Source organism: Sunxiuqinia elliptica, assembly GCF_900113005.1.
GTDB classification, from domain to species: Bacteria; Bacteroidota; Bacteroidia; order Bacteroidales; family Prolixibacteraceae; genus Sunxiuqinia; species Sunxiuqinia elliptica.
In genome coordinates, this window is record NZ_FONW01000001.1 from 1,051,351 (window position 1) to 1,109,021 (window position 57,671).

Sequence of the window (57,671 nt, forward strand, 5' to 3'; positions counted from 1 at the left end):
CCAACTCAATATCTTCTTCTTCGTCATAGATTTGAAGAAGCGGTTCGTGGAAAGACTTGGTTGTCGTATATTTTTCAAGCCCAACAAGTAGGGATGGTAATAAAATCAAGTTAGATGTAATTGCTGTTAATAGGGTAAGTGAAACCAAAACTCCTAAAGCAGCGGTTCCGCCAAATTGAGAAACACTGTACACACCAAAGCCAAAGAACAGCACTACGAAGGTGTAAATCATACTGACTCCGGTTTCTCGGAGGGCTAATTTCACCGACTCCCGGATGTTCCATCCAGTCGCTGATAGTTCTTGACGGTATTTGGCTAAAAAGTGAATGGTGTTGTCAACCGATATTCCAAAGGCAATACTGAAAACCAGAATGGTGGACGCCTTGATCGGAATTCCGGAGAATCCCATGATTGCTGCAGTGAAAATCAACGGAATGATGTTGGGAACCAGAGACATGATGACCATGCGCCACGAATAGAACATGACAGCCATGAAGGCTGAAATGAGAAGAATGGCTAAAGTCAGGCTGCTGAACAGGTTTTTCACCAGGTATTGAGTTCCTTTAAAGAAGGTGACACTTGATCCGGTAACGGTTACATTAAATTTGTCTGCAGGGAATATTGAGTCAACCTCCATTTTAAAATCATTGTAAAGCTCTTCCATACGTTTGGTGCCAACATCGTGCATCCGAACACTGATGCGGGTAACCTGCTTGGAACTATCCAAGAATGAATGGAGGGCACTTACGCCAGCTGCTTCATCTTCCTCACTCTTGGTGGCATAGGACAAAATGAAGTTCTTCTCTTGATTGTTCGGCAAACTGTAATAGCGTTCTTTACCATTATAGAATGCTTGTTTTGAGAACTTCAGGATGTTAAGCAGGGACATGGATGATGAGAGCTCATCGTAGTGGGAGAGTCTTTCTTCCAGTTTTTCCATGCGTCTGAATACACTCAGGTTCATTACGCCGTTGGGGCGTTCTGTATCAATAATGATCTCCAGCGGCATGAGCCCATCAACCTGTTTCTCAAAGTATTTTAAATCTTTATAGATGATGTCGCTTTCCGGAATGTCGTCTACCATGTAGCCGGAGCTTTTCATTAAGGTAATTCCATAGATTCCGGCCAATAAAACAGCAGTAGCTGCGATGTAAACAATGCGCCGATAATTTTGAGATATATTTTCGAGAGAAAGGATGATCTTGTTGAATAGTTGATTCTCCAAGTGCTTGATATGCCGCTTTTCTGGTGGCTTGGCAAAGCTAAATAAAATTGGAATCAACAGTAGAGACAAGACAAAAAGAGTCAGAATGTTGAGTGCAGCAACAACACCAAACTGTCTTAAAATTTCGCTGTTCGTAATGACAAAGGTTGCAAAACCAGAGGCTGTTGTCAGGTTGGTTAAGAAAGTGGCATTTCCAATTTTAATGATAACCCGTTGTAGCGCCTTGATGTTATTTCCGTGGTTGCGAAACTCATGATGGTACTTGTTGAGCATGTAAATGCTGTTCGGAATTCCGATGACAATCAGCAGTGACGGAATCATTCCGGTGAGCAGGGTAATTTTAAAGCCAAACAAGGCCATGGTTCCTAGTGCCCAAATAACACCGGTAGAAACAATTAGAACCGGATAGAATACCGCCTTGAATGAACGGAAAAATAAGAACAAGGTGACAATGCACAGCAAAAGGGCCAAAGCACTAAAAAGGTAGATCTCCTTTTTAATTTTAATGGAGTTGATAACCCGAATGTAGGGAAGTCCCGAGTAGTGGAGTTCAAGCCCGGTTTCTTCAGAGAAGTTTTCGCAGGTTTCTTTAATGGCAAGAACCATTTTTTCCCGTTGCTTCGACTTCATTTTGTCTTTGTTTACCGTAATGGCAAGCAAATACATGTCTGTTTCCGAGTTATAGAGTAGTCCTTTGTAAAAGGGCAAGCTGTGAAAAACATTCGCTAGACTATCCAGCTGTTGTTGGCTTTGAACTTCCTCCGGGAAAATATTCTGAATTTCGAATTTTCTTTTGTCTGTGTTTTTCCTGAGGTTGTATGAGTTTGAAACCGAAAGCAGGTTTTCTACGCCGTCAACTTTATCCAGGTTGTTTACAAGTTTGTGCCAAGCCTCGAAATGGCCAATCTTGAAAAAATCAGGATCTTCTACGCCAACCACGATGAGGTTTCCCTCTTCTCCGAACAGCTGCCTGAACTTTTGATAATCGACATAAGCACTATCTTTTTTCGGTAGCAATTGTGCTGCCTCGTATGACATTTCTACTCGTGAACCATGGTACGCCATGAAAATGGTAACCAAGCCCAGAATGGAAAGCAGTAATCGTCTGTTCCTAAGTATAATCCCGGAGAGCCAAACCCACATAATCAAAATTCGTATAAAAAATTATGGCGAAAATAGTTAATAAAATGGGATTACGAAAGAAAGCATTGGTGCAGCTTCCCTTCATTAATGATAAAGAAAGATTGGAGCAGCAAGTGTATGAAACCCTTGTTTTTAGCGGTTCTGCAAAAAGGAACTACTGTTAATCGCATGGGGCTGTAAGTGGAGGTTGTGGGGAGCGATGGAAGTGATTGTTTGAATTGAAATTAGGAGTTTCGAAAACCAAAAATCAAAATATAAGAAGCCATGAAAAAGTACTTTTACCTTGTTGCAACTCCTGAATCGATTATTGTATCTCACCTTGAACCACGGGAGTTTGGAAATTATATGTCAGTCGGGACACAGAAGCGTATTCACGGGCAGGTAGTTTTCTTTGAATTTAATCCGGAGAGAACCAAACTTCATCAGGATTACATTGAGATGAAAATGAAACCCTATGATAATGGAGAACCCAAACGTTCCGTGTATCTATCCATCTACCGATGTTTCGAGCATATTCCATTAAATGCTCTGCGCAGCCTTTATTTAGTGACTGATGATGGGAAGGTTCTGGAGATTGAAGCTCATGATTATGTCCCTCAAACGACTTCCGATATCCATTTGTATCAGCAATTGATTCCGGTGACTACCCGAGTTGCCAGCAAGCTTTCGCCAATCGATTTTATTCGGCATTTGACTGATTTGGGGAACCCGGTTTCGGCTCCGCGAATGTTTATGGTCGATTTAAAACTGAATGAACTGGTGAATAATCCGGATGCGCCATTGAGCGATTTACCTTATCCGCATCCTGATCATTTGCGGGATTGTATCAAAAAATTGAAAAGCTCGCCGGGGCGGCAAACAAAGACGGTGTTGCGTTTTTTACGGGATGATATTTCATATCGGACCATTAAAACGGGCTTTTATGTAGGGGATCAGAAAAACTACCTGTTTTATCCATTTCCATCAGAAAAAGAATTGGAAGGAAAGTATTATCCCTGGTGGCGTTCGGCCCTTGTTCGACATTTTTAAATGATTTGGTTGGAAATCAGCGTAGTTGGATGAAAAGGTAGTGCTGGCGCAGCTTTGGGTATTTCGCGACAAACAATTTTTCTTGTCAAAAAAGTGCACTTTTTTTCGATTTTTGTTTTTTCTTTTCAGAAAAGCTGTTATTTTTGCATCGCTTTTGAAACACAAAGCACTTGTTCTAACAAGAAAAAATTCCCTAGTAGCTCAGTTGGTTAGAGCGGCGGACTGTTAATCCGTAGGTCGTAGGTTCAAGTCCTACCTGGGGAGCCAAGCCGATTCAGAAATGGATCGGCTTTTTTATTTTACTCCCTTTGGTAGTTCTTCTGTTTTCTGATTCGCGTGAATTAAACTCTTATCGAAAGAGGATTTTTCTTATTCCTTTTCAAAAGCGAATTCAAAGTTTTCATTGGCCGAATTCAGGTAAACCGTATAATTCCCTTCTTCCAGCTTGGAGATGTCGTAATGTGCATAGATCTGGCCTGCGGGTCTGAAGCTTGTTTGATGCACAAGACCATTTTTTCCATAGATTTCCAAATCGCATTTTTTGTTTTCCAGGTTTTCGTAGGTTAAGGTCAACTGCTGATTGTCTGATTGGAAACAGGCAGGAACAAACTCTTTGGTGTTGCTTACCGATAACTTGTTGTGAGAAACAGTGAGTTCTTGTTCGGAGGTTAAACCATCGACTTCCAGCTTCATTGCATATTTTCCATTTGCCAGATTTTTCATGTCAAAGATCTTCTTGAATGTTTGTTCCGGGCTGTCCCAGTAGCCATAATACACAATGTCGCCCGATTTGTCGTCAATGGTAACCTCCATTTCAGAAGCTTTGGGTGTTACGATGGTCATGAGTAGTCGATCTGCATCGAGTGGTCGTACGCTAATTTTGGGTTTTTCGCCCGCCATTGTAAGCGTAACAGCTAAAGCGGCGAGAATTGTAAAAAGTCCTTTTTTTGTTTTCATGATTATTGTATTAATTGTTAATAGAAAGCTTTTTCGTAGACGATTTTTTCAAAGCCATCTCCTCAACAGGAGATGGCTAGTTGTAAAACTTGAAAAAAAATGAAAGTTTTAAAGGGACTTCCGGCCCTGGTGTCGTAATCTTTCGGCGGATAGTTTTATAGGCAGTTAAGTTCAGGAGTAAACTTATTGCAGGTGAAATTTAGATCCAAGTTTCTGCGATAAAGACGATTCTGAGCAAGACGTTTGGTGTAAAAATGGTGGGTGAATGGCAAAATAGATATCAACTAGCTATTCGTCTCTCTATAGTCACTATTCATCACTCTAATTTGCATGTTTAGAGCGCTTCTCCTAAGTTTGAGAAAAATAAATAAGATTATGCCGGAAAATCGACTTCCCATTTTTTTTAGGTATCGTTTGTTATGGCACATCCTTTTTTGGCTTGTGGTGTTTGTCAGTTATTGGTTGATATATGCCGGTTACCAAGAGCGGTATTGTGAAGAGTTTTATATGAATCTCATTGTCTTGCCGGCAAGGATGATTGGTACGTACTCTTTGATTTACCTGATTCTTCCTTTTGCCATTGAGAAGCGAAAATTTGTAGTTTTTAGTATTCTTGTGGCGATTCATATCTTCCTCTATGGCTTTTTGATTTATGCCTCAATGTATTATGCGAATCCGTATCCTGATTTTTATGATTTTTCGAAACAGCCGCTTTTCAATCCTACCAAAATTCTGATCAAGTCAGCATCGGATTACGTTTTACCCATTGTGGCAGCAACAATTGTCTTGTTTAAGAAATGGTATTTGGATGAAATCGAGAATAAAAAGCTGGCTGAAGAAAAAGTAAAGGCAGAGCTCAGTTTCCTGAAATCGCAAATCCATCCACATTTTCTGTTTAATACGCTTAATAACTTATATGCCTTGACCCTGATTAAGTCAGATAAAACACCTGATATTGTATTGAAGTTGGCTGACTTAATGGATTACATGATTTATAAAAGTAACGACGAGTTTGTTCCGTTGGTAAAAGAGCTTGAGGTGCTTGAAGGATATGTTGAGCTCGAGAAAATGAGGTATAACGAGCGTTTGGACTTTCGTTACCAAGTGAATGGAGAGGTAGATACTCATCAGATTGCACCGCTAATTTTATTGCCTTTTATTGAGAACTGTTTTAAGCACGGTGCAAGTAAAAACAGGACGAAGGTTTGGATCGATGTTTCGTTGCTGGTTGAGGCTGATTTTCTGCACTTGAAAGTGGTTAATTCCTTGCCAGCCATGGGGGAAGAGTCTGGCGAGGGAAGTGAAGGGATTGGGCTAAAGAACGTAAGGCGGCGACTTGAGCTGATCTATCCGGATCGACACGAATTACTGATTAAAAAGGAAGAGGCGGCATTTCGGGTTGAACTGAAAATCTTCTGGGCGAAATAATTGGTTATGGAGAAAAAAGTAAGATGTTTAATTGTTGACGATGAGCCTTTGGCGATTGAGGTGCTGAAAGCGCATATTAGCAAGTTAGATTCAATTGAAATTGCAGGTACAGCTAGTGATGCAGTTGAGGCATTCGACTTTTTGAATAAAAATCGGGTTGATCTGATGTTTTTGGATATTAACATGCCTGAGATGAAGGGGACGGAGTTGGTGAAATCATTAAAGCACCCACCGCAGGTGATTTTTACAACAGCTTATCGCGAGTATGCAATTGAAGGCTATGAGTTGAATGTGGTGGATTATCTGTTAAAGCCGATTTCCTTCCTAAGGTTTATGCAGGCGGTGGAGAAGTTCTTTTTCGTTTACAACAATAGCAATGGTGATGATGATGCCGTATCCATTCATCGCAGGAATAATAGCGAAGAGTTTCTTTACATGCGGGAGAAAAATATGATTCATAAAATTCCGGTGAGCGATGTGATTTATGTTGAAAGTATGGGGGACAACCTGACCATTTATACCGATGATCGGACAGTTACCTGTCGATGCACAATCTCATCAGTTCAAAAATTATTGTCTGAAGCCGACTTTGTCCGTATACACCGATCGTTTATTGTTGCCATAAAGGAGATCACCAGCTTTAGCCCTGTCAGTATTTTTATTGGTAAAAAGGAGTTTTCTATCGGAAGTAGCTACCGGTCCAATGTTTTAGAAGTACTCGACTATAAGGGCTTTTTGAATAAATAGTTGTTTGGTAATATATGAACCCAAGTACGTTATCCATTTAGTTGTTTTTTACATTTTGGGCAGAACGACCAATTCTTCTGATCAATATCTTCAACATAGGTGCTTGAGCGCATAACGCAGGTAGGATTTGGGCAGTGGATGAGTCCAAATGCATGTCCCAGCTCATGAATAACTTCTTTTCGCAGACGGTCAATAAAAATCGACTCGTTGGGCGCAATCCCATAACGTTCATTGCGTAGGCGGTAGGCAGAGGCAATGCCGCAGCGGCCGTTTAAAAAAGCTTGACCAAAAATGAAGGTTAGAATAGGAATGTAGAGGTCAACATTGAAAACAGCGAGTGTTTTGGCTTGATCTGAAGCAAATTGAAGGTTGATATCTTGAAGCAGGCTATTCCCATTGTATTGTCGCCTTGAAGGATCAAAATAAAGACTTAAATCAAGGTAGCCTTCTCGGAGAATAACGGGAATTTGAAACTCCCGCTCGACGTCATACTTAATTTCATCAAGAAATCGTTTCTCGAAATAACCAAAGGAAATTAATGTAATGGTTTCCGGCTTCATGTAGCGGTCGATTTAAATATCAATCAGTTGTTTTGGTCCGAAATCAAAAATGATGACCTTATTTGAGCCAATTGGCAATTACTTACTTTGCTTGAGTTGATATTTTTTAATCTTGTTATACAGAGTTACTCGATCCACTTTCAACGCTTTGGCAGAGGCGGAGATGTTCCAATTGTATTTGTTAAGGATCTGAAGAATATGATGTTTTTCGAGGTCGTTTAAACTTTCAAATGAAGGGTTTGCTTCGGGGCGGTCGATAGGAAGGTCTTTTAAGGTAATTTTCTTGCCGTTGCCAATAACAATGGCTCGTTCAATCATATTTTCCAATTCGCGGATGTTGCCGGGGAAAGGGAATTCTTCCAATCGTTTTAGTGCAGCTGGCTCAATAGCCATTAGTGCACGGTTCATGGTGCTACAGTATTTTTTAATGAAATAGTTGACGAGTAGTGGAATATCGTCAATGCGCTCACGTAGAGGAGGAACTTTGATGTTTACTACATTGAGCCGATAGTAGAGATCCTCACGGAAGACGCCGTTATCGACCATGGTTTTTAGGTCCCGGTTGGTGGCACAAATCACCCGAAAGTCAGATTTTATTTCCTTATTTCCTCCAACGCGCACAAAGCTTTTACTCTCGAGCACTCGTAGCAACTCGATTTGCATTTTCGGTGAAATGGTTGCAATCTCATCCAAAAAGATGGTGCCGTTATTGGCCATTTCAAAACGTCCTTTCCGATTGTAGACCGCGCCAGTAAAAGCGCCTTTTTCGTGCCCAAATAGTTCACTTTCAAGTAAGCTCTCGGATAAGGCACCGCAATGAACACTCACCAATGGGAAGTATCTGCGAGGTGAGTTTGCATGAATGGCCCGAGCCACCAATTCTTTTCCTGTACCACTTTCGCCGGTGATAATTACTGACGCGTTGGATTGTGCTACACTCTCAATTTCACGGAACACTTGATTCATCGCCTCACTTTCACCAATCAGATCTTCCACATTTTCCAGAGAAACCACCTTCTCTTTCAAAATTTCATTTTCCCCCATGAGGGCAATTTGTTTCGATGCATTTCGGATGAGGTGTGATAAGTCGTCAGGATCGAAAGGTTTGGTCACGTAGTCAAACGCACCGTCTTTAAGGGCTTGAACGGCTGTTTCAACGGTTGCAAAAGCAGTCATCATAATGACGATGGCATCTTGCTGAATGGCTTTGATACGCTTTAACATCTCCAGTCCATCCATGCCTGGCATTTTGATGTCGGCCAGAATGATATCAAAACTTTCAGCCTCTAACCGATTTAAAGCAACTTTGGCATCTTCAGCACAGCCTACCCGATAGCCATCTTCAATAAACCAATTGTAGAGAGAGTCCCGTACGGAATTTTCATCGTCAACAACAAGTATGGAAATTTTTTGTGTCATGATTTGGCTGAATTAAGTCTTTAATAATGGTAGGGTGATTGCAATGGTTGTTCCTTTTCCTGGTTGCGATTTGGCTTCCGTTTTTCCCTTATGACTTTGGATAATGCCATGAACAATAGATAAGCCAAGACCTGTGCCGCTCGCTTTTTCTTTTGTCGAAAAGAAAGGTTCAAACACATAAGGTAGATCTGCTTCAGCAATTCCAATGCCGTTGTCTATGATTTCAATTTGGATATGGTCGGAGTTTGGATTATGTGTACGAAGTGTGATTTCTCCATTTTCTCCGACGGCTTCTGAGGCATTGACTAAAATAGCCATGCAGGCTTGTTTTATTTGATTGGGACTACAAAATATTTGATCATGCTTAGCAGACAAATCGGTTAAAAAGTGAATGTTGGCAATCTTCATGGGGTGACTCATCAGTGTTGCTGTATCGCTTAATATTTTATGGAGATGTTTGGCTTCAAATCCTTCCTGGTCTTTTTTGGAGAAGTCGAGTAAGCCTTTTACGATATCGCCACAACGCTTGGTTTCGCTTTCAATCAGTTTCAGGTGTTTTAGCATGTTGTTTACCTTGGTCTGATCGAGCGCGGGATTGCTTAGCTGTTTGTAGATGAGTTTGGTATAGATTAATATCCCGGATAATGGGTTGTTAATTTCGTGTGCAACTGATAAGGAGAGCTTGCCTAAGGAAGCAATACGTTCAATATTAATTAATTCGTTCTGCGCTTGTCCCAACTCTTCCGATTTCTTTTGGACTTTGTATTCCAGTTGTTGCGACCAATTCTGGAGCTCGGTATTGGCAGTGTGCAGGTTGTCTAGCATCTCGTTGAACGCGTAGGAAACCATGCGCATATCCGAGAGCGAATTAGGCTTGATTCTAAGACGAGTGTTTTTGTCGCCTTTGGCTACCTTTTCTGCCGCACGAATAATCTCGTTTAGCGGGTTTTTAATTTTTTTGTTAGTGAAGAGAATGAGAAACAGGATGAACAGAATTGTCATCAAGGTGGCCATGAGGAAAAAGTCGGTGGTCGATTCTTGTAGGGCGCTATCTAGTTTTTCAAGTGGCATCTTGATGATAAGCGAGCCGAGGATCTTTTGATCGGCACTATGTGCGTGACACGCTGCTGTGTGGCAGGATGGAGCATTGAGGATGGGTGATTTAATCATTAAGTTCCGGACACTATCGTTGTCTGGATTCATGATACACTCACTCTTGGCTTCAATGATTCGGTATGATTTTTCTTCTGCCGAAAACATTTGGGAGAAATCGACATGGCAGCTAATACAATCGGGATCGCTATGGTTGGCTGATTTGGCTGAAATGGAAGTGTAGGCCAAGTTGTTGTTGGCATCGTACATACTCACATTGTCGATCCCCGACATGTTGTTTATCAGGTCCAAGGTTCGTTGGAGTGATGCCTGGTCGTTTTTAAGCATGGCGTCATAGAGGGCTCCTTCTACCAAAAAACTGATGTTGTTTCCGTTTTCGCTGATCACGGACTTCATGTAGGTTTCATTTACCGACCGGAATATGATGCCGAAAGAGACGAAGAGGAAAAAAGAGGAAATTGCAATGATAAAGATTACTCGTCCATAAATGGAAGATCTAAATTTGACATAACCATTAACTAGGGGGCTGCCAACGCGTTGCTTTTGTTCTATTTTTTTTAACCAGGGCATAGAGCAGGTTAATGATTGTTAGTAGAACGAAGTTAGTTTAAAATTGAGATCAGATTAAATTCTGGGTTTTGTTTTATAACATAAAATAGTGAAATCCAGACTTCTCTATTATCAGAAATGGCTGAGACAACATGCAGGCACATTGCCTCAGATCCATTTCTTTTATGAAGCACTAAGGCTTAAGCGTATCATGTTTATTGTCAAGTCAGAAATTGCTCCTGAAAGTCTTGCCAAACTTCGGGAGGTAATTCTGCCATCGGATGTTCTACCAGTTCTCCTCCGTCTTGTAAAACAACCTGGCTCGGATCAGGCAGGTGTTGATTTACTGAGATAGAAAGGAAATCTTTAAAACGAATCAGTTCCTGGGCAGCCCATTTGCTTGCATCTTCGGCTAAAAAATGCGTGTTGGTATCGGCTTTCCATGCAGTGGGTTTGATTTGGTAGATCCAGCCTTGGCGATAGGGATCTTCGCGCATCAGTTCAGGCTCTTCGGTTAGCAACTCATTGGCTTGCTGGATTACGCCAGAGATTGGAGAGAAGATGTGCAGACTTTTTCCATGATGATTGATCTGGGTTAACAATTCACCTTTTTTGACCTTTTGGCCTGGTTGTTTTAGATGTGTGATATTTACTTCTCCAGTTAGGTGGAGCAGTAAATCGTCAAGCCCAACTTTAGCAAGTCCATTCCGTTCAAGAAAAGTCCAGCTGTGAAACTTGCTGAAAAAGATCCCGTGAGGAATGCGTAAAGCTTTGGAGGTAATCAACCTGCTGGATAGTTGCCCTTGTTCGGGCGATTTTGACTTTCTTGTCAATAGACTCCAGAAAGGAATCAGTAGAAGAAAGAAGCCAATAATGGCAAGGTATTCGATTCCCTTCGTTGCAAAGATATTGGTGTATGTAAATCCGTCCATAATGATGTGTTTTGCTTGTTAATTTCGGCTTTTCAATAATTTAGGGTTTCGTGTGCTGAGCCCAGCGGGGAGATTCACTAAGGACAGGCATACGACTGATAACCCAGCGAAAAATCCAAATCTGGATGAGAATGATACTTACACTAACAACCACTTCCATCCACGAAGGAATGTAGTGTGTGGCAGCATCCCAGCGGAAAGCGATGATTGACACATTCAAGCGATTTAGAATAATACCAAGAATGGTAATGATCGCAGCGATTCGGCTTAGCAAGATATTTGATGTTCGGGATGCGTAGAAAAAGAGAGCCATTGGGAGTAATACAAAGCCAAGCATTTCAAGAAGGAACCAGTAGCCCATTGGCGTATTGAGTAGGTTCCAATGCTGGCCGTGAATGAAAACCAGAAATTGCATGGCTAGGTAGGCAAACATGGAAAAGGCACAGATTTTCGAGAGGCTTTGTACTAGGTTGTTGCGGGCTTCGTGGTTTTTAGGGCTGATTTTTTGGAAGAATACGCGCTGGCTAATTGATCCTTCAAAAATGACCATGGACAATCCTGCAAAAACGCTGGATACTAAAAATAGAATTGGAATAAACTCATTGGACCACAAAGGATGAATCTTTTGGCTGGCCATGAGAAATAGTGCTCCCAAGCCAGATTGATGCAAAGTTGAAAGTGTTATTCCGAAAATAACTGCTCCCAGTGTCAGGCCAGAGAGTAACTTGTGGGCACGGCGTGAGCCTAGCCATTCGGCAATCGCTGGCGAGAATTCAATTAATTGAGCAACAATGTAGAGCAGGAAATGCCAAGCGACCAGAAATAAGACCGAGCTGGCTCCAAAGCTGTTCCCAATAATCGGATTAAAAATGTTCCACGGTTTACCTAAGTCGAGTACCAGTGCTCCGGCATAAAATAGGTAGGCCAGAAATCCGTTTAGCACGGTTACCCGGACAATGGAATGAAATTTATCGACCTTCAAAATATAAACAATGAAGGTGAGGACATAAGCCCCGCCAGCAAATGCGACACCGGTGACAACATTGAAGCCTTTCCAGAGCCCCCAAGGGATTTCTTGGTTGACGTTGGACACGGATTCGAGCCCTTGTGTAAAACGAATGATAATGAGGACTACTCCCGCCAGAATGATGGGAATGGAAATCAAGTTGAATGGTGTTAACCATTTCCCGCGGGGTTTTAGTTCACTCATTAAAAATTGCCAGCTCGATTGATTCCTGGTTGCTTTCGAAATGGGAAGTATTGGGCTAGTCATAATTTTCGTCTTTCGTTTTTTTAGATTTTGTAGCTTCGTGGATTCCTAGAAGCAGCGTAGGTACTAGTATAAAGACAGAAGGTACACTGTATAGAAAGCTTTTGGTTAAAGCGGGGTACGATGAATCTTGGATGCGTTTGTCGAAACCTAATTCATCTGGTGTTACCGGAGCAAGATAGAGGTAGCCGGTGCCGCCGGCAACTTCTTTTCCATAAATCGAATCGAGATACAGTTCAGGGATTTCTGTAATTCGGCGACGGGCTTCAGTTAGTAGCTCCTGACGGGTTCCAAAGAAAAGCGCATCGCCGCAGGTTTCAACGCAAACTGGCTTTTTACCCTCGATGATCCGGTCATAGCACATGTCGCATTTCTGAATTTTTGGATTGGTGCTTCCATATTCAAATTTAGGAACATCAAAAGGGCAAGAGATCATGCAATAGCGACATCCCATACATTTATTTTCTCGCCAAATAACAGGCCCTTCTTTGGTTTTATACATTGCTTGAGTGAGGCAAGCCGCAGCACAAGCAGGTTCGTCACAGTGCATGCATTGGTTGCGTACGTAGACTTCGCCTTGAGAGGTTTCATAACTGTTGATCACACAACGTTGGTTTTCGCTGGTTTTTCGCAGTATTCCTTTTTCGGGCTTGTCTGTTGGTTCGGGAAGCCCGTGTGCTTTGGCGCAGGCTTTTTCGCAGGCTTGGCATCCGATGCAGATACTTGAATCATACAGAATGCCGTAAAATTCGGAATCATGCTCGTCTGTCTCTGCTTTTGGGGCTCCCGAAGCTCTGACACCGATGATGCTCATGCTTGTTATTGCAATACTTTTGAAGAATTTTCGACGATCAATTGTCATAACTCAATTTTTAGGTTGGTGATTATGCGTGCTTCGAAATAACGTTTACCGAGCGGAGTCGATGAACTTGGTTTGAAAATCATCCCAAATTTCAGGAGCGAGATCACCCAGTATTTGGTCGGTAATTTCTCCGCCATCTTGGAGGATCAAGTGGTCGAAAACCATGCTATTGGCGTTTGCTGCATGAGCCAGAAAGTCTTTTAGCCGAGTGAATTCATCTTCAAGCCATTCTCTATAAGTGCTGGAGCGAAATAACAAGCGAACTTCTCGGTCCCAGTTAAGAGGTTCAATTTGGTACACCCAGCCATCGGCATAGGGACTTGTGTTCAATTGCGTTGGAGAGTCAAGCAATGATTGGTTTTGAGCTTTTATTATGCCGGAAACAGGTGTGTAAATTTCCAGTTGCTTGCCTTCGCGGATGATGGTTAGAATTTTCTCGCCTTTGTGGACTTTCGTCCCGGCCTTTTTAAGTTTTACTTGCGTTAATGGTCCGGTTAGGTGCTGCAAAAAATCATCGATCCCAACTTTAACGAAGCCGTCGCGTTCCATAAACGCCCAAGTGTGACTTTTGTCGTAAAACAAGCCCGCAGGAGACTCAATTGAGCTCTCGTTCATTGCAGGAGTCATGCCGAGATCTTCGCTGTCAATGGTTGGCAGCTTTTTGCGTTTGGAACGAGAAAAACGATAAATAGCAAGAATAATAATCACAAAGGTTCCTGGAAGTAGCCATCCTAGGGGAAGACCACTTGTGGAGCCCGACAGATTAATAGGCTCGCTGAGAGGAGTTAAAATTTGAGTATTGCCTGTTTTAGCTCGGCTGGAGAGGGGGCTGTAGCCTGATGCTGCCAATAATTCTTGCCCGCTACCATTGAGCCAGTTTAAGAACTCTAAAGCGTTTTGCTGGCTTGGTTGGGAGCTAGCCACTGCATAAACTTTTCCACTAAGTTCGCGGGGGTATTTGCCTAGCCAGACGCCACGGCTCAGGGCTTCTGGATTTTGGTAAATATCCTCAAACTGATCCAGGCGTCCGTTTCTGTTTTTGTCAATTGGCAAAATGCTAATTTGCTCATTGAATGTTTTGCTGTCGGTGTTGATGAGGTCAACAAGTTTGCAGAAACCAATTGAGTAGATGTTTTCTTGTACTGTTTGAATGAGCTCCTTGGGGGATGAGAGTTTTGTCGCCAAAATGGCATCTTTATCCAAGTTGGTGTAGTTTGCAATTTTGGTTAAAAGTTCCTCATTGTCTGTGAGATACATTGTGAAGGGTGCGTTAGCTGTGCTGCCTAAAACTTGCTCCCAGTTAGGGAGCTCAGAAGCAGCTAAAAGGGCCAGACTTTTTGCATGAATTCCTTGTTGTTGGATTTCCTGAAGCAGGGGATTGTTCGAGCTGGTAATTGGCACAATAACATCATGACCAATGACCATCTGCCAGTTCAATGCATCAGAGCTTAATTGAGCTTGAGTTGTTAGGTAGAGTTGTCCCTCAGCCAATGCCATTTCAGAAGTCATTTTGCTGATGGTGACTTTTTTGTTTGGATATTGACTTTCATAGCTGGCTGCCCAGTTGGTTGTCAGATCTATGAGTTCCGGAGAGCAGAATAGTTCTAAACCTGTCTTTTCTGCTGGCTGATCATTTTCAGCGATGCTGAAGCTAGTCAGGCTAAGCAGAAAGAAAGGTAGCGTTAAAAAAAATGTTAGAAAGGTTTTCATACGATTTGATATTAAGTACGGTTTTTAAATCTGATTAATCTTAATGTGTTGATAATTAGAGCGTAATTTGAGTCTGTTAGGTGCTTGCCAAATAGGATGCCAAAGAACTATCGACCCTGTACTTGTTTGATTATTAGTGTTTTGTGGTTTTGTATTTTGGTGATTACAATTGTTGTGGGTGTTGAAAAAATAAACACTTAAAATTGAGTATGACTTTAATTGACGGTCTGTTAGTGTTTTATGTGGCGGTGTTGAAGAAGTAAGCACTGATGAAAAAAACAACACTTTTTAGTCAAAAGCTCAGAGAACTACTTCGGAATTAAATCAGCAAAAGCAAAAAAAAGTCTGGTTTTGGTGTTGATAGCTGTCTAATTTTTCTACGGAGAAACTGAAGATTGATTTTTATTCGATGTTTTTAGGAAGCTCTAAAAGAAGCTTTTTTATTATTTTTGCTGCCTATGAAAAATTCTACCACACAAAAGACAGTTGTAGGGATTGGAAGTGCCCTGGTTGATGTTTTGGTTCAGTTGACTGATGACCAGTTGTTGGACAATTTTCAGCTTCCCAAAGGGAGTATGACTTTAGTTGATGCCGATTTGTCGCAAAAAATTCTGGATTCGACGAAGGGATTGGATCGCACGATTGAGACAGGAGGTTCTGCAGCCAATACAATTCGCGCAATTGCTCAAGTGGGTGGAAAAACTGGCTTTATTGGAAAAATATCGAAAGATGAGATGGGCCAGTTCTTTAAAAATGAATTTGAAAATGCTCAGATTCAACCGCACCTGTTTTACAGCCAGATTCCGACAGGCAAGGCGGCTACCTTAATTTCGCCTGATTCGGAACGTACTTTTGGAACTTATTTGGGAGCAGCCAGTGAATTGAGCGTGGCTGAGTTGTCGGAGGATGTTTTTGCTGCCTATGACTATTTACATATCGAAGGGTACCTGGTTTTCAATCACGAATTGATTGAAGGTGTGCTGAAACTAGCGAAAAAGCAGGGCTTAAAAATTGCTTTGGATATGGCTAGTTTTAATGTGGTTGAGGCTAATCTTGAATTTTTGGGGCACTTGTTGGACGAGTATGTCGATATTGTTTTTGCAAATGAAGAGGAAGCTAAGTCCTATACTGGATTAGAGCCGGAAGAGGCCTTGAGAAAATTGGGTGAACAGTGCGAAATTGCCGTTGTAAAAGTGGGAAAGGAAGGCTCCATGATCTTGGCAGGTGATGAATTTATCCGGGTGAAAACTCCGCAGGTTAAGAGTTTGGATACCACGGGAGCCGGTGATGTTTATGCTGCTGGCTTTTTGTATGGTTTGGCCAATGGGTTTGATCTCCAATCTTGCGGAACCTTAGCCTCGACGATGGCCAGTGAAGTGATTCAGGTGTTGGGAGCGAAAATTCCAGAATCGGCATTGAAAGGTATTCAACAACAGATCGAAAAAATTCACGGTTAAAATAAACCGTGAATCTGAGCATCAATTTTATCAATTACAGTACTTAAGTCTTCCGGACTGTTTGTAATGTCAATTTTGTCAACGTTAATAATCAGCAATTTTCCCTCTTTGTAACGGTTGATCCAGGCTTCGTAACGCTCATTCAACTGCTTGAGATAGTCCAGACGAATGGAGTTTTCGTAGTCGCGGCCACGCTGCTGGATTTGGTTTACAAGCGTAGGAACACTTGCACGTAAATAGATCAGGAGGTCGGGAGCTTTTATCAACTTGCTCATCAACTGAAATAACGTGGTGTAGTTGTTAAAGTCACGAGTTGACATCAGGCCCATTGCGTGCAGGTTGGGAGCAAAAATTTCAGCGTCCTCAAAAATAGTGCGGTCTTGAATCACCGTTTCTCCTGATTTCTTAATATCGATTACTTGGTTGAACCGACTATTTAAGAAATAGATTTGCAGGTTAAAAGACCAGCGCTGCATATCTTCATAAAAATCATTGAGGTAAGGATTTTCGTCCACATCTTCGTAGTGCGGTTTCCATCCGTAGTGTTTTGCCAATAACCTGGTAAGTGTCGTTTTTCCGGCGCCTATATTGCCGGCAAGTGCTATATGCATGATTATGTATTTTCTATTTTAATTGTTATTCTTTTGCTTGCCTGTTAGGTGCTACAATTTACAAAATTAGATTGTCTTTTGAAGCTCAATCAGCTCATCAAGGTATTTTCGATTGTTGGCTAAACGAGGAATTTTGTTTTGGCCTCCAACTTTTCCGCGTTGTTTCATCCATTCATAAAAAAGATCAGGCTTTGCAACCAAAAGGTGTGGCTTTTCAAGCGTCAGGTTCTTGTGTCTTTTGGCTTCATAATCAGAGTTGAGCGTTTTTAGAGCGTCGTCAAGCACTTCCATGAAGTACTCTTTGTCCTCTGGTTCTCGTTCAAATTCAATGATCCATTCATGAGCTCCTTTTTTATCAGTCCCCATGAAAATCGGTCCGGCAGTGTATTCTTTGATGTTGGCTCCCGTTCTTTCGGTGGCAATGTTTAAAGCTTGCTCGGCATTGTCAACAATGATTTCTTCACCAAACGCATTGATAAACTGCTTTGTTCTTCCGGTTATTTTGATTCGGAAGGGTCTTTTAGAGGTAAACTGAATGGTGTCGCCAATAACATAGCGCCATAACCCACCATTGGTACTGATCACCAAAGCATAGTTTTTCCCAAGTTCTACTTCATCCAAACTCAGTGCTTTGGGGTGGTCTTCGTGAAAATGCTCCATCGGAATGAACTCGTAGTAAACGCCATAGTCCAGCATGAGTAGCATGTCGTTTCGTTCTGGCTCGTCCTGAATGGCAAAGAACCCTTCTGAGGCATTGTAGGTTTCCATGTAGTTCATGGATGCTGAAGGAATGATACTTTGGTACTGTTCGCGATAGGGATCAAAGTTGATACCTCCATGGATAAAAACCTCCAGGTTGGGCCATACCTCCAAAATATTGCTTTTGCCCGTGTGTTCCAGCACTCTTTTTAAAAGAACCAAGTACCAGGAAGGAACTCCGGCAAGCGAGGTTACATTTTCGTCAAGTGATTCCTGAATGATTTTTTCGACCTTCTCATCAAACTCTTCAATCAGCGCAATCTCGGTTGGAGGGATGCGAATAAAGTCAGACCAGAAAGGGGTGTTTTCAATTAGGATAGCTGATAAGTCGCCATAATACGATTTATTACTGAAGTTATTCACCCGGTGACTTCCTCCCAAGGTTAGGGTTTTCCCGAAGAGCACTCCCGAGTCCGGGTTGTTTTTCAGGTAAAGGGCAAACACATCCTTGGCTCCCCGAAAGTGAACATCCTCCAACGATTGCTTGCTGACAGGAATGAACTTGCTTTTATCGTTGGTCGTTCCGGATGATTTGGCAAACCACTTGATATCGCCCGGCCAAAGCAGGTTTTTCTCGCCTTTGCGCAGTCGTTCTACATAAGGTGCAAAGTCTTCGTATTGACGAATTGGGACCCGTTCCTTAAATTCTTTTTCGGAGCGAATATTTCTGAAGTCGTACTCCTTTCCAAATTCAGTGTCACGAGCTTCATGCAACAGATCAAAGAAAACTTCGAGCTGAGCGTCGTGTGGGTGTTTTTTAAAAAGATCAATTTGGTATATCCGTTTAAAATTGATCCAGTTGATAATGGAGTTTATAAATGTCATCTAAAAATTTTTAGTCGAATATAAAAATGTCCAGAAGACTGTCTCCTGAACAAGTCAAATTTATCTTTTTTGTTTGAGACTACCTATTGCCAGCTTAGCAAAAATATTTTCCTATTTTTACTTGCCAATTGGCTATTTAACGCTTTTTATTGCGCATTATTTGCATAACTAAAAATCAATTTGGTGAATTACATCGATTTAGTTCTTGGTATATTATTGATTATAGCTGCTTTTCGTGGCTTTTTTAATGGATTTGTAGCCGAGGTGGCTTCACTGGCGGCATTAATTCTCGGAGTTTGGGGAGCCATTCATTTTTCGCATATGACTGCCAACTTTATAGTGGAAACATTTAACTATCACTCTGGACATCTAGGTTTGGTGGCTTTTCTGATCACGTTTGTCATTATTGTCATCCTTGTTCATTTGGTTGGGAGAGCTGTTGAAAGCATTGTAACGGTGGCTGCGCTTGGTTTTATTAACCGGCTGGCAGGTATTCTGTTTGGGCTGATTAAATCGGCATTGATTCTGAGTGTCGTTTTGCTAATTTTTGATGAGGTGGATGAAAATGTCGGGATTTTACCTGCCGATGTTAAGGAAGAGTCTCAAATGTATGAGCCCGTGAGAAATTTGGTTCCAACAGTATTGCCTTTCCTTAAATTCGACGCAGTTGATAACGATTTATTTGAACGCAAAAAGCAAAGAGATGGCAAAGCTAAAAAGATGGTTTAGGAAGGATAAAAGACGTTTGGAAGAACTGGAACAAACTACTTGTCTGAACTGTAGACAAGTGTATCAAGGGTTTTATTGCCCCAACTGTGGGCAGTCGACTTCGGAGTTTGATCGTCCTTTTGGATTTGTGTTTTATGACTTTCTGGGAAATTTTTTGGCTTTTGATTCTCGTTTTTTTCATACTTATAGAGATTTGATCTTCAAGCCAGGCTTTTTAACAAAGGAGTTTTTTAAAGGACGACGGGCCCGGTATGCACCTCCTTTCAGAGTGTATATTTTTATGAGTTTTGTTTTGTTCCTGCTGCTCCAAATCATGACAACCCGAAGTCTGAATTCCGCTTTGGAATACTCCTTGGACAGTGATCCGGAGGTTGCTGCAGCTGCTGATTCTTTGGCTGCGATGGCAAGTGATTCTCTTGTGGTGGAACTTCCAACTGCGACGGAAGATTCTTCCTCGTTTGCTGGGGTGGAATTGGATGAACTATTGACTGCTGATAATGTACGCGGGTCCATGCGTTCTTTGGCCGATCAGCTTGAAGAAAATGCGAAAACGGAAGAAGATCCGGGCGACAGGCGAAGGATGGTACAGTTTGTTGATACGCTGCGTTCGCCAGAGCAGCTAATTGCACGAATGCTGAAATATTTGTCTTATGCCTTTTTTGTGCTTTTGCCGGTTTTTGCTTTGCTATTAAAGCTTTTTTATGTCCGGCGGAAAGTGTTTTATATCCGGCATTTGGTGTTTTCTGTTCATCTGCATTCCTTCATCTTCTTTTTATTGAGTTTAGTTGTTGGCGTTAATTTATTGTTTCCCGGAAAGATTGGTGTCTTTTCGTTATGGCTGTTGCTATTGGTGCCGGTTTATATATACATCGCCATGAAGAAATTTTACCAGCAAGGCTACTTCAAAACACTTGTGAAGTTTGTTGTTTTGGGTGGATTTTATAACCTGCTGCTTTTGTTTTTATTTGTGACCGTGTTTATCAATGCCCTAGGCGTGCTATAACTGGTGCCTAGTTATTTTAAATTCAAAATATTAACGAGAAGTTGAAGTTTGCAATGGTTCATTTTTTGTATCTTTGCCGCAATTTTACTTGCTGTCCGACACTTTTAAAATTCGTCGGAAATCTGGCAGGTTTTAGAAAGACAAAACATATTAAATAGATACTGATGAACTTTGTTGAAGAACTACGCTGGAGGGGAATGATTCATGATATCATGCCCGGCACTGAAGAGCAACTGCAAAAGGAATTAACAACAGCTTACGTAGGGATTGACCCAACGGCTGATTCACTGCATATTGGTCACCTGGTAGGGGTGATGATGCTAAAACACCTTCAGTTGGCAGGTCATAAACCAATTGCATTGATTGGTGGAGCAACAGGAATGATTGGTGACCCTTCAGGGAAATCGCAGGAGCGTAACCTGCTGGACGAAGATACCCTTCGTCATAACCAAAACTGCATTAAAGCTCAGTTAAACAAATTCTTGGATTTTGATTCAGGAGAAGCTAATGCTGCTGAGTTGGTAAACAACTACGATTGGATGAAAGAATTCAGCTTCTTAGAATTCATTCGCGATATTGGTAAGCACTTAACCGTGAATTACATGATGTCGAAAGACAGTGTGAAAAAACGCTTGGGTGAAGATGCCAAAGTTGGAATGTCTTTCACTGAGTTTTCTTACCAATTGGTTCAAGGAACAGATTTCTTGCACTTATACCAGTCTAAAAACTGTAAACTTCAGATGGGGGGATCGGATCAGTGGGGAAACATTACTACCGGAACTGAGCTGATTCGTCGTAAAGTGAGTGGAGAAGCTTTTGCCTTAACTTGTCCGTTGATTACCAAAGCTGACGGAACCAAGTTTGGAAAAACAGAAAGTGGAAACGTGTGGTTGGATTCTAAGTTGACTTCGCCATATAAATTTTACCAATTCTGGCTGAATACTTCGGATGAGGACGCCGAGCGTTACATTAAGATTTTTACGCTTTTGACCCGTGAAGAAGTGGCTGATTTGGTTGCTCGCCATAAAGAAGCACCTCATGAAAGAGGATTACAAAAGAAACTGGCTGAGGAAATTACGGTAATGGTTCACTCACGTGAAGATTACGAGATGGCTGTTGAAGCATCGCAAATCCTTTTTGGCCGCGGAACTGCTGAAAACCTGAAAAAACTGGATGAGCAAACATTCTTGTCTGTGTTCGAAGGTGTTCCTCAGTTTTCAGTTCCAAAAGCGGAGTTGGAAGCAGGCATTAATGTTGTGGAATTGCTTTCAGAAAAAACACAGGTTTTCCCATCAAAAGGAGAGTTGCGCCGTACGATTAAAGGAAACGGGCTGAGCATCAATAAAGATAAGATTACAGATCCAGAGTTGATGGTTAACAAGGACTTCCTCATTGGCGACAAGTACATCTTAGTTCAAAAAGGAAAGAAAAATTATTTCTTGTTGTTGGCCGAGTAATCTTTTGATTGATATACTATTTTTGATAGAATATCGTTGAAAGTTATGACTAAACACGAATAACTTTATGAAACGAGTCGCACATTATTGAGGCTCGTTTCATAAATTACCTAAAAGAACAAACAATTTAAACGAATGAAAAGCTTCTTTGATAATCAAAGTCTGTTTGTGATTGTCTGGAAATGGAAGGTGCATCTGATTGTTGTTGGAGCAATTGCAATTATTGCTGCAGCTGTTTTCTCATCACCTTTTTTTATTACTCCGCTTTACCAGTCACAAGCCAGGGTCTATCCGGCCAACACCAGTTCCTATTCCGAAGAGAGTGAAAGTGAGCAAATGCTTGAAGTATTTAACTCTACTGATATTAAACGTCAGGTGATTGATGCTTTCGACTTGGCTTCAAGGTATGATTTGGAGAAGGATGATCCTCACTTCCGGACGAAGATTCTTCGTAAATACAACGACCGGGTGATGTGTAAAAAGACCGAATATGAATCCATTGAGTTGAAGGCTTTAGATGCTGATCCTCAGGTGGCCTGCAATATTGTTGATTCGTTGGTTGCATATTACAATCGGAAGGTTTTACACTTGAATCAACAAAAAGCATTAGAAGAAGCACAGTCGTATTTGAAAGATTTAACCCGGAAGCGAACTGCAATTGACAATGTCACTGTTCAGATGGAAGCTTTGCGAAAAGAATATGGCTTGTTGGATTATGAGATTCAAACCGAACAAGTAACTCAAGGGTACATGACTGCTCTGGCTGAAGGAGCTACTGCACGTGCTGTGAACGATATTAAGCAATTAATGGGCAACCTGGAGGAAAAGGGAGGACAGTTCTTTTTGCTTCAGCGTGAACTGGAGGCTTTGGAAGTACAACGGGATACCATTAGCCGGAGATACGATAAGGCAATTGGTCGGGCAGAAAGATATGAAACCTATTCAATGGTTGTTGAAGAACCGTTTCCTGCCGATAAAAAGGCTTTTCCAACGCGTTGGCTAATTGTGCTGGTTAGCTTGATTGCTGTTGAGTTTCTGGCACTGATCACCATTTTTAGCCTAGAGGGGATAAAATCGTCAAAATCATAAGATTTGCTTGGGAAGCACTATAAAATCGTTTTGTTTTACAGCATCTCGGTGTTGTTTTTAGCACTCAATCTTTTCTTTGTCGTTCAAAAAGAGAGCTTGATGGTGAGTGTTTTACCAGTTGTACTGGCTTTGGTTTTAGTGGCTGTTTTTAGCTTGGATACCTTGTTGCTTTTGGTTACTTTTTTCACCCCATTATCCTTGCCTTTACATGATTTAATTCCGGGTTTATCATTTGATATGTTTTTGCCCACCGAGCCTTTAATGGTTGGTATTCTGGTTTTATTTCTGTTTAAATTGGCAGAGCAGAAGCAGTTTGATCGCGATATCTTAAAGCATCCGGTTTCGTTGGCTTTGTATTTTTACTTGGGCTGGATGTTGCTGACATCAATTACAAGCACGATGCCAGTGGTGTCGATTAAGTTTTGGGTTTCAAAGCTTTGGTTTATTGTTGCATTTTACTTCTTGGGCATTCTTTTATTTCGAGATAAGAAAAATATTTATCGATTCATCGGACTTTATTGTGCAGCTTTTATCGTGGTTATCTTTTATGCTTGGTCGCGTCACTTGGGCTATGGTTTCCACAACGATAACGCTGCTCACTTTGTAATGAATCCTTTTTATAAAGATCATACTTCTTACGGAGCCATGTTGGCTTTTTTTATCCCTTTCTTGATTGGAATTACCTTTTCGAAGGACTACCGTCAGCGTTATCGGTATTTGGCAGGAGTGGGCTTGACCTTGTTCTCGATGGCTTTGGTTCTGTCCTATACACGGGCCGCTTGGTTGAGTTTGGCTGCTGCAGGTGCTGTTTGGATCGTTATGAAATTAAAGCTACGGTTTCAGCCTTTATTTTTAACAGCCTTGAGTATTTTAGCTTTGGTCTTGATTTTTCAAACTCAGATTTTGATGTTTTTAGAGCAGAATGATCAGGAGTCTTCGGCCAACCTAGGGGCACATCTTTCCTCGATGACTAATGTGACGACAGACGCATCGAATTTGGAGCGAATTAACCGATGGAGTTCCGCACTTCGAATGTTTGAGGAAAAGCCTGTTTTGGGATGGGGGCCTGGAACTTATATGTTTCAGTATGCGCCATTTCAGTTAACGCGTAACCGGACAATTATATCAACAAACTCAGCCGACGGGGGAAATGCACACAGCGAATACCTGGGGCCATTGGCCGAATCTGGCGTATTGGGGATGTTGAGTTTCATTTTGTTGGTTGCTGTTATCGTATACATTGCAGTTCATGCCTATACTCGGGCGAAAGATCGGGAAGTTCGACTGATTATCTTATCGGCCATTATTGGGCTTATAACTTATTTGGTACACGGTTTCCTCAATAATTTTTTGGATACCGATAAGGCAGCTGTCCCGTTTTGGGGTTTTGTGGCCATGATTGTTATGTTTGACATCTACACGAAAAAGGAAGAAGCAAACAAAAGAGCAATAAAAAAGCCCGAATAAACGGGCTTCTTCAACAATCGTATAAAACGAGTTTTATTTTTTTACGCGCTCGCTGTAGCTGCGGTCACGTGTGTCAACTTTGATGATATCTTCTTCGTTGATGAATAAGGGAACCATAATCTCAGCACCTGTTTCTAAAGTAGCTGGTTTCATAGCTGTTGAACTTGCTGTATTTCCTTTTTCTCCAGGAATTGTTTGTGAAATTACCAATTCAACAAATGGAGGAAGTTCCGCTGTTAGAGGAGTTTCGGTATCAGCATGAAAGTTTACTTCAATCAATTGGCCTTCTTTCATCAAGTCTGAATTCTCGATCATTTCAGGAGCCAAAGAGATTTGCTCAAATGTTTCGGTGTGCATAAAGTTGAAGCCCATTTCGTCCTTGTATAGGTATTGGTATGGTCTTCTTTCTATTCGAACAACATCTACTTTTACACCCGCATTGAATGTATTTTCAAGAACCTTTCCGGTTTTTACATTTTTCATCTTTGTGCGCACAAAAGCGGCACCTTTTCCTGGCTTAACATGTTGAAATTGTACAATGGTATAAATCTGCCCGTTGAATTCAATTGTTAACCCGTTTCTAAAATCTGATGTACTTGCCATATCTTTGAATTATAATAAATTACAGAGTTTTGCTGCAAAAGTAGTTATTTTCTGGCTAAAATCGTGCTCTTTAGGGAAGGCAAAGTACTCATTTGTTGCGTTTAATCAATCTGCTCTTTTCCATTTTTCTTATACGAGTAGAGCTCGCATTTGAGTGCTCCAACTTTGAGATCGAATTCTAAAAGCAAAGGGATGCGGGCCTCATCGTTGGTAATATAGAATTTCAGTCCTTCGTTACTGTTCAGTACTTTTCCTTTATCGATGCGCGGTTGAATGATGTGGCATTCCTTTTTGCCTAAGCGTGATTTGATCCGTGTTTTTCCCAAGTATTTCACATGCATCATGAAAAATTCATCGGCATGGTAAACGGGAAGCGTAAATTCTTCGCCACCGTCAAACTGATCCAGATACTCTGTGTTACGCATGAAAAAGAATGCTGTGACAAAATCAATCGTATTGGGTGCCACTTTCTTGGGACCCGACTTTTTGGAATAAAGCGAGTCTTTGTCGTGGTAAAAAAGTGCTTCGTTGTACCAACGGTAGTTCCCCTCTTTAATATTTCGAATTGCTTTATAAGGCAAGAAAGTCTCTGGATTGACAATGCTTTCGTAAATGTCATGAACTTCAAAAAGCACGTTGGCTACGCCAACCGTATTGCCATCCAGGTGTAAATGAATTGCGGGTTTATTGTTGTAGGTTGTGTCTTCTACGCTTAAGGTGGCTTCTCCTCCACGGAAAAAACTATACCTCATATAGTATTTTAACTCTTCGGTAGGTTGTGCAAATGTGGTTACGTAAGTTGTTAAAAGTAAGATAATTAAAAAATGTCTCATTGTTTCAAGATATTCTTTTTGGGAATGCCTGCAATGAAATTTTTTAGGTAAAAAGGTTCAAAATAGGCAACATCCTCAAATTCATTGTTTTCATATGCTTTCTGAGATAGAGAACACATAAACTGTGCCGAAGTTTTTACATCATCCAGAAAAATAGCTTGCGGATGATTGATCTTCGCTTTGCATTTAGCTGCTCCATTTCCAAAAAAGATGACGGCCTGTTTTTGAAGGAGCTCTTGAAAAGAATCATCTTCAATGATTTGTGCTGAGACTGCTTGAACTTCTTTATTTGAACTGTTGTAGAGAGAACAATACACTTCCATGCGGCGCGCATCAATCATTGGACAAAAGAGGCTGTCGGTTGACGCTTGAATCTTAAACTCCGACAAATTGGTGCTCACATGGTGGCTCATCGCTTGTAATGAACTAATGGCAATTAGAGGGATTTGGTTGGCATAACAAATTCCTTTGGCCAGTGAAACACCTATTCGAAGCCCGGTATAGGAGCCAGGTCCTTTGCTAATTGCTACTGCATCTAATTGGTTGAAGTCTAGCTGGTTTCTGTGAAGCAAATCTTCAGCATATACACTTAACAGACGAGCATGATTTTGTCCTTCTTCATTCTCCAGGTAATCAATCATTTTCCCATTTTTTGAGAGGGAAACACTACATACTTCAGTCGACGATTCAAGATTTAAAATAAGTGCCATTGTTCTAATCTGTTTTAGATTGCAAAATTAAGATATAAACAGAATAACAGGGCAAAAAGATTTAGAAATACGTAAAGCTTGATTTGTTTAAAACTATTCGGTCAAAAACTTCATAATAATTTCTAATTTTTATTAGTTTTAGGTGATTTTTAACCAGGTGTATGTATAGAGCTGCAATAATTGATGATGATCAGTTGGCCAGAAGGGTCTTGTTCCGAATTTTAGATCAACACTTTCCTAATATTGAGATTGTTGGGGAGGCTAGCTCTGTAGAGAGTGGAATTGACTTAATAACGAAAGAATCGCCAGATTTGGTTTTTCTGGACATTGAAATGCCTGATGGAACTGGCTTCGATCTTATTGAAAGACTGCCAGAGGTTAATTTCAAACTAGTGTTTACAACTTCTTATAGCGATTATGCGATTACAGCATTCAAATATTCAGCTTTCGATTACATTTTGAAACCGGTGCTTGTTGAAAACGTGAAAGCGACTATTCAACGAATAGGAGAAATTCCGGTGTTGAATGAAAAGCATCGGATTGAGGTTTTGAAGAACAGCCTGGAAAAGAAAGATGAAAGTTCGCATGTAACCATCGCACTTCCCGAAATGAATGGTTTTGCCATCATCAAAGTGAGCAACATCATTCGATGTGAGGGCGAGCGAAATTACACACGCGTGTTCTATCTAAATGGGACTTCTGTTTTGATTAGCAGGACTTTGCTTGAGTTTGATCAACTCCTCGTTCCTCATGGTTTTTGCCGTATTCACCGCTCTCATTTAGTTAACCTGAAATATGTCGATCGGTATCTAAAAACCGATGGTGGTTTGGTCGAGTTATCTGATAAATCTCAGCTTCGGGTATCCCCCAAGTATAAGGAAGAATTGTTGGATAAATTGCTTCATAACCGCCTTTAGAAAACTACCTCATTTTTTTTGTATAGTGATTTTTTGCGTTTGCTAGTTGTAGCAGGGCGTTTGCTAAGTGTAACATTTAGGTGATTGTTAAAAGATTACCTTTACTGCCGTTTGACGAAAACGCACAGGATTTGAGCAGATTATGTTACGGAAACAGACCGGTCTGCAAATGAAAAATAGTCGTTTTCTCATCCTGAAAAATTGGAGTTGCACCAGTAGAGCCAAAGAGTGAGAACGCAAAAAAAAATATCGCTAACCGTTTTATCTATCCTTGTTTTTATTGCCGTAGGAATGCTTACGCCTTTGAATACTTTTTCCCAAACTGAAGTGATTTGGAAAGAGGACTTTAATAGGTATGCTAATGGAACATACGGACAAGTTAGTGTCTTATCAATAATATGGATGGCCGATGAATAGTACAAAGTATATTTTATCGGTTTTATTGTTGATTGTATCAACAGCAGTAAATGGAGCATGGTATACAAGTTTTGAAACTGGGAATTGGGCAAATGATGCAAGCTGGAAAGGGACTGGTTACCCGACTAACGGTGATGGTGTTGCTATTGGGGCAAGTCATGTAATTACCCATGTTGGAGATTTAACTTGGAGTTCTGCCCAGATTTCAATAGAAGCAGGGGGGAAACTTATTGTTAATGGTGATCTTACGATTCAAAATTCAGCGAATTTATATGTAAGGGCATCTGGAATGCTTGAAGTTACCGGCAGTGTATATATTCAAAATACTTCGTTGTCAATCGGTGATAATAGCCAATTAATAATTGGGGGAAGTTTTTCGGTAGCGAAAAATCTAGATGTTGCTTCGTCAGCTCATATTGAAACAGGTGGATCTCTTGTCGTTGGCGGAAATCTGAATAACAATGGGAAAGTTGTGGTTCAGGAAGACTTTAATGTTACGGGGCAAACCAATAATAGGACTTCTCAATCGGTGCTCGATGTTGGAGGACATCTCAATTCGGGAGGAAATCTTAATAATAGCGGAAGGGTAGTCGTTGATGGCGATTTAATGCTAAATACCATAAACGATGCTAATTTGAACGTAAATTCAGGACTGATTGTTGTGAATGGTGATCTTACCAAAAGTGGTAATATCTCTGTTTCTTCAGGTTCTGATATTATTGTTGTTGGGACCTTCTATTCAGAAGGGGGAGATACATGGATTAATGACAACGCTGACTTTTATGTTTTTGGAACAAAAAATTGTGTCGGGTCTCATTGCTATTTAATAGAAGATTATGTCGACTGGGAAGGTGAAAGTAACCCTGGTGGACAATACGTCATTTATACTCCTCCTACTTACTGTTCGGGCAGCGCAGTTGCAGTTGTTGCAGAAGATGGTGTGCCATATTCAAATGATGCTTTAGGTGCACCTGATAACAGCGGGGCTCTGCTTTATGAAACAAACGATGTAATCGCTTTAGACATTACAGGTGGCAATGTTTTGCTCGCGGAAGGTACTGTTGGTGTTCGATGGTACAAGAGTTCAAATCGCACTGCTCAGGTCCTGGTCGAATTTTCAATGGATGGATCCAACTGGATTGATGCTAGTGTTTATCCAATAGATGCTAAGAAATCCTGGTTTACACAGACAATACAATTGAGTGCTGATACTCGCTTTATACGACTTACAAACATGAACGGGTGGGCATTAGAGCTGGATGCCGTGTCTTATAATACTCCTTGCGTTTTAATCGATCCGTTAGAAATGACCTCGACATCAGAAGATATTTCTTGTGTGGGGCAAAACGACGGTGAGATTAGTATTTCGGGTTCAGGAGGACAAGGACCGTATCAATATAAACTCAATTCGGGTGCGTATCAATCATTAGGGACATTCACGAATTTAGCGCCAGCTAATTATTCAGTCTGGATGAAGGATGCTTTAGGAACTGAAGTATCAAAGCTCGTAACAATTAATCTGCCTGCCACTTCCTCTGATGATCAGAATTCAGCTGGGGTTGATTCTTGGATTGGGCATTTTTATAAACGTGCTGATCAGGTAGATATGCCCCCTAGTGATGCTGATGCTTTTGCCAGCTATTTTGGAAACAGAACAGCTACGGAGACTTTTGATCAAAGCTTTGAAGAGGGGGGCTCGTGTTTCCCGTTAAACTCAAATGACAAACTTTATTGCAGTATTTACACAGAATATTTTGCAGTGAAGTATCGTATGAACTCTTCTAGAACGGGAATTTATGTTGCTGATATGGGAAGTGATGACGGAATTCGCTTGACGGTTGATGGGATCAAGGTTTTTGATAATTGGGCAGAACGAGGTTATCAGGAAGATCAGAAAATATTGTTTGAATTAGCAGGAGCTAGTCACCTTTTGTTAGAATATTATGAAAGTCAAGGAGGCAATCGGGTTTCATTTAAAAATCTGATCGAAGTTCCAAATAGCCTAATCAGTGGAACTTCTCAGACTTTATGTGAGGGAAGTTCAGCGACTGTGATTGCAGCGGATGATTCTTATACAGCAGCCCCAATTTCCAGTTCCAATAGTTATGCCGTTGATTACCAATGGCAAGAGGCTTCTTCTGCCGGAGGACCTTGGACTGATATCGATGGAGCAAACGCACAGAATTATACTCCCGCAACAGATTCTCCCGGAACCTTTTATGTTAGGAGAAAGCTAACTGTTTCTAAAACAAATGTGGGACGCATCTCTATTCCGGTAACTGCGACTAGTTATTCGGATATTGCCACTGTAACAGTGAACCCTCTTCCTGGTGCTGCTGGAACTATTTCCGGTGCAGCTTCAGTTACCGAAGGGGAAGGCGGTGTTGCTTATTCGGTCCCTACTATTACGGAGGCGAATAACTATAATTGGACTTATACGGGAACAGGAGTAACTATAAATGGGACAACAGAGAAAGTTACGATTGATTTTGCATTTGGTGCTAGTTCAGGTGTTCTTACGGTTTATGGAACAAATACTTGTGGAAATGGGACTGCTTCGGCTGATTTCCCGATAACAGTCAGTTCTGCAATACCTGGCATTACAGTTTCTCCGGTTGCAGGATTGACAACCTCTGAAAGGGGAGAAACTGATGCGTTTACAGTTGTTTTAAATACACCCCCGACAGCTAATGTTACTATCACAATTGAATCTTCAGATGTTACGGAGGGAACCATTGATAAACCAAGTCTGAATTTTGATCATTCAAATTGGAATATTCCACAAATTGTAACGATTACAGGGGTAGACGATACAGAAGAAGATGGTAATGTTTCCTATTTGGTAATCCTGTATGCTGCTTCAAGTACTGATTTGGATTATGATGAGATCAATCCGGAAGATGTTTCTGTTACCAATAAGGATGATGATATTACGCTTCCGTTGTCAATTACCTGTTCTGAAAGTCAAGTTGGCAGTTTGGATGCTGATTGTCGTTTTGTGATGCCTGATTATTCTGGTATAGCTATCGTTGAGGGGGGAGAAGGAAATGTCACAGTAACTCAGTCCCCCTTGCCGGGAACAATTATCACAACAAATACGATTTTTACCTTGACTGCTACGGATGAATTAAATGCTTCCGTTTCTTGTTCAGTAGTGCTGAATGTGATTGATGATACCCTGCCCCAAGTGACCTCCCCGGGAACCCAAAGTCTCAACGCCAATGGTAGTTGTGAAGTGACCCTACCTGACTATACGAAGCTAGTAAATGCCACTGATAATTGTGATCAAACACTAAGTCTCATTCAAAGTCCCGCTCCAGGATCAGTTATTTCGGAGACTACGATCGTAAGTGTTTCAGCTACGGATGATTCTCACAATACTGCCTCTTGTGACTTTACTGTAATTTTGAACGATGTGACTGCCCCTTTGATTAACTGTCCAGAAAACCAGACGATTGAATCGGGTGTTTCATGCAAGGCTGTGTTGCCTGATTACAGAAGTTTGGCTATGGTAACTGATAATTGTGACAATACTCCGACGATTACACAGGAGCCTGCTCCGGGAACGGAAGTCAGCGGAGTCACAACGGTAATCTTAACCGCGACCGATGACGCTGGAAATTCGCCAAGTTGTAGCTTTCAAGTCAGTGTTATCGATAATGAGCTTCCAACAATTACATGCCCTCAAGAGATAACTGTCGGAACTGATCTTTACAAGAGCTATACGACAATCTCAGATTTAGGAACTCCTGTTGCCGATGATAATTGTGGGGTTGCATTCATTACTAACGATGCACCTCCGATTTTCAATGTAGGGCAAACAACTGTTACTTGGACCGTAACCGATGTCAACGACAATGTAAATACTTGTGAGCAAGTAGTAACTGTAGTGGATGATGAAAATCCAATTATCAGCTGCTATGATGATGATCTTGTCTATGTGCCAAATTCAATTAGTGCGATAGATTATCCTTTCAATGAAACGTTTTTTGACGACAATTGTGGGGTTACAGATTTCGTATGGACCATGTCTGGAGCAACAACAAGAGCTTCTGCTTCTACCGGAATTAACCTTTTGGGTGAACAAAGACTAAATGTAGGAACAACAACTATTCAGGTTACGGTTAGAGATCAAGAAGGCAATTCAGCCAGCTGCTCTTTCTTGGTAAAAGTTCAGCAAGTTGATGATCCAACAGTGAATTGTCCAGGAGATATTTATCTTGGATGTAATCCTTCTGATTTTCTATCGAATATTGATCAATTAACTTACGTTGAAGGAAATTGGGAACTGTATTCAGTAAGTTCAGTCTTGGGAAATGAGATCTCTGTCTCTGGATTAGGCTGTTTTTTTGAACGAACAAGAACTTATACGGTAACGTTTAGGATTAGGATTATTCATTGGTGGTATTATGGAGAAGTAGATTGTACTCGTACTTATACCTATAAAAAAGATATAGAAGCTCCAGCTTTATCGGGTGTTCCTAATGATATAACGGTAGAATATAATAATATTCCAACAGCACCAACAGTTACTGTAAGTGATAACTGTGATAATGGGGCAAGCCTCAATTATTCTGAATCATCAACACAGAACCCAGATGTTAATCATCCGGGACATTATGATTATTTACTTACTCGAACATGGGAAGCGACTGATAACTGTGGGAATGTAATTTCTAGGAGCCAGGTCATTAGTGTTCGAGATACCCAGGCCCCAAAAATTGAGTGCTCTGGAGATATTGAGGAATCTGCCGGCTCTGGGAGTTGTACCCGACAACTGACGCTTCCCGATCCATTGGTTTCTGACAATGGGAAGTTGAAAAGTTTGACCTGGAGGTTGACGGGACAGACAGAAGCGAGTTCTCCAATGTCCGGTATTAACTATGTCGGACAGCAGGTCTTTAATCCTGGGGAAACAACTGTAACTTATACTGCAATAGATGTTTCGGGAGAGACGAGTACTTGTCATTTTGTAGTTACGATTCATGATGGCGAGGCCCCGTTTGTCAATTGTCCTGTTTCAGAAAGAAGTTACGAGTGTGTAAGTGATCTGCCAATTATAGGTTCAATTAGCGATTTTCAAAATGCAGGAGGACAAGTCAGTGATAACTGTTCTTCAACTGCAAAGCTGACCATTGCTTATGAGGATGTGGTTAGTCCGGGGCAAGATTGTAAGGTCATCCGTACTTATACAGTTACCGATGAGGCTGGTAACAAAGGAACCTGTACTCAGGAATTTGCAATTACAGATACTGAAGCTCCAACGATTAGCTGTGAGCCAATTGAACTTGCACCCGATGCAGACAACTGTTCTGCCCGACATTCGATAATTCCACAGATTACTGAAAATTGTAATTTGGTTGATAATGGTATTGAAGTAACTCTTACGCCTGCCATCAATCACTCCTTTAATTCGGAAACTCTCGAGTTAACAGCAGACTTCCCTTTAGGAATCACAACCATTGAATGGACAGTGACCGATGAATGTGGGCACACAGCTACTTGTGAGCAGCAAGTTATTGTCGAATTCCCGATGACTTCGATTACTTATGATGGCCAAAAGACCCAAGCCGACAATGGACCGGGGATGAATCCAGTTCAAACATCGGTGCATACTTACCAAGTTGATGGGGGAATCAATCAATCAGGCTACGCTTACCAATGGTCATTCTATCAGGATACGAATAACAATGGGGTGATGGACGCGGGAGAAGGCATTAATCCGGTAGAATACACCATCACAGGAGCTAGCAGTGCAGGAGCTACCCTGACTTATGCCGGGGCAAATGACGTGGTTCGTGCTGGAAGTTATTTGCTAGCTGTTACCAAAACACGAAGTGGAACTAGCTGTGAAAAGACAGCAGTGCTGCCGATATACGTGCAGGAAAATACCTTTGACTTAAGACTTGAGCCACATGGCAATGACTGCCAGAGTGGAGAAACCGATACCCCAACAAAAGTTGTTTGGGAGATAACATTTGACGGAAATGGAGAGGCACCTTATCAATTGGGTTATGCAATCAATTTGAACGACGGGACTGGGGCTGTAACAACATGTAGTGGAACGATTGAAGGCATCAGTTTAACGGCAACAGCAGCCGACCTCTCTCATATTTCAGGATGCTTAAATACCAGCACAACGCCTTTTGTTAGCCTTGAAAAGAATAGTGGAAGTTCAACTTTACGCTTGGAGTACACCGTTAGTAGCCGGACAGCACAGGATTTCTCGATTGGTATTACGGTGGATGGCAGCGATGTGTTTTCGGTTTCGGAGATTGAAGCAAACAATAATTCTGAAGGTCTTGAACTATGGGGAGTTCCAAACACCTCAGATATTTTAACAGATTGATTCTACACAATATATAGAAAAATAAAAGAGAAGTTAATATTAAAATTTACACCATGAAAAAGCTATTTACTTTATTAAGCCTGTTCGTCGTAATAGGCATGAGTGCAAATGTTTTTGCACAAAGTACAGGATCTGCTCCTTCTCCAGGAGCTAAACATTCTTACTCAGTAACGACAACATCAGGAAGTACCTATATTTGGTCGGTTACAAAAGGTGACTTGACGACCGATGCAGGAACTGATGCTACTTTATCGTCAACTTCAGGTAATGAGATTGATATTACTTGGGGAACTGCTCCTAACGTTGCTCTTGATAGCTGGTATTATGTGCATGTTGTTGAAGAAGACGCAAATGGATGTAAAAATGAGAAGGTGTTGCCTGTTCAAATTTCTGCAAGTGATTTTTATCTAACGGTTGCTGCAGCAAAAGATAAGCAGTGCTATGATGGAGATGTGTCTCCTGCTATTGATGAATCAGATGTAAGTATTATCAATTATGTCCATGGAAATGCAACAATTGTGTTTACAGTGACGCCAACCGGATTGGGTGATTCCTATACAGGCTATTCATTTAATTTGGCAGACTTAACTGTTCCGACTGGCTATACATCTAGTGTCGCATTTTCAAGCAATGCCTCTATTAGTAGCGGGGTTGTAACCGTGACTGATAATAGTGCAGTAACAGTTACTTATACGGTAGATAATACGAATACCTATAATAATACGACTGATGCTTCAGGATCAGCAGCTGATTTTACGGCTACCGCTGTTATTTCTGGAGGAAAATCATCCAACGGAGTAGCTGACAATGGAGATGGAGTTTACAATGATGCTACCGACGTTGCTAGACCTCATACCACAACCATTCAGACAAACTAATCTGAAGATTAAAAATTCATCAATTAGATTGTGATAAGAAATAGCATCCTGATAATAGCTTTATTATTAGCAGTCACTACCGTGGCTGCTCAGGATGCTATTTCCCCTTTTGAAGGGGCTTCTCATCATTATCAAGTTGAGCAACATGATGGAAACACTTATCAATGGCAGGTTTATCAAGAGTTGGTTCCTCTGGTTGTCGCAGATGTTCAAGACTATGATTTCTTGTCAGGAGAAAGTACATCATCCGTTGATGTACAGTGGCTGAAAGCTGGTATTTATTATTTAATGGTTGTTGAGTCCGATCCCGGAGGTTGTAACAACTTAAAAGTTTTACGCATCGAGGTTATCCCCAATAACCTAAAGTTTGCTGTTGGTAATGTAGAATCAGAGTCTTGTTATGAAGCATCGGGCAATGACTTTATTGTTGCGCTTCATTTTCAGGATAATGAAGGAAAGCCACTTGGGCAAGAACATTTCCCAATTGATGTTACTTTTTCAGTGGATGGAGAACAGCAGCCCTCTCAAAAAATTTCTTACTTTAAACAAGAATTGGAGATTGGAAGCAGTTTGTATGCAACACAATCCAATCAAAATACATTGGTGCTTGTGTCTTTAGACGAAGCGACCGATTCAAAAAATATTAAGATCCGTCCTGATCAAGAGAAGAGGACTCATGAACATCAGATTTTCGCTCGCCCCGAACTCTCTTTTGACGGTGATCTAGATGAACTGGTTTTGGGTTCTCGACGATCATTTGTGGTTTCGGGAGAGGACACCTGGGCTTATTCCTGGTTGTTGAAAACCCCCAATGGTAAAACCATTGCCTTGAATGCCCAAGAGGCAAAAACAGAAGAAGTTCTGCTCGATGAACTTGGAGAATATCAGTTGCAGGTAAGAGCAAAAACCCCCAATGGTTGTGACGGAGATTGGGCTACACAAACCTTCTTGGTAAAAGAAAGCGAACCGCAGTTGTTAGCGGTTGCAGATCAGGCAACAACAAGCGCAAATCAACAGCTTGTTATTTCGATTTTGGAGAATGACTTTGGCGTTGATGAACGAACTTCGGTATCGATACCTGAAGGAACAGAAGCCGGAGGTTTCATTAGCTTCAACAGCGAAGACAGTACCGTAACTTATTATCCCCCTCAAAACTATACCGGTGAAGATCGGTTTACCTACGAATTATGTGACGATCAGGAACCAGCCAATTGTAGCCAGGCAGAGGTGGTTATTACCGTTGAGCCCGGAATTGCGGAAGCGGCTAGTCCTATTGCCGTGCACGACATTAACGTTGGTTGGATTGATCAACAAATTGAGGGAAATGTTTTAACCAACGATTTATTTTACCAGGGAGCATCATTTTCGGTAGAGATTGTGACAATCCCAGATGAAAAAGCTGGAAAACTAACTGCTTTTGATCGACAAACAGGAGCATACGTTTTTGAGCCAACACCTGGTTATTTCGGTGAAGCTATTTTTGAGTACCGTGTTTGTAAAATGATAGAAAGTGGTGATGCTTTGTGCGATAATGGCATGGTCACAATTCAGATTGCCGACTACAATCAAACGAATTTACCACCAATTGGGAACGGAGATGTTGTTATAACGAAAGCGAATCAGACTGTTTCTGGTAATTTCTTAATGAATGACTTTGATGTTGATGGAGACCCAATCTCTGTTAAAGGAGTAAGTCAATCGAATTTACCAGGGAGTTTGGATTGGAACAAAAATGGAAGCTTTAGCTATACGCCGGAAACTGATTTTGTCGGGGAACTTTCCTTCAACTATCAGGTTTGTGATGATCAGGGGAATTGTAGTTGGTCAACCGTGATTATCTATGTTTTACCGGCTGACTTGATTGATGGTTTATTGGTAGCTATTGATGATGCTGTCTTCTCTGTTGATCAAGAAGTCATTGAAGGAGATTTGCGTACGAATGATCAAGGGCTACAATCGGGCGGAACTTTTTCCCGGGTTCCTGGAGGCGGTCCACAACATGGAACAGTAACAGTTACTTCTGACGGACATTTTGCCTATTATCCAGCATTGAGCGGTGATATGCCTTATTTTGATCGGTTTGTTTATCAAGTTTGTTCAACACAGAATGAGGGTGGTTGTTCATACGCAACGGCCTATATCTTGGTTAATCCGGTAGCTCCTTTAGCAGTAATCGATGCAGAAAAAGTGGAGCTTGGTGCTTGCCAAACAATTGTGCTTGACGGAAGCTCGAGCGAGGGGCAGGGCCAGCTAACTTACGCCTGGTCACCATCCAGTTTCTTGAGCGATGCTACAAGCCCGAAACCATCCTTTACGCCGGGCGAATCGGCTTGGTATTACCTTAAAGTGTCAGACTTGGCAGGTCGTTCTCATACCGATAGTGTATATGTTGAGGTTTTTGATGCACCTCAAACGATGCTGGATGATCAGTTGTACGTCAGCCAGCCAACGGATGTAATCATGCTTGATGCATCTGAAAGTTCGGGCGAGCAATTGACCTTCAATTGGTGGACCGAAGGCGACGCGTTGATTGTTAGTGGAGCACAAACTGCAACTCCGGAAGTGTCTGGCTTAGGAACGTATTATTTGGAAGTGACAGACCGTTTTGGATGTAGTGCTGTGGATTCCGTTGTTGTAGGCCTGTTATTACAGGTTGATGCTGTAAATGATACTTTAGGGTTACTAATCAATACGTTTGCTGATATTAATGTACTTCGGAATGATATTCCTCAGGGACAATTAAAACCTCAATCGGTTAGCATTGTTGCGCCACCAGAACATGGTGTTGCGATTGTATCGTCTGATTCGATGATTACCTATACACCAGATCAATTCTATGCCGGGAGGGACAACTTTGTATATGCGGTTTGTGATTTCATGAATCATTGTGACGAAGCCACGGTCTTAGTCATGATCAATAGTGAGCCTTTGTTTATCCCCAATGCATTCTCTCCAAATGGAGATGGAATTAACGATTATTTCGAGATTATTGGTCTCAATCAGTATGAGCGTGTTCGCTTGCGGGTGGTCAATCGCTGGGGAAGTTTGGTGTATGAATCATTGAACTATGGCGAAGGAGAAGGGCGTGATGGCCTATGGGATGGTATTGCCAATAAAGGAGTACGAACAGGAGGTGGACAGGTTCCAACAGGGACGTATTACTATGTGTTAGACCTGGGCGATGGCAGCGAAAAGCTAACAGGCTACATTTATATTGATCGCTAAGTTGAATGACTCCCAACTGTCGTTTTTCAGAATCGAGCATTGGTCGTTTTCTCCTTGCTTTTACAAATCAATCGTTTGCGTATTACTGGTCGTGTTTTGGGTGCTTTCTTATTGATAGTTATAAGCCCCATTTTGATACCCCCTGTAAGCTGTTTGATCACTGGTCATTTTTACTTCATTTTTCTGATTGTAAGTTTGTTTGATTAAACTGGAAATAGACCGAATTTGAGCGCTTTGCTACAAACGAAATCTTACTTGATTATTGATGTTGAAGGATCTTAAATGAAGCAGCCTTTCATATACTTATTTGTCTTATTTATTGTTGTTTTTTGGTCAGCAAAAGATGTAAAAGCACAACAAGATCCGATGTACACGCAGTACATGAATAATATTTTGTCTGTCAACCCGGCTTATGCTGGTTCAGGTGACGTGTTGAGTCTGATGGTCATGTCTCGTAATCAGTGGGTTGCTTTTGAGGGAGCTCCAAGCACTCAGTCCTTCGTAATGCACTCTCCAATTACCAGGTATCATATGGGAGTGGGGTTTTCATTATTGAAAGATCAACTTGGGCCAATCTCGCAAACAGGGGCTTATGTCGACTATTCTTACAGTATTGATTTTGACCGAGGGCGCTATCTCTCTTTTGGCTTAAAAGGAGGGGTAAATTTCTATGAAGCAGGCTTGACTGACTTGGAGACGGTAGACAGCAATGACCCGGTCTTCTCGAACGATGTGAATCGGAACTTTTTGCCGAATGTTGGGGTGGGGCTTTATTATAACTCCCAGCGGTTTGTTGCTGGTTTTTCAGTGCCTAAGCTGATTCGTAATGACATTAACAGCACCGACTTTTCATCGGAGTTTGTTAGTAAAGAAAAGATTCATTTGTTCTTCATGGCAGGGTATGTTTTCGATATTAATAGGATCCTGAAGTTTAAACCTTACTTTTTGACCAAATATGTACAAAACGCTCCAGTTTCTGTTGACTTAACAGCTCAGTTTTTATTTTATGAGAAGTTGTGGCTCGGAGCAATGTATCGGGTAGGCGATGCTTTGGGAGGAATGATGCAAGTGCAAATAACCAATCAGTTAAAAGTTGGTTATTCTTACGATATTACGGCGACTGATTTTGGGACTTACAATAATGGGACTCACGAAATTTTAGTTAGTTATGACTTCAATTTCGGGCGAGGAAAGATTATGTCTCCTCGGTATTTTTAAATTGAAAGGGCTTTCTAATGAAGCATATAATGTGGAAGCTTATGGTGATTTTTCTGCTTGCTGTTTGTTACAGTAATCAGGCTAGTGCCCAGAAAATAACGATTCGCATGGCCGACAAAAGCTATGACGAATTTGCGTTTGTTGAGGCTATTGATTTGTATGAGTTTGCCTACGAGAAAGATCCTGAAAATACCTATGTCATTCGTCGCTTGGCAGACTCCAATAGACAGCTTGGAAACACCGAAGAAGTCGAGAAATGGTTAAAGCTTTTAATTGATCGACGAAAGGAAGAACCGGAAGATTTATTTGCTTATTCTCAGGCGCTCAAAAGCAATGGAAAATACCTGGAAGCAGAACAGTGGTTGCAAGAATATGCAGAGCTTCGACCGGAAGACGGGCGGGTGAATATCCAGATTTCCTTGCTTGAATACATTCGCTTTTTACATCAGGATTCTGCCCGATACGATATTCGTCCGGTGTCGTTAAATACAGAAGGGTCAGAACTTGGAGCCACATTTTATCGCAATCAGATTGTGTTTTCTTCTACGCATGCAGGAAATGGGATGATAGTTCGAAAATACAAATGGAATGAGTTACCTTACCTCGATTTATTTGTCGGAGACCGCGCACCAAATGGCGATATCATCCATGTGAAGCCATTTGCTCCTAAGCTGCGCACCAATTATCACGACGGTCCCGTTTCATTTGATCCACGTGCTGATAAAGTGTACATTACCCGAAATAATGTCGGAAAATCCGGGCTTAAAAAAGATGATGACGGAGTTGTGAATCTGAAGATTCTCTTTGGTGGAAAGGAAAACGATCGTTGGGAATATCGGGGAGAATTTCCTTTTAACAGTGAGAGCTATTCAACGGGACATCCTGCGATTGATGCGAGTGGTAAGGTTTTGTACTTTGCTTCAAACATGCCGGGTGGTTATGGTGGATCTGATATTTATTTCTCGGTTTTTAATGATGGCTTCTGGAGCGAGCCATTTAATTTGGGGCCCAAAGTGAATACACAGGGAAACGAGTTTTTTCCTTTCATTAGCAACGATGGCGTTTTGTATTTCTCTTCCAATGGACATGGAGGACTGGGGGGGCTTGATGTTTTCTCCTCAGTTCCGGAAGGCGGCGTGTTTAAAGAGATTGAAAACATGGGATATCCGGTTAATAGCCCTAAAGATGACTTTAGTTTTGTGCTGGATGAAACAGGAACAGAAGGTTATCTCTCGTCCAATCGGGCAAATGGCCGGGGAAATGACGATATCTATTACGTGAAACTGAATTATATTCCGGTCATCATCCGGGGAGTTGCCAGAGATCGGGATACCCGGGATATTCTTGTCGGAGCAAAAATTAGTGTAGCCAATGAACTTGGCGATACGCTTTTTACGAGTATTACGCCTAAAGATGGACAGTTTGAATTCGAGGTGAATAAGGGGAAAGACTATATCATTAACGGACAAAAGACCTATTATTTTACGAATGAAGCTGTGGTTGAAACCCAAAAGCTTCGTCAAAATGATGAAACTTTTGTCGAGCTCTTCCTGGAGATGGAGGCTGTTGACGAAGATGGCTACCCCGAACCAAAAAGAATGGAAGAAGAGAATGGAGAACCACTTCAGATTATTGAAAATGATTATGTTGGTTTTGATATTGGTCGTTGGGAAATTGAATCTGCTGCAGCTACTACTATTGATCAACTTATTGAATTTCTCAAGAAATACCCAGACATGGAGATCCGGATCGAATCACATACAGATTCGAGGGGAGATGATGAAGAAAATATGCTGCTGACGAAACGCCGGGCAAGGGCTGCTTTTGAATATATCCGTTCGAAAGGGATTGACCCGTTGCGAGTTGGCTACGAGGGATTTGGGGAAACCCGTTTGCTCAATAAATGTGACGACGGTGTTGAGTGCTCTGAAGCGGAGCATGCTGTAAACATGCGAACGGAGGTCAAGGTTGTTCGCAAAGGGGAGTATCGAGGCAAACGATCCAAACGGAATGTCTTTTATTTCTAAGCAGAACCGGATAATCTTCTTTTGGGGCGTAAAACAGGTGATTTGTAGTTATATTTGTTTTTTCAACTACTAACTACAAATTATCATGAAAGTAAATTACTCAGCTTTGTTGCTTCTGACCGGAGCCGCTGCTTGTTCCGGGGGTACCTCATCTCCTGAAAAAGAACAAGCCAAACCCAATGTCCTTTTTATTTTAGCTGACGATTTAGGTTACCACGACCTAAGTTGTATGGGGAGTCAGTATTACGAAACTCCAAATATTGATCGCATTGCTTCGGAAGGGATGGTTTTTACCAATGGTTATGCCGCTTGTCAGGTGTGTAGCCCTTCACGGGCCAGTATCATGACCGGAAAATTTGCTCCTCGTCATGGAATTACCGATTGGATTGGTGCACCAAGTGGCGAAGCTTGGCGGAAGTTAAATCGAAACAATAAATTGTTGCCTGCCGAGTATGTTCATGAACTTCCTGCCGCAGATATCACCTTGCCTGAAGCGATGAAGCAGGCTGGTTATAAAACGTTTTTTGCTGGGAAATGGCATTTAGGTGATAAAGGTTCGTGGCCTGAGGATCACGGATTTGACATTAATGTTGGCGGTTGGGATAAAGGAAGCCCAATTGGTGGTTACTACTCTCCTTGGGAAAATCCGAACCTACCAAATCGAAAAGATGGAGAGAACCTTTCCATGCGATTGGCTGAAGAAACGGTTGACTTTTTGAAAGCTAATAATCCAGCAGAAACCGGTCAGCCGGTATTTGCTTATCTATCATTTTACGCAGTGCATGGCCCCATTCAAACAACAGAAGAGAAATGGGAAAAGTACCGGCAAAAAGCTGCGGAAAAAGGAATTGCTCCATCCGGATATAAAATGGGCCATTTCCTACCGATTCGCCAAGTTCAGGATAATCCGATTTATGCAGGCTTGGTAGAATCAATGGATGATGCTGTTGGGCGCGTGCTACAAGCATTGGACGAATTGGGGCTAGATGATAATACCATTGTTGTTTTTACATCAGATAATGGCGGAGTTTCGGCTGGCGATGCCTTCTCCACATCAAACCTCCCATTGCGAGGCGGCAAGGGTTATCAGTTTGAAGGAGGAATCCGTGAGCCATATTTTATCAAGGTTCCAGGTATGACGGATGGTGGTGCATTCTGCGATTCTCCGGTGTCAGGTACTGATTTTTATCCTACATTCCTGGAGCTCGCCGGACAGCCCTTGCTACCGGAGCAACATGCTGATGGGGTTAGCTTGGTGCCCTTACTGCAGGGAAAATCGATTGACGAGCGGCCTTTGATTTGGCATTATCCACACTATGGTAATCAAGGAGGAGAGCCTTCGGGAATTATCCGTTTAGGCGACTGGAAACTGATTCATTATTATGAAGATGAGCGTGAAGAACTGTATAATCTTCGGAATGACATGGAAGAGCAAAATGATTTAGCTACCAGCAATCCGGAGAAAACCAAGGAGTTGCATGATGCCTTATTTAGCTACCTGAATGGGGTTGGGGCAAGGTTTCCGGAGAAAGATCCGGAATACAGTGCAGAGAAAGAGCAGGCTTATTTGGAACGAGTTGAAAAGGTGAGAATGCCTCAGTTGGAGAAACAGCGCCTAAACTTCTTATCCGAAGATTTTGATCCTGGCAATAATTGGTGGGGCAGTATGGTAACCAGGGATTAAAAGGCTTGATTTCAATCCTTAGTTTACCAACGTGTTTTTGACCATTCTTATAATAGAAAAAGAGATCACTTGTTAATAAACGTTGAGAATTCGCAAATGAAATTGTCCAATTTTAAGGGATGATTGTTTGCGAATTCTCTTTATATAAGGTTGTTTATTGAAGTGGTTTCTTCTTATTTTAAGCGTTTTGGAGTTTTTGGGTCGATGGTATCCATCCATATAAATTATTTCGTTTTAAGATTGATGGAGGTGTTTTGTTGTTGAGAATACCTTGTTCTTATTGCTTGATGACTACATTTTGAATGAAACGAGATCGCTGTTTTTATTATGTACTAATGATAATAAATACAAGCGTTTTTCTGAAATAGCTTGTCTTTCAGTGTGTTAAAAAGCATCGGATTTCATTGCCTTTTTCTCTAATTTTATTAGAACTGCGTTTTTAAATGAGCAGTATGGTATTAATTTAAAATGAGTTAAAGATGAAGAAATTTACATTTTTGATGTTTTTTTTCTTGGTGTGGGGATTATCTCATGCTCAGAAGAAAAATGGCACGGTGTTCATTGAGCATCCAGCTATGGAGAAAGTAAACATGTTATGGCAGGCATTTGAACAGGGAGATCAAGCCGCTTATGGAAATTTGTTGGCCGATACGGTGATGGTCTTTTTCAATGGAAATCGTACCCTACGCACACGCGAGGCCGAAAACAAAAACCTGGAGTGGTGGGCCAGCGAGTTCGAAAATCTGAAAGTTGTAGCTGATACGCCAGCCTATGCTGATGCGATCGAGTACAAGGAAAGCGGTGTCTGGGTACAGGACTGGTTGCGCATTCAGGCAACCCACATCAAAACAGGGAACAATGTGGATTTATCGATTCATAACCTGTACAGTTTCAACAAAGATGGATTGATTACTTCTTTGCACCATTATTTTAACAATGATGTATTTGAACATTTGCGGAACGATCAACGGACCCGTGAAAATGGGAAAGTGTACATCAATCACCCGTACATTTTGAAAGTGCGTAAGCTGGTTAATGCTTATTGTGCTGAAGATATTGAAGGCATGTTGCCATTTTATGCTGAAGATGTTGCTTTCTCAAATTCGACTCTGAAACTGAAAGAACAAAAGGATTTAGCGACTCAGCAAAAAGACTGGGAGCGTATTTTTGATACCTGGGATAACATCCATATGAAGCAGGTTGGCTACCCAGACTGCATTTATTATGAGCTGAATAACAACTACGTTGTGTATTCCTGGTGGAATTTCTCAGCAGTAGCTAAAGAAGATGGCCGAAAAGTAGTTTTTCCAATCATGTTGTCGCAGACTTTCAATGATGACGGAAAAATCGTTTATTCGTTGGCCTATTACAGTACCAATCATTTCGAGTAGTTTTTGGAAATCAGATTGCTATATTTCAGGTTTGGCAGGGAGGAACCAAACTTGGAATATATCCTTTTTCGATCCAAGCTATTCTCATCAGTTAGTCCCAGTTCAATACCATTCCGGTTTTTAATTGCTGAATGCCAAATTCTTGGTAGAAAGCTGTTAGTGCAGGAAGTTCAGTACAATGAGATGGATACAACTCCTTGATTTTTTCGTGCTTGAAATAGCGAATGGTTTCTTGGGTTTGCAGATTATTTTCTTTTAAATGAAAACCTCCAATGATTCGTTCTATTTGTTGTATCCCGGTAACAGCTTTGGCGTGCTCGCAGATATTGGCAATTCCGGAATGCGAGCAGCCAGTTACAATTGTTAGCTTTTCATGCTGAATGAGTGCTAAAGCCGTGTCATCCGGAATAAAATCTTCGTTTCCCTGGGCATCTTTGAATGTCGTCGTTTGCGTTTCAAAAGGAGTTTTGCGAGGAATCTCTCCTAAGAAAAAGATTTGCTCCGTAATTTGTCGAGCTTGTTGACTACTTGTAAGTTGAAATTTCTCCTGAACTTCTTGCAATGAAAGATGTAACCCGACTGTGGTGTCATCCTTTTTCCGAAACCGTTGCGTAAAGGTAGCCGGATGAGTTAGCAACGGTAAGGAATCAAGATGAGCTAATCCATTGGCATGATCCCAATGTCCATGGCTAATCACAATCAGATCAACTGTTTGTTGTAAGTCAATTCCCAGTTTTTGCGCATTCTTTAAGAAAACGTCGCTGTGTCCGGTATCAAATAAGATTTTCTTGCCGTCATGTTCAACCAGGTATGACAGCCCGTGTTCCGCTAAAAAATGCCCCCCAGCATGATTGTCGGTAAGTATCGATAGTTTCATTTTAGTTCGTCTATTGTATTCAGCAGTTATTGGAGACAGCTGTTTTCAATGCTCCTCGTTGTAAGTTGAATAGTTTGTAATGTCCGGCATTTTCAAGCCACTCTTCTTCGATCCAACGCATTCTTTTTTGTAAGACTGGAAACAAATCCTCAGGACTTGAGCTGTTAACCAATACTGGCACGAATGAATCATTTATACTTTTTAGATTTTCGCTGAAGCGGTTGGCAACAAGAATACTAATGTTTTGCTCATGCAAAAAATGAATGAGCAAATGGTATCTTTCCGCTACTGATCTTGGGTTGGGCAATTGTTTCAATGGATTTGGGAAACTCTCCAGTACGTTGAACTCTTGGTTGTTCCATTCGTAAATTAGGAACTGTTCGGCATCGGCAAAGTAATTTTGGTCGAACATCAACGAGGAGTTAACGGCTAAAGCTAATCGTATTTTCATTTTAATACCTCCTTGTTTTCATGCTGTGAATAATTGAATCTGGTTTATTGTTCTTTGGTTGCCATCGTTTGTAGTCTGGGCCTTTTGGGGTGCGGAGGACAAACGCTGTTTAGCTGGCTGGTTTAAGAATTACAAATATAACGAACTTATGATCGCGTTATTCTGCTTAGGGGCTTCTATTTTCTATTTTTTTGAAAATAATTGCTTCATTCTTAAATTATTTTGGGAATTTTCCTTTCTCCCTGAAAGAAAAAGGAGGAGTTGCCCTTCTTTATGGGACAACTCCTGGTAAAGTAACTTATTCAATTAATGGTGATCATGGTCTCCATCTCCTTCTGCAAGAACCACATCAATAAAAATGTGACTTTCATTGCCGGCCTTGTCTGTACAAAAGATTCCAAAGTGGTACTTTCCATGAGCTACTGGCAGATTATCAATCAGTTCAGGAATAATCAACTCGTGATGATGTACCGTGGCGTTTTTTTGTCCAGGACTAAAAGTCCAGCTGTTGGAATAGCGAAATGGAGTTTCTTCACCCTCTATGCGGGCCGATTTATGCGTATGACCATCAAAATTGTTGTGAATATCAATTTTGTAAGAATGAAGTTCAGTGTCGTCTTCAAACTCACAGTCAAAATGCACATCGTGTCCAATGTAAAGCGTGTCATTATTTGCTGGCGCTTCAATGCGAATAACGGGTTTCGTTGTATCTACAAAGTCATCTTCGCAGGCAGCAAAGGCAAAAAGAATTGTAAGAATACCAATAAATTGAATGTATGGGGTTTGTATGCGTTTCATAAATTGTCTGTTATTTAAATAATTACTTATTTTTTAGTTTGAATGAGCGGTATTGCAGGAGGCCCGCGCAAAAAGTAATTATAAGCGTAAGGTGAAAGTTCCGGCGAAATAAATGCCCGGTATACAATGAGAATAACTTGATTTAGAAATACCCGGTAATGGTTAAACAGAAATGGACTGAATACGATTTGCTCCACATCCTTGTAGGGACAGCTTATTCCATGGTTTTCGACGGGTTCAAAAGCTTTGCTGACGGACAGCTTATGAACATGATGGTGGAAAAAGAGGAAGTGAATATCCCGTGCTGTTTCGTTGAATAACAAAACAAGGCTGATAACTAGGGCGATATGTTGGGCAATTCGTTTCAGAGCTTAGAGTGTGAATGGGATTTTGACATGTAGCTGGATATTTCGCCCTGGCTCAGGAATTTCCAATCTTCGGTAGAAACTAATCGCATTAAAGTGCTTGGTGTTGAGTAAATTCATGACCTGTAAGGTTATAGCAATTGGTTGATGCGATGTTGAAATGCGGCTTGACAAACCAAGTCCGAATAGCTGATAGCCAGGAGTTTTAAGCTCATTGCGAGCAACCCGGTTTTGGTCAAGTGCTATTCTGGTGTTGATAAAGAACTTAAGGTCCTCCATATATTTATTTGGCTTGCGAAACTGGTATTCCAGTTCTCCGAAAGCATTGGTTGGAGGAGTAAAAGGCAAGGGATAGCGTTGATTGGCCTGTTCAGATAACTGCGTATTGCGAATGTATTCCAGGTTGGCTGATAACTGGAGACGAGGCAAAAGTTGTTGATTGACACTGATCTCTACGCCTGAAAGTAATGCCCGACTGTCGGTATAGCGGTAGATCTGACCGGCATGTGGAAGCTTCGACCATTCTCCGGTAGGGTTAAGGAAAATGTAGTTGGAGAAATAATATAGGTAAGGTGTTATTTCATAGTGTCCTTTCGGAATATGCCACTCCAAGCTAAGATCGCCATAATAACTCCTTTCTGGTTTTAGCTGGTTGTCGCCTTGCTCGTGGCGAAACGATCCGTGGTGAACACCATTTGAGGCCAGCTCTATTGGCGTTGGGGTGCGGAAGGCTTTTCCAAGGTTAATTCGGGTGGTTGTGTTGGAGCTGGATTGAATAACTAAGCCCACTAACCAACTGAAATCTTGAAAGGAGCGTTTCAATTGTTTACTTCGGGTGGCATAGCTTTCGGCTTCCTGGTTAGTTGCTCCGGTCCCTTTTAGGTAGTCGAATAAAACAGGATCAAAGTATCCGGCAATCTCAATCTGGCTAAGGTCGAATCGGACTCCAGAGAATAGGTTGACAGTGGGCGAGAGCTTCCAATTGTAGCGAATAAATGCTCCCTGGCTGTTCGATTGATAATTCGGAAGTAGAAAGTTGTACCCTGCGATGTCGTTGTGCTTCCACTGCGTTTGCACGCCAATCGATAAGTCTTGTGTTGGGCTAAGCTGAAAGTTTGTTTTCAGGTTGGCCTGGAAAGCTTTTAGTTGGAAATCCAACTCCAGGTCAGGATTGGTTTGAGGGGCTTCCTGCTCTGGATAATGCGTATGGAATTGGCTCCACTCAGAGCGGTCGTTGTGCTGATAAGCTAAATCCAGGAACCAATCAGTGCTGCCTACTTGAAACCGGGTATTGTTGATGAGCTTAGTATGAGTTGACTTTTGGAACGGATAATCGGTATTGCGCGAATCGCCATCATCCTGAACCCGGTTGAGATCTGGAATGCCATGTGCTCCCGGGAAAAAGCCAGCTTGCTGTGAAACAATGCTGCCGGAAAAGGAGGAGGAAAACTGATTGTAAATTACCCCCGTGTGAACCGAAAAATCCCGTTCATAGCCAGCGGTATTTTTTAAGGCCCGATTGACAATCGGAATCTTTCGAGATAAATAGAGGATGGTATCTGTTGGAATGCGATAGTCTCCAAAATCGAGCAAAGTTCCCCGGAGTTTAATGTAGCTGTGTTGTTTCCTGCTTTCAAGGTAGAGAGAGCCTCCATACAGTTGGTTAACCGATTTTCCGAGTAATTGAAAATTACCCTGCTGTTGGTTGGGTGCAGGCACGCGGTTGTTGTTCAGGTGGATGTAGCCGCCAATGGCATCACTTCCATATTCAATGGCTGAAGGACCTTTGACAACTTCAGCTGATTCAACCGCAAATGGGTCAATCTCAAGCCCATGGTCAGCTCCCCAGTGTTGACCTTCCTGTTTGATGTGATTTTCGCTAACGCTAACCCGGCTAAAACTAAGGCCTCGAATCACCGGCTTTGATGTATGTGATCCGATATCCATGGAGTTAACTCCCGGCAGTCGGTTGAGTGAGTGAATAAAACTTCCACTTTGAGTGCGACTAATAAAGGTTTCTTGTATTACTTCGGTGGTAAGTGATTGGGTTTGCTTACGCTTGCCCTCCACTTTGATGGTTGCAATATTGGCAGCAAAAGGGGTTAAGCTGAGATGGATAATCTGGCTTAAGTTAGCTTGTGTAAGCACGGTGTCCATTGGTTGGTAGCCAATGAACGAGAGCTGAACCCGAATGTTTTCATGTGAACGACTCTGAACTTCAAATCGACCCTGATCATCTGAAACAATCAGGGTGTCGGGTAATTGAATGTGGCAACCAGGCAATGGTTGTTGCTGCTCATCAGTAACAATGCCTTGAAGCCTGTATTGTTGCGAGAATACGGGCATTGCCATGCTAAGCCATAGCATGGTTAATAACAGATACATCCTCATTGTTAAGGGTGTTTGTTGTTTTTATTCTGAAATGGTTGTGATTTAATACGTGCGATCCGGCAGACCAATAATATATTCAGCTGGCAAAAGCCAGCTTATAGACAGAAATGGCCTGATAAGCTCATTGCAATTTTAATTGATTTCCGGATTGTTAAGCCCAAGCAGGTGGTGCCCGAAGCGACAAGCAAATTTGCGAGCTGGTGTGTGGTTGACCAGTTGCTGCAATGATTAGGGAATGGAAAGCCCATGGTTTATAAAAATGAACCGACAAAGATGGCTGAACATGGAAGGTGGTGAATTCGTATTCGCAAACCAAACATTCTTCAGCAGGAGTTTCCAGATTTAACCCGTTGGAATTGCTTTGCTCCTGATGACAACCAGATGTACAATGCCGGTGTTCCTGTTCGTGCTCATGGATATGCACAAAGCGGTGTCCTGCCTGGAAAAATATCGGAAAGATAAAAATCAAGACAAGTAAACAGGCACTGTATTTCTTAAGCGATTGCATCATAACAAAGCTAATCAAAACAACCACTTTCTCTTTAAAAAGTTTCACGAGTTGCTGTGTTTTATTGCCAAATCATGAAGTCAATTCTTTCAACTTTAAATACGAAGCTGTTTTTAAGTGGATTAGTACGTTTTGATTTTTTATGCATCAAAAACATAAAAGATCAAGATTAAAATAATTATAAACGCCTTGTTGGTTAGTAAAAAAAATTATAAACTTGCAGTGTCAAAATAAAAATACTAACAAAACCCTTCGGATGGACTTATTTCAGAGAGACATAGAAGACGTAAACAATGAAAGCAGGCAACTGGCTCAGAAAAGGAAGATTGTTTCACTGTTGAATAAGTCTGAAAAACCATTGACAATTCCGGGGATTTGTAAAAAAGTAAAACTGAGTGTACCCACCGGGACTAAGTTGATCAATGAGTTGATTGAAAGGAACGTTATTATTGAGTCGGGTAAAAAGGAAACGGATAATGGTCGTCGTCCTTCCTTATATAAGGTTGATCCGGATTATGCGTACTCAATTGGTGTGGTGGTTTTACTGAAAGGAATTTCTCTTTCTGTTTTCAATCTTGAAATGGCTGAATCGATCACTTTTGAAGACGAACACTTTGAGTTGGATAACAGTCCCGAGTGTTTGGAGCGAGTAGTCGCTTTTGTGCTGGATGCTATCGAAAAGTCAGGTTTAAAAGGAAAACGGATTTTAGGATTGGGAATGGGAATCACGGGCCGCGTCAACTCCGGAACCGGTTACTCTTATAATTACTTCAACTTTTTAGAAGAATCATTGACTGATTTTTTTGCAAAGCGATTTTCATTTCCTGTTTATATCGATAATGATACGCATGTGTTGGGAGTGGCAGAACAGTTTTTTGGTCATGCCCGGAATATCCGCAATGCGTTTGTCGTGAATATGAGTCGGGGGCTTGGTTTGGCCATAATTGCCAATGGGGAGATTGTAGTTGGTGAGCAAGGATTTGCCGGAGAATTTGGACACATGCAATTTGCGGAGTCCAATAAGCTCTGTTTGTGCGGGAAAAGAGGATGTTTAGGAACCGAAGTCTCAGGTTATGCATTGGAGCAAAATTTTCAGGAACAAGTTGATGTCGGAGAAACTTCACTCTTAATGGTAAATCGTTCGAGAGATAAAATAAAGTATGGCCATATACTAAAAGCTGCAGTTGATGGTGATGCACTTGCTATTTCACTGGTTCATAATATGGGCTTTAAAATTGGAAAGGCTTTGGGAAATATGATCAATTTTCTAAATCCGGGAGCTATTATTATTGGTGGTGAATTTGCACGGGCCGAAGAAGTGTTGATTGATTCAATAAAGTCAGGCATGACACACACCGCTTTGCTTTTGCCTTTGCGTTCGTGCGAACTGATGTTTTCATCAATCGGAACCGAAGCCGCCTCCAAAGGAGCTGCTGCTATTGTATTACGTAATTTGAAATTGATATAACCTAAATTGAAATCACGAACTATAAAAACCAAACTATGAAAACTTGATGAAAAAGTGGCTACTTGGAAAAACTAACCTTCAACAAGTAACCATATTGTTTTATGATTGAATGGAAGAAACTAGCAGTCTTTGTTTTTGAGATGCTTCTTTTTAGAAACCTAACGTCTACTATTATAAGTTGAAGATTTAAAAAGATTATTGGGGAGTATATGTGGAAAACTTTTCATTATGTTAATCCTATCTGACTTGTAACTAAATTAAACCAATTAAAAACTATGACATTATCGAAGCTGATGTCATATTACTGAAAACGTAAAAATATGAAATTATATTTTGGAGTTAAGAGACTTGTTTGTCTTGTAGTACTTCTGATAGCGTGCCATGGAGTTATGGCACAGATAAATGTATCGGGAATCGTTGTTTCTGAAGCAGGAGAATCGTTGCCGGGCGTGAATATTATTGAAGAGGGGACAACAAATGGAGTAATAACCGATTTCGACGGAAAATTTCAACTTGCAGTGAATTCTAAGGATGCTGTACTGCAATTTTCATTTATTGGATTTGAGTCATTAGAAGTTCCGGTAAGTGGAAAAACAAAATTTGAAATTGTACTAAAAGAAAATTTGAAAGAGTTGGATGAGGTCGTTGTTACTGCTTTAGGAATGAAAAGAGAGAAGAAAACTCTTGGGTATTCCATGCAGGAAGTCAACACCGAAGATTTTAGCGAAGTGAGATCTGAGAATATTGCCAATATGTTACAAGGGAAAGTAGCAGGTGTTTATATCTCTCAATCATCAAGTGGTACAGGTGGATCAACACGGGTGGTAATGCGTGGTTTGAATTCATTGAGTGGAAATAATCAGCCTCTTTGGGTGGTGGATGGAGTCCCTGTTGATAACTCATATACAGGAAGTTTTAATCAATGGGGAGGGTCAGATGTTGCAACAGCTGCATCCGAAATTAACCCGGATGATATTGAAAGTATTTCGGTATTGAAGGGACCTAACGCTGCGGCACTCTATGGTTCCAGAGCCCAAAATGGTGCTGTTGTGATTACGACCAAAAAAGCCAAACAGGGTGAAGCTGTTCAGGTTCAATACAACGGAAATTACAATTGGACAAATTTGAATGAAGGATATGATTTTCAATGGCTGTATGGACAAGGGAATGCCGGAAAGTTTGACCTTAGTTCAAAAGATGGCTGGGGTCCTTTAATGACCGGACAAACGATTGAGAACTGGCGTGATTCTTTCTACAATCGAGAAGTTGGAGGATATCCAATGATCGCTCAGGATCAGCGGACTAACGATTTCTTTCGTTCAGGAATGAATGCTTCAAACTCTCTTTCTATTCAGGGGGGAGGAGAAAATCTGGCCGCTCGTTTTGCGTTTACAGATTCTCAAATCGACGGAGTAACTCCAGATAATAGTATTGATCGGAAATATTTCGATCTGAGCACCAATTTTAAGTATGGACGCTTAAAGGTTGAAACAAAGGGAACTTATACCCGCCAGGAAACAAAAAATAGGGTTGCACTAGGTGAATATGGGTTGATGCAAATGTTTACAAAAATGCCCGCCAACATCCGCCTGGAAGATTTGCAGGATAACATGACTGTGGATGACATTCCGATGAACTGGACAGGGCCTAGTAATGAGTACTTAAACCCATACAACTTAATTACAAATAAAAAGAGCAGTGTAACAAAGCGAGATCGGATTACAGGTGTTGTTAATGCTGCATTTGAACTTACCGATTGGCTGACGATTGCAGGAAAAACGGGAATGGACTATTGGCAAGATCATGGAAGTTATTATGGTTTAAAAAGTGTTTCTGGAACAAACCCTTCTCGCAGTGTATCGGAAGCTCGACTTAGAGAGGTTAACTCGGATATAATGCTTCGGATCAATAAGAGATTTAGTGATTTCTCATTGAGCTCGAACCTTGGGGGAGCCATTATGAATAGAAAGTATAACTCGTTGGGAGGTAGTTCTGGAACCTTGGTAATTTACGGATTCAATAACTTGTCAAACGGTTCAAGCCAAACAGCGACAGAATATGAAACAGAGAAGGAAATTCAGTCTGTTTTTGGGAATGTCCAATTGGGTTACAAAGACTATTTGTTTTTGGATGTTACAGGAAGAAATGACTGGTCTTCAACTTTGCCAGCCGACAATCGGTCATATTTTTACCCTTCTGTTAGTTTAAGTGGAATTGTTTCTGAAGTGGTGGAGATGTCAGAAGATATTGATTTCTTGAAGCTGAGAGCTTCTTGGGCTCAAGTTGGTAATGATACTGATCCTTATCGTTTATCCCAGGTTTATGGCTTTTCTAAAATTAATGGGAATCTAATTTATGCAGCTTTACCTAATACACAGCCTTTCTACAATTTGAAGCCAGAAGAAACGACTTCTTGGGAAGGTGGTTTAGACTTTAGAATGTTTAAAAACCGGGTTGGACTTGATTTCACCTATTATAATTCGAATACCACCAATCAGATTTTAACCTTGGCTACACCCCAATCAACAGGGTATACCAGCAAGTTTATTAATGCTGGTAAAATCTCAAGTAAAGGATTGGAAGTGATGTTAAACTTAGTTCCTGTTCAAACAAAAGACTGGGAATGGGATCTGAATTTGAACTGGGGAACAAACACGACGGAATGTATTGAACTGAGCGATGATGTGAAAACTCATGTTTTAGGCTCAATGAGAATTGGTCAGGTTGTGGTAAAAGAAGGTGAGAAGTTTGGTGATATCATGAGTCGTGCTTTCGATCGCGATGCTAATGGAAACATTTTGGTAGATGACAATGGTTTGCCTATTTCAAGCGCTGATTATGTCAAAGTTGGGAATATGCTCCCGGATTGGACTGGTGCTGTTACATCAAAATTATCATATAAAGATTTAACCTTAAACATTCTGGTTGATATTCGCTCTGGAGGTGATATCCTTTCAGTAACTGATGCTTTGGCAACCCAAGCAGGAACTTCTGTACGTACCGTTGAGGGACGGGAAAAAATGGTGGTTGATGGAGTTGTTGCTTCAACAGGACAACCCAATAAGAAAGAAATAACATCTGAAAAATACTGGTCTTATGTTGGTGGACCTTATGGAGTTGGAGAAGCTTATATGTATGATGCAACTTATGCAAAAGTTCGGGAAGTATCACTTGGCTATAATATCCCTAAGTCAATGTTAACCAAAGTATCTTTCTTGAAAGCGGCAAAAGTTTCGTTGGTTGGTCGTGATCTGTTCTACTTAGTAAGACATACTCCAGGAACCAATCCGGAAGGTGCTTCAAATCAGCAGGACTGGTCTCAGGCGTTTGAATTGAATTCATTACCTTCTTCTTATAATATTGGATTCAATGTTAACTTAACTTTCTAGAAAATTTGTGATATGAAAAAGATATTTAGCTTTTTGATAGCAGTGTTATGCAGCTTTATTGTGTTGGTTAGTTGTACCGATGATTTTGATGAAATGAATACGAACCCCAATGCTGCAACTGAAATTGATCCGAGTTTGTTGTTTCCGAAATTGACACGTGAAGCCATTAATGGAGGTTGGGGAAACTATCAGATGGGGGAGAATTTGCATGCCAATTTATACTCGCAATGGATTAGTAATACCGCAACATATTTTTCTTCCGACCGGTATGAATACAACAATGCCTGGGTAACGAGTGCCTACTGGACTCCTTACTATACCTATGTTCTAAAAGATCTTTTAGATATTAAACGGATGGCAGGAGAAGCTCCGAAGTACGAAGAGATGTATCATATTGCACGTATTATGGCCGCAATTGGAACGGCAAGAACCACTGACTTATTTGGGGATATTCCATACAGTGAAGCTAGCCGTGGAACAGAAAAGCCGGTTTATGATGCTCAGAAAGATATTTATTACGATATTTTAAAAGAGCTACGCGAAGCTACTGACGCTCTATCTGCAGGATTCACAGTTGATCAGGTGAAGTACGGAAATCAAGATATCATGTATGGAGGAGATGTTGACCAATGGATCAAACTAGGGAATTCTCTTCGCTTGCGTTATTCTCTTCGCTTGGCATTCATTGATGAAGAGAAAGCTCAGACTGAAGGCGAAGCCGCTTTAGCAACAGGGAAGTTGATGGAGTCAGTGGCGGATAATGCTGCCATTGCCACAAGCGTTGATGACAATACAGGAATTGGACATCCTCTCTACACCCTATGTTATTGGAATGAGTTTCGGATGAGTTCAACCTTGGAAACTGTTTATAAAGAGTTGAGTAGCGTCTATGATCCACGGATGGAATGCTATTGGGGAGTGACTCAAAGTACTCATGACACGGAAACTCCTGAATTTAAAGGTTTGCGTAATGGTTTACCAAGCGATCAGTTAGCATTGGAAGGAAACAAAGCTGTTGAAAACTCTAACATTTGGGGACTTCTTTGGGCTCCGGAATGGAACTCAGGAACAGCGACTCCACAAGGATTTAAAGCATTCCCTTTTTATACCATGTGTTATTCTGAGGTTTGTTTACTAAAGGCAGAGGCTGCAATTAGAGGATGGAGCAATGCCGGAAACGCTAAATCCAATTATGAGGACGGTATTAGAGCTTCTTTTGCTGAAGCTCGGAATGGTGTTAGCTCGTCTTTGTATAATACGGACAATGATGAAGGTTATATTGATGGCGGTTCTGTTGCTTGGCAGGAAGAGGCTGGTTTTGAAGGGAAATTGGAGAAAATCATGACACAGAAATGGCTTGCTCTATTCCCAAATGGAAACGAAGCATGGGCTGAGTTTCGAAGAACTGGATATCCTGTCTTAACTCCAATTGCCCAGAGTGATGATCCGAAAATTAACTCAAATAATGGCGAGTTTATAAAGAAACTTCGCTATGTAAATAAAGAAAAGGAAGAGAATGCAGAGAATGCAACATCCGGAACATTAAACAATGGTCAGGGTGACGGTTCGAACGTTCGAGTATGGTGGGATACAGGTAGATATAAATAGTTTTACTTTTTGATGAGGGGGGATTTTACTCCCCCTTAATCTTTATGCACCGATGAGTGTGGCAATAATTTAAGTTTGTTGTGAACGTAAGCAATAACGAAAATTAGCGTCACTTTTTCTCGGTGTTAACATACAATCATATTCAAGGTTAAAATAGATTAAAATGAAAAATAAATGGGCTTTATTAATATTCGTAATTGCGATTTCATTGTCTTGTCAAACAAACAATAATCAAAATAATAAAGATGAGGCACCGACTAATACCGCAATTTCTCAGGAGATCTTCGATCCGCTAAAAGAAGGCTATAAACTATACTGGGAGGATCAATTTCAAGGAACTGAACTGGATACGACCAAATGGAAAGTAAGAGGTACCGGACCCCGGCGCATTGGTTACAATGATCCGTCAATGGTTAAGGTAGAGGATGGCAATTTGCATTTAATGTATGATATCAAGCGAGATAGCATCATGGGAAGTGCCGTGGGGACTTATGAGACATTTAACACTACTTATGGTTATTTCGAATGTAAAGCTAAACTCCAAAAAGGGATTGGCCCATGGGCTGCTTTTTGGATGCAATCTCCGTTGATCTCTGATGGCGAGGATCCAGCAAAGTACGGTTCAGAGATCGATATCTTTGAATATTTTAAAGGAGCAGGAAAAGATCATATGACTCACTGTGTGCACTGGGCGTACGGACCTAATCAGAAATCTTGTGGTCAACTTAATAGCGACTTGGAAGGATTATCGGAAGGGTTTCATACGTTTGCATTGGAGTGGACTCCAGAGAAATATGCTTTTTATATTGATGGGTTGAAGTTTCATGAGATTTCAGTTGGCTTATCCCATATCGATCAATACATGATTCTAAGTATGGAGATCCCTGCAACACTGGAGGGAATTAAAAATGCTTGTGCTCCAGATACATTCATGGTTGATTATGTGAAAGTATACAAGAAAGAGAAATAAGGCACGTGTTTGTGAGATATTGAGAAAAAGATATAGGGCTGTTCCCAAAATAGAGGATGAAAAGTGTCAGTTTGTATCAGGTTATTGTTGATTTACTTTTTGGGAGAGCTCTATATTTTAAAAGGACTGTTGAAAATACTTCATTATGTTTTCTATAATCCAGGATTAATGCAATGCACAAGCTGTAAATAAAAAAGAACGATCAATGGGAATATGTCAAGCAAGGAATTGATGAGGCGATTTCGGAATAAAA

41 protein-coding genes and 1 tRNA gene (1 of these 42 running past the window's edge) are annotated in these 57,671 nt (G+C 41.2%); 23 read left to right on the forward strand and 19 right to left on the reverse strand.

The annotated features are described in order from the left end of the window. On the reverse strand, positions 1 to 2,368 hold the 5' portion of the coding sequence (locus tag BM156_RS04220) for an efflux RND transporter permease subunit (RefSeq protein ID WP_093918554.1). The gene continues 50 nt to the left of window position 1, outside the view; the window shows 2,368 of its 2,418 coding nt (coding positions 1-2,368); the start codon lies at positions 2,366 to 2,368; its stop codon lies off the left edge, out of view. Between the two features lie 264 nt (positions 2,369 to 2,632). Between BM156_RS04220 and BM156_RS04225 the strand changes: the two genes are divergently transcribed. Further along, positions 2,633 to 3,397, forward strand: coding sequence for a hypothetical protein (locus BM156_RS04225; protein WP_093918555.1), 765 nt, complete (start codon positions 2,633 to 2,635; stop codon positions 3,395 to 3,397). A gap of 190 nt (positions 3,398 to 3,587) precedes the next feature. Next, positions 3,588 to 3,664: transfer RNA gene (locus BM156_RS04230), tRNA-Asn, on the forward strand. 102 nt (positions 3,665 to 3,766) lie between these two features. Here the strand turns inward: BM156_RS04230 and BM156_RS04235 are convergent. After that, entirely contained in the window at positions 3,767 to 4,354 is a 588-nt protein-coding gene (locus tag BM156_RS04235) for a hypothetical protein (protein ID WP_093918556.1), read from the reverse strand. Positions 4,355 to 4,729: 375 nt separating this feature from the next. On the opposite strand from BM156_RS04235, the gene BM156_RS04240 reads away from it, so the two are divergent. Together BM156_RS04240 and BM156_RS04245 are read left to right on the forward strand one after the other, a co-directional pair. Further along, positions 4,730 to 5,782, forward strand: a complete 1,053-nt coding sequence (locus BM156_RS04240) for a sensor histidine kinase (protein ID WP_170846855.1) — start codon at positions 4,730 to 4,732, stop codon at positions 5,780 to 5,782. 6 nt (positions 5,783 to 5,788) lie between these two features. Continuing rightward, positions 5,789 to 6,529: a LytR/AlgR family response regulator transcription factor gene (locus BM156_RS04245; protein WP_093918558.1), complete on the forward strand. Its 741-nt coding sequence runs from the start codon at positions 5,789 to 5,791 to the stop codon at positions 6,527 to 6,529. Between the two features lie 29 nt (positions 6,530 to 6,558). On the opposite strand, the gene BM156_RS04250 is transcribed toward BM156_RS04245, so the two are convergent. The 7 genes from BM156_RS04250 to BM156_RS04280 form a co-directional block, all read right to left on the reverse strand. Continuing rightward, complete coding sequence (locus BM156_RS04250) at positions 6,559 to 7,089, reverse strand: archaemetzincin family Zn-dependent metalloprotease (protein ID WP_093918559.1); 531 nt, start codon at positions 7,087 to 7,089, stop codon at positions 6,559 to 6,561. Positions 7,090 to 7,167: 78 nt separating this feature from the next. Beyond that, positions 7,168 to 8,508, reverse strand: coding sequence for a sigma-54-dependent transcriptional regulator (locus tag BM156_RS04255; protein WP_093918560.1), 1,341 nt, complete (start codon positions 8,506 to 8,508; stop codon positions 7,168 to 7,170). A gap of 12 nt (positions 8,509 to 8,520) precedes the next feature. Further along, entirely contained in the window at positions 8,521 to 10,017 is a 1,497-nt protein-coding gene (locus BM156_RS04260; protein WP_170846856.1) for an ATP-binding protein, read from the reverse strand. Between the two features lie 374 nt (positions 10,018 to 10,391). Continuing rightward, the gene (locus tag BM156_RS04265) at positions 10,392 to 11,102 is read right to left on the reverse strand and encodes a glycine cleavage system protein H (RefSeq protein WP_093918562.1); all 711 of its coding nucleotides are present in this window, start codon (positions 11,100 to 11,102) and stop codon (positions 10,392 to 10,394) included. A gap of 40 nt (positions 11,103 to 11,142) precedes the next feature. After that, positions 11,143 to 12,375, reverse strand: a complete 1,233-nt coding sequence (gene nrfD, locus BM156_RS04270; protein WP_093918563.1) for an NrfD/PsrC family molybdoenzyme membrane anchor subunit — start codon at positions 12,373 to 12,375, stop codon at positions 11,143 to 11,145. Next, entirely contained in the window at positions 12,368 to 13,234 is an 867-nt protein-coding gene (locus BM156_RS04275) for a 4Fe-4S dicluster domain-containing protein (RefSeq protein ID WP_093918564.1), read from the reverse strand. Before BM156_RS04275 ends, nrfD begins: the two co-directional genes overlap by 8 nt. A 45-nt stretch (positions 13,235 to 13,279) precedes the next feature. After that, entirely contained in the window at positions 13,280 to 14,944 is a 1,665-nt protein-coding gene (locus BM156_RS04280; RefSeq protein ID WP_093918565.1) for a hypothetical protein, read from the reverse strand. Between the two features lie 458 nt (positions 14,945 to 15,402). Here BM156_RS04280 and BM156_RS04285 point away from each other — a divergent pair, with 458 nt between their 5' ends. Further along, entirely contained in the window at positions 15,403 to 16,401 is a 999-nt protein-coding gene (locus tag BM156_RS04285) for an adenosine kinase (protein WP_093918566.1), read from the forward strand. On the opposite strand, the gene BM156_RS04290 is transcribed toward BM156_RS04285, so the two are convergent. Then, entirely contained in the window at positions 16,398 to 17,012 is a 615-nt protein-coding gene (locus tag BM156_RS04290; RefSeq protein ID WP_093918567.1) for a deoxynucleoside kinase, read from the reverse strand. The two genes, BM156_RS04285 and BM156_RS04290, sit on opposite strands and share 4 nt — an antisense overlap. A 66-nt stretch (positions 17,013 to 17,078) precedes the next feature. Beyond that, a complete protein-coding gene (locus tag BM156_RS04295) occupies positions 17,079 to 18,596 on the reverse strand; it encodes a GH3 auxin-responsive promoter family protein (protein ID WP_093918568.1) in 1,518 nt (505 codons plus the stop codon). A 183-nt stretch (positions 18,597 to 18,779) separates the two neighbouring features. On the opposite strand from BM156_RS04295, the gene BM156_RS04300 reads away from it, so the two are divergent. From BM156_RS04300 to BM156_RS04320, 5 genes are all read left to right on the forward strand, one after another. After that, positions 18,780 to 19,325, forward strand: coding sequence for a CvpA family protein (locus BM156_RS04300; protein ID WP_170846857.1), 546 nt, complete (start codon positions 18,780 to 18,782; stop codon positions 19,323 to 19,325). Then, complete coding sequence (locus BM156_RS04305) at positions 19,300 to 20,328, forward strand: DUF3667 domain-containing protein (RefSeq protein WP_093918570.1); 1,029 nt, start codon at positions 19,300 to 19,302, stop codon at positions 20,326 to 20,328. The genes BM156_RS04300 and BM156_RS04305 overlap by 26 nt, the downstream gene beginning before the upstream one ends. Positions 20,329 to 20,492: 164 nt before the next feature. After that, positions 20,493 to 21,785: a tyrosine--tRNA ligase gene (gene tyrS / locus BM156_RS04310; protein ID WP_093918571.1), complete on the forward strand. Its 1,293-nt coding sequence runs from the start codon at positions 20,493 to 20,495 to the stop codon at positions 21,783 to 21,785. A 135-nt stretch (positions 21,786 to 21,920) separates the two neighbouring features. Further along, on the forward strand, positions 21,921 to 22,874 hold the full coding sequence (locus tag BM156_RS04315) for a Wzz/FepE/Etk N-terminal domain-containing protein (protein ID WP_093918572.1): 954 nt from the start codon (positions 21,921 to 21,923) through the stop codon (positions 22,872 to 22,874). A 3-nt stretch (positions 22,875 to 22,877) separates the two neighbouring features. Then, a complete protein-coding gene (locus BM156_RS04320; protein WP_093918573.1) occupies positions 22,878 to 24,341 on the forward strand; it encodes an O-antigen ligase family protein in 1,464 nt (487 codons plus the stop codon). Between the two features lie 33 nt (positions 24,342 to 24,374). Here the strand turns inward: BM156_RS04320 and efp are convergent, their stop codons facing one another. The 3 genes from efp to tsaB all read right to left on the reverse strand — a co-directional run bounded on the left by efp (position 24,375) and on the right by tsaB (position 26,487). Continuing rightward, entirely contained in the window at positions 24,375 to 24,944 is a 570-nt protein-coding gene (gene efp / locus BM156_RS04325) for an elongation factor P (RefSeq protein WP_093918574.1), read from the reverse strand. Positions 24,945 to 25,045: 101 nt separating this feature from the next. Beyond that, the gene (locus BM156_RS04330; RefSeq protein ID WP_093918575.1) at positions 25,046 to 25,777 is read right to left on the reverse strand and encodes a DUF3108 domain-containing protein; all 732 of its coding nucleotides are present in this window, start codon (positions 25,775 to 25,777) and stop codon (positions 25,046 to 25,048) included. Then, entirely contained in the window at positions 25,774 to 26,487 is a 714-nt protein-coding gene (gene tsaB, locus BM156_RS04335; protein ID WP_093918576.1) for a tRNA (adenosine(37)-N6)-threonylcarbamoyltransferase complex dimerization subunit type 1 TsaB, read from the reverse strand. Before tsaB ends, BM156_RS04330 begins: the two co-directional genes overlap by 4 nt. 161 nt (positions 26,488 to 26,648) lie before the next feature. Here tsaB and BM156_RS04340 point away from each other — a divergent pair, with 161 nt between their 5' ends. The 8 genes from BM156_RS04340 (at position 26,649) to BM156_RS04380 (ending at position 44,593) form a co-directional block, all read left to right on the forward strand. Beyond that, positions 26,649 to 27,404 (forward strand): LytR/AlgR family response regulator transcription factor, encoded by a 756-nt coding sequence (locus tag BM156_RS04340; protein WP_093918577.1) that lies wholly within the window; start codon positions 26,649 to 26,651, stop codon positions 27,402 to 27,404. Between the two features lie 409 nt (positions 27,405 to 27,813). Next, entirely contained in the window at positions 27,814 to 34,170 is a 6,357-nt protein-coding gene (locus BM156_RS04350; RefSeq protein ID WP_093918579.1) for an HYR domain-containing protein, read from the forward strand. 53 nt (positions 34,171 to 34,223) lie between these two features. Continuing rightward, positions 34,224 to 35,048 (forward strand): hypothetical protein, encoded by an 825-nt coding sequence (locus BM156_RS04355; protein WP_093918580.1) that lies wholly within the window; start codon positions 34,224 to 34,226, stop codon positions 35,046 to 35,048. Positions 35,049 to 35,078: 30 nt separating this feature from the next. Further along, positions 35,079 to 38,273 (forward strand): Ig-like domain-containing protein, encoded by a 3,195-nt coding sequence (locus BM156_RS04360; protein ID WP_139218210.1) that lies wholly within the window; start codon positions 35,079 to 35,081, stop codon positions 38,271 to 38,273. Positions 38,274 to 38,555: 282 nt separating this feature from the next. Then, a complete protein-coding gene (locus BM156_RS04365; protein ID WP_093918582.1) occupies positions 38,556 to 39,491 on the forward strand; it encodes a PorP/SprF family type IX secretion system membrane protein in 936 nt (311 codons plus the stop codon). 17 nt (positions 39,492 to 39,508) lie between these two features. Next, positions 39,509 to 41,518: an OmpA family protein gene (locus BM156_RS04370; protein ID WP_093918583.1), complete on the forward strand. Its 2,010-nt coding sequence runs from the start codon at positions 39,509 to 39,511 to the stop codon at positions 41,516 to 41,518. An 85-nt stretch (positions 41,519 to 41,603) separates the two neighbouring features. After that, positions 41,604 to 43,202, forward strand: a complete 1,599-nt coding sequence (locus BM156_RS04375; protein ID WP_093918584.1) for a sulfatase — start codon at positions 41,604 to 41,606, stop codon at positions 43,200 to 43,202. Between the two features lie 479 nt (positions 43,203 to 43,681). Continuing rightward, positions 43,682 to 44,593: a nuclear transport factor 2 family protein gene (locus tag BM156_RS04380; protein WP_093918585.1), complete on the forward strand. Its 912-nt coding sequence runs from the start codon at positions 43,682 to 43,684 to the stop codon at positions 44,591 to 44,593. Positions 44,594 to 44,684: 91 nt separating this feature from the next. Here the strand turns inward: BM156_RS04380 and BM156_RS04385 are convergent, their stop codons facing one another. The 3 genes from BM156_RS04385 to BM156_RS04395 form a co-directional block, all read right to left on the reverse strand. Next, positions 44,685 to 45,470: an MBL fold metallo-hydrolase gene (locus tag BM156_RS04385; protein ID WP_093918586.1), complete on the reverse strand. Its 786-nt coding sequence runs from the start codon at positions 45,468 to 45,470 to the stop codon at positions 44,685 to 44,687. 19 nt (positions 45,471 to 45,489) lie between these two features. Then, positions 45,490 to 45,921, reverse strand: a complete 432-nt coding sequence (locus BM156_RS04390; RefSeq protein ID WP_139218211.1) for a NifB/NifX family molybdenum-iron cluster-binding protein — start codon at positions 45,919 to 45,921, stop codon at positions 45,490 to 45,492. 306 nt (positions 45,922 to 46,227) lie between these two features. Then, on the reverse strand, positions 46,228 to 46,719 hold the full coding sequence (locus tag BM156_RS04395) for a DUF4625 domain-containing protein (protein WP_093918588.1): 492 nt from the start codon (positions 46,717 to 46,719) through the stop codon (positions 46,228 to 46,230). A gap of 158 nt (positions 46,720 to 46,877) precedes the next feature. Between BM156_RS04395 and BM156_RS20665 the strand changes: the two genes are divergently transcribed. Then, complete coding sequence (locus tag BM156_RS20665; protein WP_170846858.1) at positions 46,878 to 47,039, forward strand: hypothetical protein; 162 nt, start codon at positions 46,878 to 46,880, stop codon at positions 47,037 to 47,039. Between the two features lie 51 nt (positions 47,040 to 47,090). Here BM156_RS20665 and BM156_RS04400 read toward each other — a convergent pair whose 3' ends face one another. Together BM156_RS04400 and BM156_RS04405 are read right to left on the reverse strand one after the other, a co-directional pair. After that, positions 47,091 to 49,475, reverse strand: coding sequence for a TonB-dependent receptor (locus BM156_RS04400; RefSeq protein WP_093918589.1), 2,385 nt, complete (start codon positions 49,473 to 49,475; stop codon positions 47,091 to 47,093). 151 nt (positions 49,476 to 49,626) lie between these two features. Then, a complete protein-coding gene (locus tag BM156_RS04405) occupies positions 49,627 to 50,031 on the reverse strand; it encodes a hypothetical protein (protein ID WP_093918590.1) in 405 nt (134 codons plus the stop codon). Positions 50,032 to 50,239: 208 nt separating this feature from the next. Here BM156_RS04405 and BM156_RS04410 point away from each other — a divergent pair, with 208 nt between their 5' ends. From BM156_RS04410 to BM156_RS04425, 4 genes are all read left to right on the forward strand, one after another. Continuing rightward, complete coding sequence (locus BM156_RS04410) at positions 50,240 to 51,451, forward strand: ROK family protein (RefSeq protein WP_093918591.1); 1,212 nt, start codon at positions 50,240 to 50,242, stop codon at positions 51,449 to 51,451. 389 nt (positions 51,452 to 51,840) lie between these two features. After that, positions 51,841 to 54,840: a SusC/RagA family TonB-linked outer membrane protein gene (locus BM156_RS04415; RefSeq protein WP_244525707.1), complete on the forward strand. Its 3,000-nt coding sequence runs from the start codon at positions 51,841 to 51,843 to the stop codon at positions 54,838 to 54,840. 12 nt (positions 54,841 to 54,852) lie between these two features. Continuing rightward, positions 54,853 to 56,448, forward strand: a complete 1,596-nt coding sequence (locus BM156_RS04420) for a SusD/RagB family nutrient-binding outer membrane lipoprotein (RefSeq protein ID WP_093918593.1) — start codon at positions 54,853 to 54,855, stop codon at positions 56,446 to 56,448. A 163-nt stretch (positions 56,449 to 56,611) separates the two neighbouring features. Beyond that, the gene (locus tag BM156_RS04425) at positions 56,612 to 57,418 is read left to right on the forward strand and encodes a glycoside hydrolase family 16 protein (RefSeq protein WP_093918594.1); all 807 of its coding nucleotides are present in this window, start codon (positions 56,612 to 56,614) and stop codon (positions 57,416 to 57,418) included. Positions 57,419 to 57,671: the final 253 nt, after the last annotated feature.

Excerpts from the sequence above, each read along its gene's own strand:
- BM156_RS04275 (WP_093918564.1), bottom strand. The coding sequence starts at position 13,234 with ATGACAATTGATCGTCGAAAATTCTTCAAAAGTATTGCAATAACAAGC.
- BM156_RS04225 (WP_093918555.1), top strand. The coding sequence starts at position 2,633 with ATGAAAAAGTACTTTTACCTTGTTGCAACTCCTGAATCGATTATTGTA.
- BM156_RS04425 (WP_093918594.1), top strand. The coding sequence starts at position 56,612 with ATGAAAAATAAATGGGCTTTATTAATATTCGTAATTGCGATTTCATTG.
- BM156_RS04295 (WP_093918568.1), bottom strand. The coding sequence starts at position 18,596 with ATGACATTTATAAACTCCATTATCAACTGGATCAATTTTAAACGGATA.
- efp (WP_093918574.1), bottom strand. The coding sequence starts at position 24,944 with ATGGCAAGTACATCAGATTTTAGAAACGGGTTAACAATTGAATTCAAC.
- BM156_RS04390 (WP_139218211.1), bottom strand. The coding sequence starts at position 45,921 with ATGAAAATACGATTAGCTTTAGCCGTTAACTCCTCGTTGATGTTCGAC.
- BM156_RS04410 (WP_093918591.1), top strand. The coding sequence starts at position 50,240 with ATGGACTTATTTCAGAGAGACATAGAAGACGTAAACAATGAAAGCAGG.
- BM156_RS04375 (WP_093918584.1), top strand. The coding sequence starts at position 41,604 with ATGAAAGTAAATTACTCAGCTTTGTTGCTTCTGACCGGAGCCGCTGCT.
- BM156_RS04370 (WP_093918583.1), top strand. The coding sequence starts at position 39,509 with ATGAAGCATATAATGTGGAAGCTTATGGTGATTTTTCTGCTTGCTGTT.
- tyrS (WP_093918571.1), top strand. The coding sequence starts at position 20,493 with ATGAACTTTGTTGAAGAACTACGCTGGAGGGGAATGATTCATGATATC.
- BM156_RS04385 (WP_093918586.1), bottom strand. The coding sequence starts at position 45,470 with ATGAAACTATCGATACTTACCGACAATCATGCTGGGGGGCATTTTTTA.
- nrfD (WP_093918563.1), bottom strand. The coding sequence starts at position 12,375 with ATGACTAGCCCAATACTTCCCATTTCGAAAGCAACCAGGAATCAATCG.
- BM156_RS04315 (WP_093918572.1), top strand. The coding sequence starts at position 21,921 with ATGAAAAGCTTCTTTGATAATCAAAGTCTGTTTGTGATTGTCTGGAAA.
- BM156_RS04355 (WP_093918580.1), top strand. The coding sequence starts at position 34,224 with ATGAAAAAGCTATTTACTTTATTAAGCCTGTTCGTCGTAATAGGCATG.
- BM156_RS04415 (WP_244525707.1), top strand. The coding sequence starts at position 51,841 with ATGGCACAGATAAATGTATCGGGAATCGTTGTTTCTGAAGCAGGAGAA.
- BM156_RS04260 (WP_170846856.1), bottom strand. The coding sequence starts at position 10,017 with ATGAAGTCCGTGATCAGCGAAAACGGAAACAACATCAGTTTTTTGGTA.
- BM156_RS04265 (WP_093918562.1), bottom strand. The coding sequence starts at position 11,102 with ATGGACGGATTTACATACACCAATATCTTTGCAACGAAGGGAATCGAA.
- BM156_RS04255 (WP_093918560.1), bottom strand. The coding sequence starts at position 8,508 with ATGACACAAAAAATTTCCATACTTGTTGTTGACGATGAAAATTCCGTA.
- BM156_RS04290 (WP_093918567.1), bottom strand. The coding sequence starts at position 17,012 with ATGCATATAGCACTTGCCGGCAATATAGGCGCCGGAAAAACGACACTT.
- BM156_RS04285 (WP_093918566.1), top strand. The coding sequence starts at position 15,403 with ATGAAAAATTCTACCACACAAAAGACAGTTGTAGGGATTGGAAGTGCC.
- BM156_RS04250 (WP_093918559.1), bottom strand. The coding sequence starts at position 7,089 with ATGAAGCCGGAAACCATTACATTAATTTCCTTTGGTTATTTCGAGAAA.
- BM156_RS04350 (WP_093918579.1), top strand. The coding sequence starts at position 27,814 with ATGAATAGTACAAAGTATATTTTATCGGTTTTATTGTTGATTGTATCA.
- BM156_RS04330 (WP_093918575.1), bottom strand. The coding sequence starts at position 25,777 with ATGAGACATTTTTTAATTATCTTACTTTTAACAACTTACGTAACCACA.
- BM156_RS04380 (WP_093918585.1), top strand. The coding sequence starts at position 43,682 with ATGAAGAAATTTACATTTTTGATGTTTTTTTTCTTGGTGTGGGGATTA.
- BM156_RS04420 (WP_093918593.1), top strand. The coding sequence starts at position 54,853 with ATGAAAAAGATATTTAGCTTTTTGATAGCAGTGTTATGCAGCTTTATT.
- BM156_RS04245 (WP_093918558.1), top strand. The coding sequence starts at position 5,789 with ATGGAGAAAAAAGTAAGATGTTTAATTGTTGACGATGAGCCTTTGGCG.
- BM156_RS04395 (WP_093918588.1), bottom strand. The coding sequence starts at position 46,719 with ATGAAACGCATACAAACCCCATACATTCAATTTATTGGTATTCTTACA.
- BM156_RS04280 (WP_093918565.1), bottom strand. The coding sequence starts at position 14,944 with ATGAAAACCTTTCTAACATTTTTTTTAACGCTACCTTTCTTTCTGCTT.
- BM156_RS04365 (WP_093918582.1), top strand. The coding sequence starts at position 38,556 with ATGAAGCAGCCTTTCATATACTTATTTGTCTTATTTATTGTTGTTTTT.
- BM156_RS20665 (WP_170846858.1), top strand. The coding sequence starts at position 46,878 with ATGGTTAAACAGAAATGGACTGAATACGATTTGCTCCACATCCTTGTA.
- tsaB (WP_093918576.1), bottom strand. The coding sequence starts at position 26,487 with ATGGCACTTATTTTAAATCTTGAATCGTCGACTGAAGTATGTAGTGTT.
- BM156_RS04305 (WP_093918570.1), top strand. The coding sequence starts at position 19,300 with ATGGCAAAGCTAAAAAGATGGTTTAGGAAGGATAAAAGACGTTTGGAA.
- BM156_RS04235 (WP_093918556.1), bottom strand. The coding sequence starts at position 4,354 with ATGAAAACAAAAAAAGGACTTTTTACAATTCTCGCCGCTTTAGCTGTT.
- BM156_RS04340 (WP_093918577.1), top strand. The coding sequence starts at position 26,649 with ATGTATAGAGCTGCAATAATTGATGATGATCAGTTGGCCAGAAGGGTC.
- BM156_RS04240 (WP_170846855.1), top strand. The coding sequence starts at position 4,730 with ATGCCGGAAAATCGACTTCCCATTTTTTTTAGGTATCGTTTGTTATGG.
- BM156_RS04400 (WP_093918589.1), bottom strand. The coding sequence starts at position 49,475 with ATGAGGATGTATCTGTTATTAACCATGCTATGGCTTAGCATGGCAATG.